Source organism: Jongsikchunia kroppenstedtii DSM 45133, from assembly GCF_000380485.1.
Classification (GTDB): Bacteria; Actinomycetota; Actinomycetes; order Mycobacteriales; family Mycobacteriaceae; genus Jongsikchunia; species Jongsikchunia kroppenstedtii.
This window is the reverse complement of record NZ_AQYG01000040.1, coordinates 1-57,671: the sequence shown is the minus strand read 5'-3', so window position 1 is coordinate 57,671 and position 57,671 is coordinate 1. Positions and strand designations below refer to the sequence as shown.

The window sequence follows — 57,671 nt, the reverse complement described above, 5'->3', positions numbered from 1 at the left end:
ACTTGGCCGAGGCCTTCGTGGCGCGCGCTCCGCCTGCGATGATCTCGCTGCGGCCAACGACAACCTTCTTCGCGTTATTCTTCATCACGTCACCTCCGTCCTGCAGCTCAGCACCTAATTCTACCTAGAAGTCGGGCGGCAGTTTGCTGCACCAGCTGGTCTCACTCACGCGCGCTGGTGTCGAAACGGTAGAGCGTCAGATGCGCACCGTTTCGCGCGTCTCCACGTGTGGGGCTTGACCCAGATCGCCTTGTACCGACGAAGGTGCCCGCGGACCTCGTGGAGAGGACGAGTGGATTGAGCAGACGCCGACTTTCGTAAGTCGTCGGCCAGGAGTCGCGCTGGGGACGTCGGCGGTCCAGGCAGACCAGCACAAACCAGAACGATTCACCAAGACGCGCAGCCGAACCTAAGAATCAACTCTTAGGACAGTTGGTAACTGTCGGCGCTGACACGGAACCCGTGCTGTCCCTCGCTGCATGTGACGCCGGTGTGCGGGTCCACGCTGCATGTCATGAACCCGACCGTGAGGGTGTCGCCGTATTCCAGGGGGAGCGCCTCTTGGTTCAGGTATGCCGAATCGTTGGTGAAGATGAACGCCGCCGGCGAACCGTGCGCCAGTCGAACACCGTTGGGCCGCACGACCGCGTGATCGCCGAAGTCTTTCGTGACCGCCGGCGCATTCGACGGCATCGCTCCGCTGCACCCGACGCTGCCGGGGTCGGGAACGCTGAATCCGCAGAACCATCGATGCTGTGGAGAGACGAAATAGACCATGCTCCCGGACTCGTCGGTGTAGCGGTCGGTCGGCTGTTGATGGGACGGCGGCTGCTGCCCGGCGGGCACTGCGATCAGCCGCAGGAACGTCGCTTCTTGCTCGCAGCTGGCGGTGTAGCCTTGCTCGGCGACCGTACCCAGTGAGGTTGTCCCGCAAGCAAATCCGGAGACATCCGCGTGACCAGATGAGCCTTCGTGATCGACTGAAGGGTCGGAGAAGTACTGTCTGAATACCGCGATTGCGGCGTCACACGTAGTCGACCCGAACCGAACGTAGATGTCTTGCGCTGCACCAGTTGCGTCGGGAACGGTGCCGCATTTGGTGTCAGCGTCGACCGTGGCCGGTGCTGCCGATGTTGAGGTCGACGCGCTCGTCGTGGCTGTGCCTACGTCTTGTGTCCCGGTCTGTGTGTGCCCGCTCGGGTGTGGGGTTGCCGTCGAGCACCCTGTCGGCACAAGCACGATAACCGCTGCGGCGCACGCAGTAATCCACCTCTTAGACATGGCCATAGACGATAGCGGTTACCTCAGCGGCCGTCGCGCAACGCGGGGTAAGATTTTCCGGTTACCGGATCGCCCCATCAGGCTGAACCGTCAGCCTGACGCCACTGATCAGGGCTCTGGAGAGATACCTGGACCGGAAATAGTGGTTCGCCGGCGTCTCGACCAGTTGCCAGCGATCACCGCGCCCAAGTCTGACCAGGGCAACGTTGAACTCGGGGACTGGGCGATAGAGGACCCGGGGGATCGGTCACCCGGTCGAGCTGAATAGTGCAGTGCGACGGGGAAACAACTCGGACACGGGTGAGCTTCTTACCGGCAGCCTTGGCTGTCAGCGTCAGGCACGTCTCGAGTGAGCTGTTCGTCCGGCGGTCGGAGTGCAGCAGCGCCCGCTCCTCGGGCAGACTCGCGAACGTGGTGTGCGCTCCGGCCTGATACTGCAGCGGAGTCTGGCTGGGGTGTACTCAAGCTGAACAAACAGCGCGTCCATGAGCGGCTGCAACGCGTAACGCACAAGATCCCGGCACCCATCGGAGATCTTGTAGCCGCCGGGGAACAGTGCGCTACCGATCGCCGGAAAGCCGGCCGCGGCCGTGGGGGGGGCAGCTGACTGTAGAGCGAGGCAAGTACCTGGCCACCGAAACCGAGTGCCCGGACCAGATGAATCGCGACATCGGTGATACCGACATCCGGAAGCTTCGTGCTCCCGGCCCCAGAAATCGCGCAGCAAGCTCCCGGGCATCCGCCAGGGGCGAGATGCATTGACCGGATCGAAGGCAAACGAAATCGTTTCGAGCACAGACTCATTGGCCAACGAGAACGCCGGACGGCCGCGAGATTCGCAGCCCTGCTGAGCTCAGCTCGCTGGCCGGCAGTCATGTGCGAAGCGAAGGACTGTCCTGCCTGAGGACTACGAACGGCCGGCCGCGGTTGCTGACTACATCAAGAAGCGCACCCACACAAAGCGCTGACGTGGCGCCAGCCCGGCTACAGTGGGTCGATCGACGAAACGCAGTTGGGCTCGCCGCGGCCGTGAACTGCTCGGTACGAGGCTAACGGCGTATCTCGCAGGGCTCTATGGCGGAGACCATTCGTCAATGGGCGGGTGGGTTCCCGCGCAATTGATAGCCAGGCGATCCGGTCACGCCTTCAGACTGCGTGTGAGGCGGCGAGCGACATTGCCGTTCGAGACTCGACGAGGGACGCACAAATGTGGTTTCAAGGGATGAACCAGTTCTCGGCTGTGGCTCCAGCCCAATTCTTGGTCGAGGCAATTGACCAGAATTCGGGAGTACTCAGATGACTGCCGCGGCGCACAGACTCTACGGTAGGAACAACGAGCCCTCCGCACCTTTATGACGCTCCTGTCCGTGTCTACCGATATGGTTGCGCCGTGCAATATTTCACGGCCGATTTGCATCTGGCGCATCCGAAGCTCGCGGCACTACGTGGCTTCGACAGCGTCGACGCACACGATGCGTCTGTGATGGCGCCGCTCTACCAGCTTGATCCCGAGGAAGACGTTCTCTGGGTACTCGGCGACATCTGCTCCGGTGGCGTCGCGAGCATGACCGCGGCGTTGGAGCTGTTGTCATCGGTGCACGTACCGATGCATTGCGTTGTGGGCAACCATGACCCGGTGCACCCGATGTACCGCGGTGCTCAGCGTCACTTCGCTGCGTATGCTGCGGTATTCGCAAGTGTGCAACAAACGGCCCGGACAAAGGTGGGGAACACAGGGGTCCTGCTTAGCCACTTTCCGTACCCAGGAACACCAGACCGCCTGTCGGGCAGGGACTTCGCTCAGTACCAGCTGCCAAATCTGGGCATGTGGTTGATCCACGGGCACACTCACAGCGCTGAACGTCGATCGGGAAAGCGGTCAGTCTGCGTCTCATTAGAGGCATGGGACCTGCGTCCTGCGTCCGAGTCGGAGCTGGCGGCGGTGCAGTGAGTGATCGGCAGTGTGCGTCGGATTCTGGACTGCGCCGCCGGCGGTCCGATGTATGGCCGTGGGTCGTGATGCACGCTGCATAACGATGCGAATGTTCCTAGCAATGGGGAGGTTCCGAACAGTATCGTGAATGTATGCAGGACCATGATGAGACGCAGCCGCTCGGTCATGATGACGCGCCCAAGGCAGCGATCCGCGACGCCTACAGTCAGGCAATCACAAAGGCGCGCTTAATATTCGGCAATAAAGCCGCACACTCCTGGCTCCTTGGCCACAACGCATATCTGGGTGGCGCGCGGCCGGTCGACGCAATTCACGAGGGCAGGATGGGCGCTGTGATGGAAGCGCTCGACGGAGAGATGTGGGGGTCGTACCCATGACTGACGATGACGAGCTCAACGATGACTCTATCGACTACGTACTCGACCACCAATACGAAGCATTTGCTCAGGAGTTCAGCTCAGACGAAATGGACCTTGAGCGTCGAGCCGCACGTGCCCGCTATGCTCTCCACGGATCGAATGATCGATCCGCAGTAGATCGCTTAGGTACCACCGACCCGCTGAATCAGCGTGCACGCCTTTAGGATTTGTTGATCAATACCCGTCAATATCGCGTTGAACGCGACAAATAGAATGCCTACCGGTCAGGAAGTTGTCGGGATCACGTCAGAGTTCATTTTCTCGCGACGCGCCCTGATTCCGACGACGCTCTTATTCGTCCACTTCGCAATCTGCGTTGCTTCAATGCCCGCCACCAGTGCCATGTCAATGAAGTTTTCTTGAAAGCGATCAATCAGTTCCGATGTTGCCGCAAGTAATGTCATGCTTGATTCAAGCTGACTATTCGGATCGACGTCGAAGAGTGGATCCGACGCTTCGATCATGGCACCAGAGTTCTTCAGTAATTCACCTACGACTTGGATCATTTTGCGCCATTCGTCTTCGACCTGCCGACGTGACAGCTGAAAGCTAATCGCCGGCATCTCCTCCGACACAAATATCACATCCGGCCTCACTGCCTGCAGCTTTTCATACCAATTCTTTGCCGTATTTTGATGAACCCCGTATTTGTCGGCGACAATCCGGCTGGCTCTATTTCTGGAAACTCCCTCGTCGATCAGCCGCTGCATAGCGTCGACGATTTGCTCGCCAAGCGCCTGGTCCAAACCTGTTGCCGTCGCGAGGACGCCAGACCTTCGCGCCCAACGACGGACAGTCTCGGGGTGCACAGAGAATGTCTCAGCGACCTGCTCTCTCGCATCTCGTTCTGAGATCCCCCGCGAGACAAGCTTCTTCATCTCGCGTACGGCTTCCTTTTCGCGAGCGCCCCGATCCGCCACGGTGCAACATCCCCTCTGTAGTCGGTGAACAGGCTCAGTCTACGGCGGCCACGCAGTACCGTGGTACACCACGTTGCAGCATGTTCAACAACGCGCTATGTTGTTACTTGGAACACCGAGGCAGGGAAGCGAGACGCACATGGTCGATGGAGCCACAGGGAGAAACGCGATGGAGAGGGTGGTCTCGTCATCCAACGAGCCCGATGGGGTCAGCACACTTCACACACGGCGCCGCCGGACGGGACAAACGGTGTGGGACGCATTGGTCGGAGGCTTGGCGCCCGGCCTGACAGTCGTCTACGGACCACCCGCTGCGACGGCGCTTTTGATCTACCAAACGTTGTCAACGCTCGCGCCAACCGAAGAATGGAAATCTGATGCAGTCGCCGTGGGCGTTGGGCCGCGCCGCGCCCGAGCCGCGGGTGCCACTGTCGGATCCTCGGTATCTACCGCTCCGTTGAAGGTCGCGGAACTGTCCGAGCTACGGCGAATTGTTTCGGCGTTCAGAGGCGGAGTGGTTGTAGTCGATGACATCCGAACTATCTCTCGCCATTGCCGACTGATCCGGCCCTCACGTGAAACAGCCCTGGAGTTCGAGCAGCTGATCGAGCTGGCTTCTGCGACCGGAACCGCTGTATTGGCGATCGGCGCACTGGACCTAGCGAGCAGACCTTCAGGAGGTTCATTGTGGGCCGATGTCGCCTCGGACGTTGTCCGACTGTATCCGCGATCACCGGGAGCATCTCTGGGTGAGTTCTCGGCCCGCGTCGAGATTGACCCGTTTGGTCCCTCGGCTCGAACAGTCCGGCCGGATGTAGTTCGGAACGTGTGGATCGACTACGACGGTCTCTCACTTTGCGAGGCGGGACCGAGTCCATCGGTGACCATCCGAGCAACAATCGAACCTGGGGGCGATCTGTGACGTCCCGCAGATTCTGGAGCTGCGTACTGGCGGATGTCCTTGTGTCCGCCGCTGTTGCTTCCATCGTTGGTGTGCTCGTAAGCGCACTCATCATCTCGACATCCGCCGATGTCAGCCATCCCGTTGCCGGTAGTCCACTGGCGTGTATCGCTATGGCAGACAGCGCTGGCAGTCCGACTCGCGCAACGGCCACACCGGGATCGACAGCCGATTTGTCTACACAGCCACAGATCGGCCCTCAACGGGCTGAGTCTGCGCCATCCCTTCCAGGAATAGACGGAGGTGATACATCAACGGTTATCCAAATCACCTGCCATTAAAGGCAGCTGCATCCACCTAACACTTTGAATACCAACATTTTAGGAGTCAAACCATGGCAACCGAAATTCAGCATCCGATGCCCGCCCGCCTCGCATGTAAGGCAAAGCCCCGCATCAAGCGACAGTACAAAGGAGGAGAAGCTACCGACAGGGTTGAGCAGGATCCCGTCACCGGGGTCGACCTCTGCCAGGTGCAGAGTCTTCTGCTCTCACCGCTGATTGGCATTACCGACGCAACCGTACTATTGCCCGCTACAGCTGCCGACGACCTCGCTGTGGGCAGCGTGATCGATATCCAGGGCCCGATGGTCGTGACTCTGACCGGAGGCGATTTCGGACAGATTCGGTGCCGCGTGCATGGCGTGACAGAGGTTGCGCGGGTTGGCGACTTGGAACAGTTGCTTAAGACTGCAACGGCTCAATCCCCGGCACCCAGCAAGACGGGTCGCGCCCGAGAGGCTTCCCAATGATGTGGCTGCTTTTATTGATCGCCGTGGCAACTGCAGTGGCGTACGTCGGTTATCGCCGTCGACGTGCAGCGGCCCTGGTGCCCCGTTTCGCTCCCGCGACTCATCACGCAGTGCGGACTCTGCAAGATCCCCGATCGGCTGCGGCGGTGTTTGATGCTTGCGGACTCTCGATTGGCGGGATCGCGCCGCGTGTCATTTCGGTCCAGCCAGCTCCTTGGGGCGCCTCGGTTCAATTGGCACTGGTGATCGGCCAGTCAGCGAAGCATTTCGAGGACGCGACCGGGCGCCTGTGCACCGCACTCGCCTGCGAGCGAGTCCAGGTGCGAGCTCGGTTCGGCCAAGTCACATTGGATCTTGTGACTGAAGATCCACTGGCCCAGCCCATCTCGGTAGAGGGAGTACCTAAGGGCGAGCCCGGTCGGATCATCCTTGGCATCTCCGAAGCAGCACTGCCTGTCACGTTCTCACTTGTGAACCTTTCCGCGATGGTCGTCGCCGGCATTCCGGGCAGTGGTAAGACATCGGCGATGCGGACGTGGTTCGGGTCGCTGGTGTCACGACCAGAGATCCAGTTCATGGTGCTCGACGGCAAGGGTTCGGGCGACTGGGATTGGCTGAGGCCACGCTGCTTCTCGTATATGTCGACAGACGCCGACTTAGAATCGGTTGCGGCAGAGCTTGAGTCGATTCAGTTGCTCATGTCAGCGCGTTTCCGTCGCCTACCCGATGAGTTCGATGGGCAGTCGAATCTGTGGGATGGCGGGCCTTCTGATGAGTGGCCGGTAGTCATCGTAATCATCGACGAGGCGCAGTCGTTCTTTGTTGCACAGTCGAATTCAAAGCAGGACAAGGAGGTCGCAGAACGTATTTCGCAATGCGTCGGACGAACGGTCCGCAAGCAGCGATCGGCGGGACTCGTGACTGTGATCAGCACGCAACGACCGACGGCCGATTCCATCCCAACGATCGTTCGTGACAACGCCGAACGGAAGGTCGGGTTCGCCCTGCGATCAGTCGATGCTGAGAAGGCAACGTTTGGTGAACTGCTCGATCCGGCGGGGCCCAGACCGACAGAGTTGCATCTTCCAGGAGATGCAGGGGTGTGTATCACAACGGACAACGGCGAGTACGTGAGATTGCGCGTGCCACAGGTGGATACAAGGCTGTTGTCACGATGGGTGGAGCATCATGTCGGCCTCACTCGGGATCCGAGGCAACTCGTTGGCGCCGGCAGCGGTGACGGGTCGGTAGATCAATGACCGCGAAAGCCCAGCGCCGCAGCGGCGATACGGCCGCCCAAGGTCTTGATCCGTACGTCGTCGATCAGGAATTGATCCGTCTGCAAGCCGGGATTCGCCGTGCGCGTAAACTCGCCCAGTTCAATCTCATTCGACTGGGCGAGCTCAACAGACCAGATGTCGCCGTGGACGATCTAGGACTGCCGATGTCCGTCGAGACCGCCTTGACTGAGGTTGCTTCAGAACTACTGCGAACAAATCATTTGCTGCTAGCGGCCGAGACGAGTTTGTCGGCGTGCCACGAGCGAACGTTGCGGCTTCGAATAGTGGCCTCGACTTCTAACGACGAAAGAGAGTGATACAGGTGTCTGCGACCAAAGTGTCTGGTGTCTTCGTGTCGGGCGATCCCGATCAGCTCCTCACTGCTCGGCAAGCATCCGACTTGTGCGGCGTGTCATCGAGCACGCTGAACCGATGGGCCTCGGCGCGTGAGCTTGGCATGGATTCGATTGGGCCAGTACATATTCAACTTTCAGAGCGTACGCGTGTGTGGCGCCGCGGCGACGTGCTGGACTGGCTTCGGGATCGTCGTCGCGCCGGTGGTGCGGCCTGATGTCCATCAAACGATATGAGACGAAGTCGGGCAGCCCTCGGTGGTACGTGGAGTGGCGGATGCCTGATCGTTCCAAGAGGCGTAAGAGCTTCACGAGCGAGAAGGCGGCCAAGCAATACCAGGCGGAACTTATCTCCCACCGTGCACGCTCCGGTTCATATATCGATCCCCGGCGGGGCAGCAAGGTCCTGGTGTCCGCTGTGTACCAGCGTTGGCTTACGTCGCGAGCAGACTTCTCGCCAAAGGTGCGCTACAACTACGAGTCCTACTGGCGGCTACGGGTGGGGCCGGCATTCGGCAGCTGGCCGGTCAACCGCGTCGATTCCGAATCGGTACAGCGCTGGGTGAACTCGATGAGCGTCGGCCCGAGGACTCAGCGCGGCACGCATACGCTGCTGCGAATGGTCCTGGACCTCGCGGTATCGGAGAAGTTGATCGCAGCCAACCCGGCGGCCGACACCCACTTTCCTCCCCTGCCGATCCGACAGCACTTGTATCTGACTGCGGGAGAGGTGCACGAGTTGGCCGAGCTATGCGGCCCTCAAGGCGACGTGGTGACGATCCTGGCCTACACCGGCCTGCGATTTGGCGAGCTCGTCGGGCTTCATTGTGACGACGTGGATCTAGCGAAGCGCCGTATCCGAGTGCGTCGGTCAGTGACACAGGTTCGGGGCCGGTTGGTCGCAGGCGGTCCCAAGACCAGAGCAGGTCGCCGCACAGTGCCGATCCCTCAGACGCTGCTTCCGGTGCTGAATCGTCGAATCGATGGTCGGCCGGCACTCGAGCCCGCAATTACGTCCCCACGCGGCGGGATGCTGTCTCGCGAAAATTGGGTGCGGAGCGTCGATTGGTACAAGCAGCGAGCAGAGCTCGGCCGGCCAACTCTTCGTATCCACGACCTCCGACACACGTATGCATCTCTCGCACGATCAGCAGGCGCCGATCTGCGACTGCTGCAGGCTGCGCTTGGCCACCGATCGATCACGACCACGGCAGGGATCTACGCGGACCTGTTCGATCACGAGCTCGACGCGGTCGCGGATGCCATGGACAGCCTGCACATCGATCCACCAAGCGACTCGTAGGAATCCTGCGGCGGTGACACGTCGCGAATCAGCCACAGCAACGACCAGCGAATGAAGCAAACTCCAGCACCGGCCGAATTTGGCCCCATTTTGGCCCCATCAGACGGGCAATTGTCCTCATCCAACGAGCCGAATCGAATCGAAGAAGGTCTCTGACCAGCTACTTCTTGTGGTGGCCAGGGCCGGGATCGAACCGGCGACCTTCCGCTTTTCAGGCGGACGCTCGTACCAACTGAGCTACCTGGCCGGAACGGTTCTGCGAACCGCGCCCCTCGGTAAAACCGAGAAAGCGACCCTGACGGGACTCGAACCCGCGACCTCCGCCGTGACAGGGCGGCGCGCTAACCAACTGCGCCACAGGGCCTTGCTGTGCTCCAACGACTTTCGCCGCTCTTGCGTACCCCCTACGGGATTCGAACCCGCGCTACCGCCTTGAAAGGGCGGCGTCCTAGGCCGCTAGACGAAGGGGGCCGGTGTTCCCGCTGGGAGCTGAATCAGCTTAGGACACGGCAGTCAGAATACCCAAATCGACGCTCTACCTGCACTGATATTGCAATCAGCGGCCGCTGTGGGCGCGGTCGATGCGGCTCTGTCCGTTTTGTCGGAAATGTATAGACTCGATCGGACGCAGAACCCTCGGCAGAAAGGGCGGTCCTCGTGCCCGACCTCCACCGCGCTCGGCAGGCTTTCGATGTCGCGATCGCATCGTTGGGATTCCCGGTCGACGACCAGGAAGGTGCCCGTAACCTGCGACAAGCCCGGGTTGGCTTCACCCGAGCCGCCGAATGGGAGCCGGACATGGCCGACGCCTGGCTGGGCCTGGCCGCCCTCGGTGACACCAGCGGCCACGTCCTGTTCCACCTCCACCGCAGCCGCGACCAGCTGCACCGCGAACTGCGACGCCTCGGGCTCCCAGCACATACTCTGCGCGGCCGATTCAGCAGCGGGCTCTACGTCGATCTGCCACTGAACGATCGCGCATCGGCGGTCGCCGCCTACGCGGCCATCCTCATCGAGGATGGCGACCATTCCAGTGCCGAGGCGACGCTGGACGAGGAATCCGGCACCGCGCCGAGCACCTCCTACATCCGGGCGGTCCTACACTACAGGACCCAACGCTGGACCGATGTTCTTGCCGCCCTGCGTGATTCGCATAGCTGGGACGACGAGTTCCTGCGCTGCGGCGCGGACGTGATGGCGGGCTCGTCGTGCGCGCAGCTCGGCCTGTTCGAGGAGGCGCAGCGCCGGCTCCGCGACGCCGAGGCCGGCCCGATTCCGACGGCGGCCCTGGCGGCACAGTTCACCCGCGGTCTGGCGCTGCGCGAGACCGGCCACGAGGCCGCGGCCCGAGCGCTGTTCGAGCAGGTCTACGCACAGGACCCGGATTTCGGCGCGAACAACCAGGCGCTCGCCGACCCCAAGTTCCGGCTGGTCATCACATCACCGGAGGAGATCGCCGCCCGCACCGACCGCTGGGACCCCGATTCGGTACCCGCCGCCACCGGCATCGCCGAGGCCCTCATCGACGCGACGGACGATCTCCTGACCCTCGCCCAGGCCGAACTCGATCAGCAGATCGGCCTGCACGAAGTGAAAACCCAAGTGGCGAAACTTCGTTCGGCGGCCACCCTGGCCAAGGTGCGCGCCGACAAAGGCCTGTCGACGACGGCTCGCAGTCTGCATCTCGCCTTCACCGGACCGCCCGGAACCGGCAAGACGACCATCGCCCGGATCATCGCCAAGACGTACTTCGCCCTCGGATTGATCAAGACCGACAACGTCGTCGAGGCCGGCCGGCGCGACCTCGTCGGCGAACATCTCGGCGCCACCGCGCCCAAGACATCGGCCCTCATCGACTCCGCGCTCGATGGAGTGCTGTTCATCGACGAGGCGTACACCCTTATCCAGCAGGGACTCTCGGGCGGCGACGCATTCGGCCGGGAGGCCGTCGACACGCTGCTCGCGCGGATGGAGGACGACCGCGACCGGCTCGTCGTCATCATCGCCGGCTACGACAGCGAGATCGACCGCTTCCTGGCCAGCAATGAGGGCCTGACGTCCCGATTCGCGCGCCGCATCCGGTTCGAGTCGTACTCTCCCGGCGAGTTGGCGATGATCGGCGAGCACCTTGCCGCTCAACGGGATTCACGACTCACCGCCGATGCGGCGGCCGCGCTGCAGCAGCTGTGCCTGCCGCTCACCCAGACCACTCGGCCCGACCCGACGAGCGGTCAGCCCAGGGCACTCATCGATCTGGCCGGCAACGGCCGATTCATCCGCAACGTCATCGAGGCCGCGGAGGAAGAGCGGGAGTACCGGCTCTCGTCCGGCGACATCGACCTTGCCGACCTGGACGCGGAGACGCTGATGCGCATCGAACCGCAGGACATCGAGACCGCGGTGCGGGCGGTGCTGGCGTCGGTGCGCTAACGCTTGGGCGGCGGGGTGGCCGCGGGGCCGTAGGTGACGGCCACGCCGGGCAACTGGCGGCTCAGCGCATCGCCGGCCTGCTTCGTCCAGCCGTCCACCGTCTTGCGGGCGGCGTTCGCGCCACCGCCGAGCGCCCCGTAGGGGCCCTGCGCCTGCGCGCCGCTCCACGTGAGCGTGCTGTCGCCGACCTGTGCCCGCACGTCACCATGCACGTTTACCGTGTAGTCGACCTCCGGTAGGCCCACGCGCTGAGCGTCGCGGGACGGCAGCGAGAAGCGGTAGACCTTCGGGCTGTTGTCGAGCTGGGGCTCCTGCCACGGCAGCAGCGGCTGGTTCGGATCGGCCTTGGAATCGCCGACGCCGTACACCTGGCCGATCACGCCACCCAGCAGGCCGCCACCAACTGCGCCGACCAGGGCGGCCGGGATGCCCAGTGTCGCCGCACCGATCGCGGCACCGACTCCCGCACCGATCAGCGCGCCCGGCCCGGCCATCGTTCCGCCGAAGGCGGGTGTGGATCCGATGATTCCGCCGGTGATCGCGCCGACCCCGGCGCCTGTGACGCCGCCGACCAGCGCTGCCGGCACCCCGAGAACGGTCGCACCGGTGGTTCCGCCCACCGCGACGCCCAGAATCGTTGCCGCCGCCCGACGGTCGGCTTCCTTGTCCGGCACGCCCAGCGCGCGCCAGGACTGCGAGATCTTCGCCTCGCCGTAGGCCGCCCACCTGTTGATCGACCGGGCGTCGCGATCGCTGAGCCAACCCGGCTTCTTCTCGATGAAAGTGCCGATACGAACCGTGCCCTCGGGCGCGGCGATCGGCGCCACCGGCGCGGCGTGGCCGATCGCACTCGGCTGCGACGTCACGCCGCCGGTGCCGCCCTCGTAGGTCGGCAGCTGGCGGTACGGAACTTCCTGCGGCGGATCGGGAATCAGGCCGGGACCCGGGTCGGGATCGGGCACCGTCGGGGCCACACCGATCTGCTGAGTAGGCGCGCTGGGCGTGACGCCGCCCTGCGACGGACCCGACGGGGTGACACCGCCCTGCTCCGGCTCGGCCATCGCCTGTCCCGCAAAGGCGGTACCGACGGCGATCGTCGCGGCGACGCTCACCACAGTGGCGCGCGTCCTCACTGCGCCGACTCCCGGCTCACCATGACGGCTTTTCTTCACCCGACGCTCCTGACATCCGCGCCCGACCCCCTCGGACGCCATTCCCCTGACCAGTCTGGAACTTTAGGCCACTACGCGCCCCTACAGGGGCGGCCGACCAATTCCCGCCCAGGTCAACCGTTTCTGCTGTGAGTTAGTCCACAAATGCGGAACCACCCGGTTCGCCGACTCAGCTCTGCGGATCAGGCACGATCGACGATATCCACGTCCGGCCGCCGGAATCGACGGTCTGAATCTGCTGCTTGATGACCACCGGAGCAGCGCCGTTCGGCGGGGTCTGGGTGAGCTCGACGCCCCACAGACCGTCTCCGCGGCTGGTGATCTTCAGGCAATGCGTAGTTCCCGGCGCCAATTTGTCTATGCCGCTCTGGATCTCAGCGGCCGTGCCGACCCGGGCATCGGCGGCTACGACCTCGCGCGCCGCCTGGCCGCTCCGCTTCACGTAGTAGCCGTAGTCGAACGCCATGATCGCCGCGGGGCCGCTGTCGCCGCCGCCCGCCGTGTTGCCGGTGGTGATCCCAGCCTGCGTGGTCGAGGGGCAGGCCCCGGCCGGCGCGGGTGCGGACGTACTCGCCGCAGACGCGGCGGCCGGCGCCGCCTTGGCAGGCGCGGACGATCCCGACGAGCGCGTCGTGAGCCAGACGATCAGTCCGATCGCGACGGCGACCACCACGATCGCCGCTGCCACTCCGGCGTACAGCAGGCGACGCGGGCGGGGCTGCTCGAGTACCGCGGCCACGAACGGATTGTCCTCAAGACCGGCGAGATCCGTTGCCTCGGAACCGGTATCAGGAGCCACTGGAACCACGCCGCCGACCCCGCCGGGCGCGACCGGCCCGTCCGCGAATTCGGGAAAGTCGAAGTCATCGTCTTGGTCGTCGCCACCGAGATCGGTCCAGCTCGGCAGATCGTCGTCATCGGAGTGGTTACCCACTACCGGCCTCCCTGCACTTCCGACAAGTGCCCCCTGTAGGGCTCGAACCTACGACCTGCGGATTAAAAGTCCGTAGCTCTACCAACTGAGCTAAAGGGGCGTGCCGCACAGAATAACGCACACCCGTCCGCTCACCGTGGCCCATAGGGCAGTCCTGGGCCCATCGGCGAGTCCGGATGCATTCCGGTGTGCGGATACGTCGGCTCCGACTGGACGGGCGGGATCGGCCACCGCTCGTACGGTGTCTGCAGATGACCCGGATAGGCCGGCTGCTGGGCAGGCCACTGGGGCTGCGGCTGCGCATGCTGCGGCCCGACGTGTTGCGGGTCGGAGTGCTGCGGAGGCGGATTCGGCGCCGGCGCCTGCTGAGGTTGCGCCTGCTGAGGTTGCGGCTGCGGCCAGGCCATCGGCTGCGTCGGCACGGCGAACCGGTCGACCACCGCGGCGGCCAGTTCCAGGAAGGCCGAGCGCGTCTTGCGATTCAGTTGATCCAGGTCGATCAGCCCGCCGACGGCCAGGTGCTCATCGTACGGAATGACCTGCACGGCACGGACTCTCGATTGAAAGTAGTTCGTCAGCATCGCGACGTCGACGGGCGGGTTCTTGGTCTTGGTGGACGCGATCACCACGATCGAGTCGGCGGCCAGCTTGCCCATCCCATGCGCCTGCAGCCAGTCGAGCGTCGCGACCGCACTCTGCGCACCGTCGATCGCCGGCGACGTCACCAGCACCAGATTGCTGACGGATTTGAGCACGCCGGTCATCGCCGAATGCACCAGACCGGTGCCGCAGTCGGTGAGGATCAGCGGATAGTGACTGCCGAGCGTCTCGACCACCTGCAGGTACTCGTCTTCGTTGAACGCCTCGGAGATCGCCGGGTCACTCTCGGAGGCAAGTACTTCCAACCCGCTCAACGCCTGACTGGTGTGCCGGCGAATATCGGTGTACCAGTTCACATTCTCGTCCTGCAGCAGCGTGCGGACGGTCGAGGTGGTCTGCGACGGAACCCGGCGGGCCAGGGTGCCGAGATCCGGGTTGGCATCGACCGCGATCACCCGGTCCTGCCGCAGCGAGGCCAACGCAGAGCCCAGACCGATTGTCACCGTGGTCTTTCCGACGCCGCCCTTGAGGGACAGGACCGCCACCCGGAAGTCCTCGCGCACCGGCTGCCGCACGCGGTTGACGAGTTCGCGGACCGCCTCGGCACTGGTATTGCCACCGAAGGTGATCAAGCCGCCGGACGCACTGCGCAGCGCGCGACGCCAGCCGCGGACCCGGGGCGGAATAGTGGGCGCCGCCGGCTGATAGGGCGTCGCCGGCCGGAGCGCACTCGAATGCGCGGACGACTGGTCGCCTGCGGCATGCCACGGCGGTGACGGCGTGCGGTCGTTGAAGCTCGACATCGGGCATTTCCGTTCCGTGCGGGGACACCTTCGGCTGCCAATGATATGGAGGTCACACCGTCCGAGGCGAGCCGACTATACCCAGCACCGGCCATCAGGCGGTGGTGATCGTGTTCGCCTTCGACAGGAGGTCCGCGGTCGAAATAGCGTTCGGCGCTGATGAACTGATCGAAATCATGACCAACGACAATTTCGGATCCGAGAACCTCAAGAACAGATAGTTGCCATCCGGCTTGGACACCGTCACGCCGGTGCCGTTGTTCCAGGTGATGGGCTGGCCACCAGTTGCCTTCTGGGCCCAGGCCGCGTTCAGGTCGTCCGGCGAGCTCAGGAACCACTCGAGGACGCTCAGCGGTTGATCGCCGGGCACGGTGCACGCGACGCCGAACTTCAGCCCAGGCTGGCCGTTACCCTTCGGGCCGCTACCGCGATTGGCGTCGCGCGACACCACGACCGGAGAACAGGTCATGTCCTCCCAGCCGGTGGTGCTCGGGCTGGGCGGCATGAACCCGCCGAGCAACCCCACATCGTGCGAGTACTCGGCCCAACTGCGATTGGCCATCGCCTTGATCGGTGAGCTGACCGGCGACACTGCACCGTCCCCCGACACCGCCTGCACCGAGTATTCGCGCGAGCCCGGGTTCTGCAGGCTGTTGACGGGCGTATCGCTGGCGACATGGTCGTCGTAGGACGTTTCCGGACCTGCGTAGGCGACCTGCCCGTCGCGCAGCAACACATACGACGCGGCGCCGGACACCTTGTCCCAGCTGACGCTCACGTAGCCGGTGTTGGCCTTCGCCGACAGCCCCGACGGCGCCGCGAAACCACTGTTACCGCCCGCCAGCAGACGCGTTACGAACAACGAGACCACCAGCGCGACAACCGCTCCCAGCGCCACCGCAACCCATACCCACTTCTTGGGCCTGCTCGTACCCGGCATCAGAGCTCCATCTGCTTGAACAGGTCGATCGCGGCCTGCGTCGGCTTGCCCGGCACGGTGATCACGATGTTGACGCGGGCCCGGTCACCGTCGCTGGGCGCGAAGTAGATGGTGCCGGCGTTCTGTTTGGTACCGGCATATAGCTTTCCGGCGAGATAGTTCTTCGACTGCACGGTGCTGACATCGGCTGCCGCCCCGCTGATATCGGAATCACGGTCGGACGCCGAGTCATACATGACGAAATCCATCGTGTAGTCCGGCGCGTCGGGATTCCCGTGCGAGCAGAAGATGTGCATGGTCACCGAGTCCCGCTTGGACGAGTTCAGCGTGCCGTTGAATCCGGTGCAGGAGATGCCCTGGAATCCTGCGGTGGACACCGGGGTCGGGGGCAGCACATACGGGAAGAGGTCGACCAGGGGCTGCAGCTCGCGCCAGGTCGATGTGACCGTCACGGGCGCAGGCGGGCTCAGCGGCGAACTCTTACGCTTCGGCGCCCGTGCCGACACGGCGTAGTTGTACTGGCCGGGCAGCGGCATGGGCTGCTGGAACTGTGTCTTGTCGCCCGCGTAGACGACGATGTCACCCTGCTGCACAACGTATTCCGTCGCGCCGGGTACGGCATCCCAGTTGACCATGACGTACTTGGAGTCATTCGACATCGCCGCCGCAACATTGTCCGGAGCGGTCAAGGCTGCGCCGGTCGACGGCGCCCCACCGCCGCCGGAACTCGTCGCGGCACCGATACCGATTCCGGCCGCGATCGCGACCACCAGGGCCGCGCCGCCGATGACCAGCGGGCGCCGGACGACGTCGCGCCAACCTGAGGATTTCGGCGAACCTCCTTGCGTGGCACCGGAATGGTAGTCGGACGGAACGGGCCGGAAGCCGTCGCTGTAGCGGCCGATCGACCCGGACGCGCCGGTGGTCATCAACGGTGCCGGCGCCTGCGACATCGGGGCCGACGACACCGGCGGGGCGGGCATCCGCGGAAGTGCCGGTCGGGGTGCCGCGACAGGTCGCGGATGCTGGGTGGAGGTGCCGGCGCCGGTCAACGCCTCGGCGGCGGCCGCCGCGAACTCTCCGCAGGACCGATAACGATCGGCCGGACGCTTGGCCATCGCCGTCGCGATCACCCGGTCCATCGCCACCGGCACCGCCGGATTGCGCAGACTCGGCCGCGGCGGCTCGGTCATCATGTGCGCCATCATCAGCGACTGCTTGGTGGGCGAGTCGAACGGCGGTGAGCCGGTGAGCAATTCGAACAGGGTGCAGCCCAGCGAATAGACGTCGGCGGTGCGATCGAGCGCGGTGCCCTCGATCTGCTCCGGCGCCGAATAACGCAGCGTGCCCACGGCGGCACCGGTCCCGGTCAGCGACGACACCTCGTCGGCCGCGCGGGCGATGCCGAAGTCGGTCAGCTTGACCACCTCGGGCCGCATCGGATCGTCACCGGGGGTGATCAAGACGTTGCCGGGCTTCACGTCTCGGTGCAGCAACCCGTGCCGATGCGCATAGTCGAGTCCGGCGGCCGTCTCGGCGATGATGTGCACCGCCAGCCGCGGGTGCAGCGGGCCGGACTCGGTCATCTTCGCCGCGTCGGTTCCGGCGATGAACTCCATTGCGATCCACAGCTGGTCGTCGAACGTGCCACGGTCGTACACGTTGACGATGTTCCGATGATTCAGTGGCGCAACGAGATCCGCTTCGCGGGCGAAGCGCGACCGAAACTGCGGATCGGCGGTGAATGCGGCGTTGAGCAACTTGAGCGCGTCGGCGCGTGGCAGCCGCGGGTGAGCGGCCTTGAAGACCTGACCCATGCCGCCCTGACCGAGCGGCTCCAGCAGCCGGTACCCGGCGATGATCGAGCCGACCCCGATTGCCATCTTCCGCCCTTCGCCGGCAATGCCGTGACTGTGCCGGTTCCTCCGGCGATTCGGTCTGAATCGTAACGAGCCCCTGCCTGGCGATAGCCATCCTTTAGTCCGAATTCAGTCGAACGAATGGCTGCCCCCGGCGACGTGACCCGGAACACAGTGACTCTACGATTCGGTCATGTCAGAAAAGTTCTCTGTCGACGGAGTCGACGAAGCCGTGTTCACCGCCGAGGAACTCGACGCGGCGTTCCAGCAGTTCGAGAAGACCGTCGCCGAGGTCGCGGTCAGCGGCGACTGGGAACGCTGGGCCGACCAGTTCACCGAGGACGCCGACTACATCGAGCACGCCATGGGCACGTTCAAGGGGCGTGACGCCATCAAGACCTGGATCTGCAAGACGATGCGCAGCTTCCCGGGCAACCACATGGTCGCGTTCCCGTCGCTGTGGCATGTGGTTGATCCGTCGACGTCACGGGTGATCTGTGAGATCGACAACCCGATGCGCGACCCCGGCGACGGCTCGGTGATCGGCGCGACCAACATCACCATCCTCACGTACGCCGGCGACGGGCTCTGGTCCTGCGAAGAGGATGTCTACAACCCGATGAAGTTCGGTCAGGCGTCGATGGACTGGTGCAAGAAGGCCCAAGAACTGGGAACCCTGACCGACGAGGCAAAAGCCTGGATGGACACGTCCGGCAAGTTCTTCCGCTGACACGACGTTCTGCTGCGCGTGTAGGGCATTAAGTCCCAGGAATTCCTAACCTACGGATCCGTAGGTTCGACTTGGGTGGACCTTGTTGATCCCGTAATCTAGAGGACTGGTAAACGCGACCAAGACGCGCGACGATGAAAAGTGAGCGGCCGACGGGGCGGCGGACGAGACGACGGGAACTTAGATGGCACGCGAATTGACGCAACTCGAGCTTCTGCAGGAGCTGCAGCCGGTGGCTGAGGAGAACCTCAACCGCCATATGAAGATCGCAAAGAACTGGAACCCGCACGATTACGTGCCGTGGGACGAGGGTCGCAACTTCGCCGAGCTCGGCGGCATCGACTGGGATCCGGAGCAGTCGCAGCTCGATGAGGTCGCCAAGGCCGCGATGATCACCAACCTCCTCACGGAGGACAACCTGCCGTCGTACCACCGCGAGATCGCCCACAACTTCTCGATGGACGACGCCTGGGGCGCCTGGGTCGGTCGCTGGACCGCCGAGGAGAACCGCCACGGCATCGTGATGCGCGACTACCTCGTGGTCACCCGCGCCGTCGACCCGGTCGCGCTCGAGCAGGCCCGCATGATCCACATGAGCAACGGCTACTCGTCAGCGGCCGTCGCCCAGGGCAAGGCCGCGACGGAGCTGCCGGAAGCGTCGATGATCCACTCGGTCGCCTACGTGACCTTCCAGGAGCTCGCCACCCGCGTCTCGCACCGCAACACCGGTCGCGCCTGTGCCGAGCCGCTGGCCGACAAGATGCTGCAGCGCATCGCCGCCGACGAGAACCTGCACATGATCTTCTACCGCAACATCTGCGGCGCGGCGATCGATCTCGCGCCGGACCAGGCGATGACCGCGGTGACCGACGTGCTCACGAACTTCGAGATGCCGGGCGCCGGCATGCCGAACTTCCGCCGCAACGGCGTACTGATGGCCAAGCACGGCATCTACGACCTGCGCCAGCACCTGGACGAGGTCGTCATGCCGGTGCTGCGCAAGTGGAACATCGAGGACCGCAACGACTTCGGCGCCGAGGGCGAGCAGGCGCGCGAGAAGCTGATGGCCTTCCTGGCCCAGCTGGAGAAGGACGCCACCAAGTTCGAAGAGATGCGCGACCGGTCGCTGGCCCGTGAGGCCGCCAAGCGCGAGAAGCTGCGGGCGCAGGCATCCTGACCGCTGTAGCCGCCCCGCCGACGGAGGCTCTGCAGATCGGATCGCTGACTCTGCAGAGCCCGGTGGTGTTGGCACCGATGGCCGGCGTCACCAACGTCGCCTTCCGCACCCTCTGCCGAGAGCTCGAGATCGCACGCACCGGAACGGTTTCCGGGTTGTACGTGTGCGAGATGATCACCGCCCGCGCCCTCGTCGAGCGCCATGAGACGACCATGCACATGGTCACCTTCGGCCCGGACGAGACGCCCCGATCGATGCAGCTGTACACGGTCGACCCGGAATACACCTACGCCGCAGCCAAGATGATCGTCGACGAGAACCTCGCCGACCACATCGATATGAACTTCGGCTGCCCGGTCCCGAAGGTCACCCGCAAGGGCGGCGGATCGGCGATCCCCTACAAGCGCAGGCTGTTTCAGAACATCGTCGCCGCGGCCGTGCGCGCGGTCGAGGGCACCGACATCCCGGTGACCGTCAAGTTCCGCGTCGGCATCGACGACGATCACCACACGCATCTGGACGCCGGCCGGATCGCCGCCGGCGAGGGCGCCAAAGCCGTTGCGCTACATGCCCGTACCGCGTCGCAGCGCTATTCGGGAACCGCGGACTGGAACCAGATCGCCCGGCTCAAGGAGCATGTCACCGAGGTCCCCGTGCTCGGCAACGGCGACATCTTCGAGGCCGGCGATGCGCGCCGGATGATGGACGAGACCTGTTGCGACGGCGTCGTCATCGGCCGCGGCTGCCTCGGCCGGCCGTGGCTGTTCGCCGAACTGTCGGCCGAGCTGAACGGCACCGCCACTCCGGAGCCGCCGGACCTCGGCGAGGTCGCCCGGATCATCGTCCGGCACGGGCAGCTGCTGGCCGACCACCACGGCGAGAACAAGGGCATGCGGGAGATCCGCAAGCATGTCGCCTGGTACCTGCGCGGCTTCCCGGTCGGGTCGGACCTGCGCCGGGACCTCGCACTGGTGCAGACCGTCGCACAGCTCGAAGACCTGGTCGGGCAGCTGCCCGCCGACGCGCCGTTCCCCCGGGACGGCCACGGTCCGCGGGGCCGGCAGGGCTCCCCCGCGGCGGTGGCGCTGCCGGAGGGCTGGCTGGACGACCCGGAGGACGATGCGGTTCCGATCGGGGCCGATGAGCACGGCGGATCCGGAGGCTGACCACGGCGCAAGCCCCGTCGACCTGGTCTGTGATCCAGCCCCCACAGTTGGTCGGCATCCCGGATCCACACGTATCGTGGACCGGACATTTCGGTACGAGACGCATAACGGTGCGTAGGGAATCTTCGAGGTTTTTGTGAGCGACGGCGACGAACGCGACGAGATTCGTCCGCCGCACCCCGGAGACCTGGTCGAACCGGGCGATGGCCTCCGGCGATCGCTCTCCGGTCGCGCGGAATCGGGTCGCCGTCGATCGGTCCGCGAAATCCTCGGCGAGATCGAATCCGCGCCGGAACCACCCCCCGTAGCTCCGGAACCACCCCCGGCCGCGCCGGTTGCTCCGGGCGCACCGCAGGGTCCGGTGCCGGAGAGCGACAACGAGCAGACCCGGGAGATCCCGCGGGTCACGGTCGATCCCGTCGACGGCCCCATCTCTCCCCCGGCCGGCCCACCGCCGGCTGACCAACCCACGACCGCGGCTCCGGCTACACCCACAGCCCCGGCCACGCCGGCGACACCCACCACGCCGCGGACCCGGGCGGCGGCCACCTCGAGTCGAACCGGTCGGCCGCTCCCGCAGCGCATCGCCGCAGCCGTCGGCAACGCCGACGGATCCGTACTCGCCACCCAGGGCGTCCGTGTCGCCATCGCGCTGGCCACCGTCTTCGCGATCATCTGCACCGGGTACGTGTGGTGGGAGGTCGTGCGCGCGGACGGGCGCTGGCACAACGTGTCGGCCATCGACACCAACGACGCGAACATCCGTAATCGCGACGGTCAGGGCGGCGACGAGAACTACCTGATCGTCGGCACCGACACCCGGACCGGACAGAACGGTCGCGTCGGCGCCGGCACCACCGCGGACGCCGAGGGCGCCCGGTCGGACACCGTGATCCTGGTGAACATCCCCGCCGATCGCAGCCGAGTGGTGGCGGTGTCGTTCCCGCGCGATCTGCAGATCGACCGACCCGACTGCGACTCCTGGAACAACGAGACCGAGACCTACACGGACGAGATCGTGCCCGCGGAGACGAACGCCAAGCTGAACACCGCCTACGGCGACGGCGGACCGAAGTGTGCGGTCAAGGTCATCCAGAAGATCAGCGGCCTGAAGATCAACCACTTCATCGGCATGGACTTCTACGGCTTCGAACAGGTGGTCAACAAGATCGGCGGCGTCGAGGTCTGTTCGCCCACGCCGTTGTACGACTACGAGCTCGGCAACATCCTCAAGCGAGCCGGCAGACAGCACGTCACCGGCAAGCAGGCGCTGAATTACGTGCGCGCCCGAAAGATCGAGACGGAGGGTAACGGCGACTACGGGCGGATCAAACGCCAGCAGCTGTTCCTGTCGGCGATGCTGCGCGGCGCCTTGTCCAACAAGGTCTTCACCAACCCGAGCAAGATGACGTCGATCCTCAATACCTTCATCAAGAACAGCGTCGTCGACAACGTCAAGCTCGATGACCTGATGGAGCTGGCGAATTCGATGCAGGGCCTGGACGCCGGGCGGGTCAGCTTCCTGACGGTCCCGACCTCGGGAACCGCGGAAGACGGTTCCGGCAACGAGATTCCGCGCACCGACGACATCGACGCCATCTTCAACGCCATCATCGACGACAAGCCGCTGCCCGGTGAGGCCGGCGAGAAGAAGAAGCAGAACGGCCGACAGAACGCGTCCAGTTCCGCGGCGCCCGCCCCCGCGCCGAGCACCCCGGCCGGTCCCCCGATCACGGCGGCGGTCACCAGCGTCGGGGCGCCGAACATCGGCGTGCGGGTGCTCAACGGCACCGGCACTCAGGGCCTCGCGCAGTCCGTCCAGGACAGCCTGGAGAACGAAGGGTTCGAGGTCCGCGGCGTCGCCGACGCTTCACAGCATCACGACACGACCGTCGTCCGCTACGGACCGGGCGAGCAGCAGTCGGCGGCCACGCTCGCCAGCATGTTCCCGGGCGCCGCGATCCAGCCGGATCACACGGTGAAGTCGGGCGTCGAGATCATCGTCGGCAACGACTACTCCGGCTCGGTGGGATCGGTCCCGGCCCGCGGCACCCAGCTGACCGTGACCCAGCTGCCGGAGACCAGCACCAGCGAATCGCTGCCCAACGACCTGCAGATCACCAACGCCGGCGATACCTCCTGCGACTGACGCCTATTCATCGCCCGTTCACGCCGCGTCGACCGAACCGCCCTTGACCAGCGGGTAAGGTTGTTCCATGCGTACCGTCTATGTAGAACAGATGGGCGAGCTCAACGACGTGCTGGGGCACATGTGCGAGTTGGCCGGCGTCGCGATGGAGCGCGCCACCCAAGCCCTTCTGCAGGCCGATCTGGCCGTTGCCGAACAGGTGATCTCCGATCACGAGCAGGTGACCCAGCTGTCGGCCCAGGCCGAGGAAAAGGCCTTCGCGTTGCTCGCCCTGCAGGCACCGGTCGCCGGCGACCTGCGATCGGTCGTCAGCGGCTTCCAGATCGTCGCCGACGTCGACCGGATGGGCGCCCTCGCCCTGCACGTCGCCAAGGTCGCCCGGCGTCGCCATCCGGCCAAGGCGCTGCCCGAGGAGGTCAACGGCTACTTCGCCGAAATGGGCCGTCTCGCAGTGCAACTGGCCAACACCGCCCGCGAGGTGCTGACCACGCAGGATCCCGAGGACGCGTTCCGTCTGCAAGAGGACGACGACGCGATGGACGACCTGCACAAGCATCTGTTCACGGTGCTGATGGATCGCGAGTGGAAGCACGGGGTGGCCGCGGCGGTCGACGTCACCCTGCTGGGCCGCTACTACGAGCGCTTCGCCGACCACGCCGTGCTGATCGGCCGGCGCGTGATCTTCCAGGTGACCGGCAAGACCCCCGAACAGTTCGCGGGCAAGCCGAGCGAGTAGCTCCCCGACTGGGGGCGTGAACATAGCGGGCCGCCGTGGACATCGTGTCCACGGCGGCCCGTATTTCGTCACGCTCCCAGTCGGGAGTCCTGCCTACTTGCCCGCGATGTCCAGCGCCGCCAGGTGGCTGAACAGCACCGATGCGCCGATCGGATTGCCGCCGCCCGGGTACACGTAACCGCTGACCGCGGCCATCGTGTTGCCGGCCGCATACAGGCCGCCGATGACCTCGCCGGCCGCGTTCAGCACGCGTGCCTTGGTGTCCGTGCGCAGGCCGCCCTTGGTGCCCAGATCGGAGATGCCGAACTGCGCGGCATGGAACGGCCCCTGATCGATGCTGACCAGCGGCGACTGGCCCTCGGTGAACGACCGGTCATACGCCTCGTCGCCGCGACCGAAGTCGTCGTCGGCGCCGGCGGCGACGAACTTGTTGAACCGCTCGACCGTCGCGACCAGCGCGTCGGCCGGCACGCCGATCTTCGCGGCCAGCTCTTCGAGCGTGTCGGCGGTGTGCCACAGGCCCGCGTCGACGTACTTCTCCGTCTCGACCATCGAGACGTTGGTCGCCTTGCAGGGCGGAACCTCGCCTTCCTTGTCGTCGTAGATCATCCAGTACGGGAGCGTCACGCTGCCCTCGTCCATCTGGCGGATGATGTCGCGACCGAGGCGGTCGTACGGGGCCGATTCGTTGACGAACCGGTTGCCGTCCTGGTTGACGAAGATGCCGCCGGTGAACCACAGCGCGAACGCCGACTCGCCGCCCGGATGCGTCATGCCGGGCGACCACCATGCCTGGTCGAGCAGGTCGGTGTCGGCGCCGACGGCCTGGGCGGCCTCGAGTGCCTTGCCCTGATTTCCCCACGGTCCCATGGTGTCTCGCGCGACGCCGGGCACGCCGTACTTGGTGCGCAGCTCCTGATTCTGCTCGAACCCACCGGCCGACAGGATGATGCCCTTGTTGGCCTTGATCGCCACCCGCTCGCCGTCGCGCTCGACGATCGCGCCGGCGACGTTGCCGTCATCGTCGGCGACGAGGTCGACCAGCGCGGTGTTCAGATGCAGAGAAGCGTTGGGGTACTTGGCGAGTCCCATCAGGAACCGGCCGACGAGAGCCCGGCCGCCGATCAGCATGCTGTTGTCGGCCGGCACCCCGAGGCGATCGTTGTCCAGCGGACCGCGGATCTTCGACGCCAGCTCTTCGCCGACCTCGTCGAGCGGCAACGGCGCCGGGACGACGTGGCGCATGCCGTCCAGCTTCGCCTTGGGCGCCTTGCCGAAGTAGTCCGGCCACGGGTAGGCGATGAACGAGAAGACCGGATCCTCGAGCAGGTACTCGATCACGGTGCGACCGCGGTCGACGTAGGTCTCCTGCAGATCCTTCGAGGTCCGGTCGCCGACGACCGCATGGAAGTACTCGTGCGCGTCCTCGATGCTGTCGTCGGCTCCGGCCGCGACCAGGACCGGGTTGACCGGGAACCAGACGCCGCCGCCGCCCGAGTACGACGTGGTGCCGCCAAACTTCTCGGTCGCCTCGATCACGGCGACCCGCAGGCCTTCGCGGGCGGCGGTGTACGCGCCGGCCAGTCCGCCACCGGTACCGACGGCGATCACGTCAACTTCTTCATTCCAGTCCACGCTGGTTCTCCTTCCGAAGGGATGTTGCCCTTGAGTCTCTCCAGAAACGCTAGGGCTGCCACCGCAGCCGCACCCGGCGCGATCCCGCTGACCGGACATTCACGCACGCCGAGTGGACATTCATGTTCACCGACCGGACCGCTATGTCCACTCGATGGGCGTGGCCGTCCGCTCGACGCGCGTGAGTGTCCGCTCGGCGTTCGTGAGTGTCCACTCGACGGGTGTCCGAGCCGGATCGATGGTGATACGCTTTTGTCTATTCGTCTCATCGACCTCGGAGGCACCATGACGGTGACGGCACCGGACACCCCCATCGACACCTCGATCCCGCTGGCCGACCTCGACTTCAACCGCCGCGGCAACGAGGATCGGCCGCAGCGTCCGATCCCGCCCGGCCGGGACATCTTCGCGCCGCGCTGGCGGCGCAGCCAGGAGTTCCTCTTCGGCCCGTGGATCGACATCGACGCCGAGCTCGGCCCGAACGATCTGACCCGGGCTCGCGACGACTACTTCTGGCAGGCCGACGAGCACATGATCGGCATCGTCGACATGTTCGAGCGCATCGGCGCCCGCACAGCACGCCCGATGTTCGAGCAGGCGCTCACCCAGGGCATCGACACCGTGGACGACCCGCCGCAGGAGCTGGTCGAGCTGTTCGAGCACCTCGACCATATCCCCGACTGGTTCGACCGCGAAGCCGCCGAGCGGGGACGGCTGCTCGTCGCGTCGGCGACCCTGACCGCCACTGCCGTCACGGCCGGCTGGGCCTACTTCGAGACCGCGATGACCGGCGACATCTCCGCCGCCACCGGAGCAACCGGACGTTTCAAGAACGACGGCGTGCGGCGCAACATCGAGACCCTGCGGATGTTCGCCCTGATGACCACACCCGAAGTGATGCAACGGGATTCAGAGGCATTCCACACGGTCATCCGGGTACGCCTGATGCACGCCTTGGTGAGCCGCGGACTCAAGCGCAAATGGGGCGAGGAGACCTACCGCACCTACGGCGAGCCGATCGCCGCGTCATCGCTGCTCGGGTTCGGCAACGGCCCGGTCCTGATCCGGCTGGTCGATCACCAGCTCGGGCGCCGGCTGTCCCGACGCCAGCTCGACGACATCGCGATGTACTCGGCTTACACGTCGTGGGCGCTCGGCGCCCCGGAACGCTTGCGCTGCAAGGACGGACTGGAGCTGGTCAAGTCGCTCAACTACATCTTCGCGCGCGGCGGCGAGCCGTCGAAGTGGCGCGCGGAGGTCGTGGACACGTTCGCCGACTACCAGCACGAGGTGATGAAACTACGGCTGCGCAATCGGCCGCAGTTCATCCAGGATCGTGCCGACGTACTCAGTCGGGCGACGACGGCCGGGTTCTATTTCACCCCGCTGGCAATGGTTTTCGGCCCGTCGCAGGTCGACGACTTCGTCGAGGGATCGGTCTTCGAATCGCTGGGCCTCAACTACAAACTGCTCGGACTCGGATACGAGGGGATGGCCCGGGTGGCCGCTCGCGGCGCCGCGGTACGCGACCTGGTCCCCGGGATCGACCTGCTCCGCAAGCGGCTGTTCCGCGAGGGCCCCATCGGGGTCAAGGCGCTGATCAGTCAGCTCGAACATGTCGCCGAGAAATACCACAACGTCTCGCTCGACTACACCCACCACGACGAGTCCACGAGTGGCAAAGGATTCACCGGCTAGAGCAGGCCTTCGATCCGATCGGCCAGCTCGGCGGCGGTCGGCACTCGATCGTCGACGGGTGCCAGCGCCTCGCCGACCACATCGCGTTCGGCGGCACTCAACCGGGCGCTGATCACCGGCGTCGTCGACTGAATCGTCCGGATCGCCTGCAGCGCAGACAATTGCTGCAGATCGCCGAATAGGCTCTCACCCGACAGCACCCGGTTCAGGCAGGCGCCGAGCGCCCAGATATCGGTCGCCCGCGAATGCCGTTGGCCGACAAGCGTCGACGGATCGACGTAGTCGAGCTGCCCGGCCGGACCGGTGCCGAGAACCGCGGTCGACGAACTCAGCACGCGGGTCAGCCCGACGCCGGACAGTCGGCCGCCGTTGTCGGTCAACAGGATCCGAGCGGGCGTGATATCGCCGTGCACGATCCCGTGCTCATGCAGGTCGTGGGCCCCGCGGGCGGCGTCGGCCAGCGCCTGCACCGCATGGCGCCGATCCGGACGCGACGGCCCGGCGAGCGAGCCGAGCGGAAAGTACTCCATCGCGTACAGGAACTGTGACAGCAGCACCGCGTCGTGCACCCGTGCGAGGTAGCGCGACCCGGCGGCGGCGTACGCCCGCAGCTCGTGGACCGCGCGCTCGAACGCCTCAGCACCGCAGGGTGTCGAGTACACCTTGAGCACAACATGTTCGGCGTGGACGAGCGGTGCCGAGCCGGCCGGCGAGCGCAGCCGCTGCGGGGTGAGGGCCTGGTAGTAATGCGCGTGGCCGCCACCGCCGAGATCGCCGACGACGCGGTAGTCCGCGAAGGCCTCGATGGTCGTGGTCATGGTGTCCACCTGTTCGGATAGCCGGGCGGGCCGTAACCGGGCGGCGGGCCGTAGGGCGGTGGCACCGGAGGTGGCGGGCCATACCCGGGCGGCGGCCCCGGCTGCGGCGGCATCGGGGGTGACATCGGAGGCGGCGGCATGGCCGGTGGTGGCATCGGAGGCGGTGGCATCGGGGGCGGCGACGCGATCGGCGCCGATTGGTGCGGACCGGAGCTGGAATGCGCTGTGCCGTGTGGTGATTCGAAGAGCATCGCGCGATTTCCGATGCGGATCTGCGCGCCCGGAACCAGCGGTACGTCCTGACCGGGGGCCGGTCGGCGCCACCCCTGCTGCCCGGGCAGCCAGACGAAGGTCCCGTTGACCGATCCGGCATCGAGCAGCCGCACATCCCACTCCACCAGCCGGATCTCGCAGTGGGCCCGCGACATCGCACCTGAATTGTCGGCCAGCCGAATCGAATTCAGCGGACCGACGCCATCGGCGGCGATACCGCCGCGACGTTCGGCGGTCGGCTCCGGGTCACGACCGATGAGGAGATCGCTGCTGACCACGTAGGTGGCGCCATCGTCGATCACCAACAGCCCCAGCGGCGGCCGCGGCCCCTGCACCAGGGCCCCGGTCATCCGGTCGATCCGGATTCCGCACCGCGCGCAGAACTGCAGGCGCGGATCGTTGATATGCCCGTTCGGGCAGAGCAGTCCGTGGATCTGCAACTGCGCCACCGGCTGCACCGACGCCACGTCCACCGCCGACACCTGCGTCCGGGCGTTGGCCAGGTCCGCATCGGCGTCGCCGGTCTCCGGAATATCGTCACTCGGCGGCACCAGGGTCGGCGCCGCGGCGCGCCGGCGTTGTCCCTCGACCCGACTGGTGCCGTGCTGCGCCAACGGCTTTCGGCTGGTGTCCAGCGAGTCCCAGTCGGCCGGATCATCCAGCCGGGCGCTGATCTGCGGGACCGCGAGCTCGGTCGGCGAATCACCGACCGCTGCAACGACTGTCCAGATCACCAGACCCCGAGCCGGCACCATCCCGGCGTCGAAAGACAGCAGGGCCGTGGGTTCCGCGATCGCGGAGGACGGACCGGCGCCACCATCGGCGATCAGCGTGACCCGGGCACCGGCGGCGACCCGATGCGTCTGCGCCGTCTCCACCGAGGCACGAATGATCTGCGACTCTCCCGCCGCATCGACCAGCACCGCCGCCAGACCGGCGACGAAGAGGTCGAGATGATCGCCGGCATCGACCAGCACCGCGAGCGCCGGGGTGTCGCCGGTGTCGGCCAACCGCTGCCCGATCACGGCGGCGATGGCCGCCGGTTCCGCCTCGGCGAGTACCGCGAGCAAGGCGGCCGCCCGATCGGCCGGAATGCCATCGATGACTGCGGACAGCCGACCGCGGCGCAACGCCAGGCCGGATCCGGGCAGCACCGAAGCAAGACTCACGGTTCCCATCATGGCCTATCGGCCACTGGGCTACCCGAAACGACCTGAAATATAGTCTTCCGTGGCCTTCTTGTCCGGGTTGGAGAAGATCGTCTCGGTGTCGTTGATCTCGATCAGCTCGCCCGGCTGACCGACGCCGGACAGGTTGAAGAACGCCGTCTGATCGCTGACCCGCGCCGCCTGCTGCATGTTGTGGGTGACGATGACGATCGTGTAGTCCTTCTTGAGCTCGGTGATCAGATCCTCGATCGCCAGCGTCGAGATCGGGTCGAGCGCCGAGCAGGGCTCGTCCATGAGCAGCACGTCCGGCGACACGGCGATCGCCCGCGCGATGCACAGTCGCTGCTGCTGACCGCCCGAGAGGCTGCCACCCGGCTTGCGCAGCCGGTCCTTGACCTCTTCCCACAGGTTCGCGCCGCGCAGGCTGCGCTCGCAGACCTCGTCGAGCTGGGACTTGTTGCGTACGCCCTGCAACCGCAGCCCGGCGACCACGTTGTCGCGGATCGACATGGTGGGGAACGGGTTCGGCCGCTGGAACACCATGCCGATGGTGGTACGCACGCTGACCGGGCTGACGCCGCGGCCGTAGATGTTCTCGCCGTCGAGCTCCACCGAACCCTCGACGCGCGCGCCGGGGGTCTCCTCATGCATCCGGTTCAGCGTCCGCAGCACGGTCGACTTGCCGCAGCCCGACGGGCCGATGAACGCCGTCACGTACCGCGGCGGCACCTGCAGACTGACGTTCTTCACGGCGTGGAACTTGCCGTAGTAGATGTTCAGATCATTGATGTCGAGTCGTTTAGCCATGGCTGCAATACCTATTTCGTCTTGGGCGCAAGGAACTTCGCGATGAGGGCCGCGATGATGTTCAGCACCGCGATGATGATGATCAGGGTGAGCGCCGCGCCCCAGTAGTAGAACGCGGACGCATCGGACGCGCGGGCCCAGGCGTCTTTGATGAAGAGCGGCAGCGAGTTCATGCCGCCCTCGAAGGGGTTGACGACCGTGGTCGCCAATGCCGGCCCGGCGAGGATCAGCACCGGCGCGGTCTCACCCATGACGCGGGCGATCGCCAGGAAGATGCCCGACAGCATGCCGGACAGCGCGGTCGGGATGACGATCCGCACGATGGTCTTCCACTTCGGGATGCCCAATGCGTATGCGGCCTCGCGCAATTCGTCCGGCACCAGCTTGAGCATCTCTTCGGTGGACCGCGTGACGATCGGCACCATCAGCAGGATCATCGCCAGGCCGACCGCGAATGCACTCTGCCCCATGCCCATTCCGATGGTCCAGATGCCGAAGATGAACAGCGTCGCGACGATCGACGGCACGCCCGAGAGCACGTCCACCATGAACGAAGCCGGCTTGGCCAGCTTCGACGTCGGGTACTCCACGAGCATCACGGCGGTCATCACCGCGATCGGCACCGAGATCACCGTGGCGATCGCCGCCTGGATCAGTGAACCGAGGATGGCGGGCCAGACACCGGCGTTGTACTCGCTGTTCATGTCGACACCGAGCGAGTTGCCGAACCACCAGTGCGGATCGGTGATGGCGTCCATCCCGTTGCCGATCACCGCGGATCCCAGCCACACCAACGGAATCAGGGCGATCACGAAGCAGACGCCGAAGAGCACGAACGCGGCGTTGCTGCGGAATCGCCGAGACCGCGAGATCGGCCGGAATGCGCTGGGGGAACTCTTGACCGGTTCGCCGGGCGCCTTGTCCAAGGCGATGCTCATGCACGTACTCGCTTCGCTCCGTGCGCGCACGAGGCACAGGCACGCTGTGTTTGATGATTCGCTCGCTGCCGCTCGCTCATCCGTTGACCTTCCTGCCGGCGATCAGTCGGGCGATCGCGTTGACCACGAAGGTCAGGACGAACAGCACCAGGCCGGCCGCGATGTACGCCCCGGCGCTCTGCGTACTGCCCGTGAACTCACCGACGTCACGGGCAATCTTGGAGGCGAAGGTGTCGCCGCCCTCGAACAGCGACCACTTGAGGCGTCCCGAGGCCGACGACAGGATGATCATCACCGCGATGGTCTCGCCGAGCGCGCGGCCCAGGGCCAGCATCGACGCCGCGACGATGCCGCTGCGTGCATAGGGGAACGACGTCAGCCGAATCTGCTCCCACTTGGTGGCACCGAGCGCCTGCGCGGCCTCCTTCTGCCCGGTCGGCGTCTGCCGCAACACCTCTCGCGTGATCGAGGTGATGATCGGCAGCATCATGATCGCCAGCACGATGCCGGCGGTGAAGACGGTGCCGCCGCCCGAGATCGACACCTTGCCGGTGGCGAAGAGCGGGAACCAGCCGAGATTGGTGTTCAGCCAGTCCGCGATAGGCGTCAGCTTCGGCGCCAGTGTGTAGAAGCCCCAGAGACCGAAGATGATCGACGGCACCGCGGCGAGCAGATCGACGGCGCCGCCGAGAATCCGGGTCACCGACCGCGGCGCGTACTCGACCAGGAAGGTCGCGATCCCGATCGCGACCGGCGTTGCCAGGACCAGCGCGAACACCGAGCTCAGAACGGTGGCCCGGAAGAGTTCCCAGACACCGAATTTCGCCGTGCCGTTGTCGAACGAGGCGCCGTCGGCGACCCAGTCCGACGAGAACAACAGATTCGCGTTGTTCTTCGAGATCGACGGGATCGCCTGCACCAGCAGGTCGATCGCGATCGCCGCGATCAGCAGGATGACGAAGAGTCCGACACCCTTGGCCAGAAAGGAGAAGACGTGATCGCCGACGGACGACGCCGACCGGCCCAGCGCGCTCGGCGTGGAACCCGACGAGGGCTGGCGTGCGGCTCGCGCTGCGCGCCGCCGACCGGACTCGACGGGACCGGCCTGGCGCGGTGTCTCCACCGGCCGGTCCGTCGAGTCTGATTCGGGTTCCAGGGCGTCATCCACTGACATGATCTCTATTCGCTCACGCGTCACAAGTGCTGCTTTTTTCCAGTGACGTCGTGGCGCTACTGTATCGCGTCGATCGCGGTGTCCAGGCGCGCCCGGAACGAGTCCGGCAGCGGCGCGTAGCCCTGGTTCTGCAGGTCAGCGCCCTGATTCTGCGGCGAGGAGGCGACCTTCAGGAAGGTCTTCACCGCTCCCGAGGTGGGGGTGTCACCGTAGTTCGAGCAGACGAGCTCGTAGGTGGCCAGCACGATCGGGTACGCGCCCGGAGCGGTCGGGTTGTAGAACGAGCTGGTGTCGATGACCAGGTTGTTGCTGGCGTCGCCGTTCTTCAGCTTGGCGGTGCCGATGGTCTTCGAAACGCTGTCCGACGTCAGCTGCACACCGGAGCGATCCTGGCCGGTGATGATGTTGGCCTGCTGCAGGTTCTTCTGCTTGGCGAACGACCACTCGACGTAGCCGATCGAGTACGGGGTCGACTGCACGGCGGTGCCCACACCCGGGTTGCCCTGCTTGCCCTCGCCGACGCCGCCGTTGAACTTCTTGCCGGTGCCCTTGGTCCAGCCGCCGGCCGCGGTCAGGTACTTCTGGAAGTTGTCGGTGGTGCCCGACTCCTCAGCGCGGTACAGGACGTCGATCTTCTTCGCCGGCAGCTGCTTGCCCGGGTTCTCGGCGGCGATCGCCGGATCATTCCACTCGCTGATCTGGCCGTCGAAGATCTTCGCCAGGGTCGGACCCGACAGCGCGACACCGTCGACGCCGGGCAGGTTGTAGGCCACCGCGATCGGGCCGAACACCAGCGGCAGGTTCCACGCGTCCGAGCCCTTGCAGCGGCTGCGGGCCTCCGCGGCCTGTGCGTCGGTCAGCGGCGAATCCGAGCCGCCGAAGTCGGTGAGGCCCTTGGTGAAGTCGGAGACACCCTGTCCCGACCCGCCGCCGGCGTAGGCCAGCTGCGAGCCCGGGCAGCTCTTGGCGTAGCTCTTCATGAAGACCTGCATGGCGTTCGCCTGCGCGGTCGATCCGGACGACTTCAGGTTCTGCTTGCCGGCGCAGGCGATGTTCTCCACCTTGGAGGCCTGCGAACTCGTCGCGGAGTTCTTGTCCGAGTTACTGCTGCATGCGCCGAGGATGAGCGCGGACGCGGCGGCCACCGACACGGCGGCAACTGAGGTACGACTCAGATTCACTGTGGATTCCCTTGGTCAGGTGCGCGTCCGTCGAATGGCACGCGCGGTCGAGATGAAAATAGGTGGTGCCGGTGGCCAGTTGCCGCCACCGAGGTGAACGCAGCATGAACTCATCAGCGGCCCGTGCGGACGATCGGCGAACTCGCTCAGGCCGACGCCGCGGAATCGGCGGCAGCGCCGTAGGCGACATCGACGGCGTATCGGGTAAACCCAAGGCGCTCATAGGTTTTCAGCGCAGCGGTGTTATCGCCCTCGACGTAGAGCTGGACGGCCGGCAGCCCCTGATCGGCGAGATACCGCAAACCGGCGAGCGTCACCACGTGACCGATGCCACGACCCTGCGCGGCCGGATCGACGCCGACGACGTAGACCTCGCCCAGGTCGTCCGCGCGATGGATCTTCGTCCAGTGGAACCCCAAGAGCCGCTGGTCATCGGCCGCGTCGAAGGCCAGGAACACGCCGGCCGGGTCGAACCAGTCGGCGCCGGTCCGCTCGTCGATCTGCGCCTGGGTCCAGCCGCCTTGCTCCGGATGCCACTCGAAGGCGGCGTTGTTCACGCGCAGCAACTCGGCGTCCTCCGCAGGCCCGGCATAGGTGCGCAGGCGCAGGTCAGCGGGCACGGAGAGCTCCGGCAGGCCGGTCAGGTCGCGCCGCAGCTGCAGCAGCTCCCGCGTCCGTCGCAGGCCGAGCCGGCGGCCCAGCGCGGCGGCCGCGGGCAGATCGCCATGCGCCCAGATCCGCACTCCCGGAAAGGTCTCGAGGAGCTGGCCGGCGAGCACGGTCCCGATGCCGCGGCCCCGGAAATCGGGGTCGACCACGACCTCGGCCATCGGCGGCTCGTCGTCGCGGCCGGGCGTGACATTCGCATATCCGACGACCCGGCCGGCGATCTCGGTCCAGACATGCTCACCGTCGCGATCGACGAGCAGGACCGACTGCTCCCCCAACGGCGCCACGCCGTCCAGGGCGGTGGCCGCCGCCAGCATGGAGTGCACGTCTACCCGCTGTCGATCCGACAGTGTCGCCATCAGTGAGCCTCAGCCGGCGGTGTCCTCGGAATCGGCCGCATCCCCGCCGCGCGAGGGCCGAACCGCCTTGTATCCGACATTACGCACCGTCCCGATCAGCGCCTCGTGATCGGAACCGAGCTTGGCGCGCAGGCGTCGCACGTGCACGTCGACGGTGCGGGTGCCGCCGAAGAAGTCGTAACCCCACACCTCCTGCAGCAGCTGCGCGCGGGTGAACACCCGACCGGCGTTCTGCGCCAGGTACTTCAGGAGTTCGAACTCCTTGTAGGTCAGGTCGAGCGGACGGCCGCGAAGCCGGGCCGTATACGTGGACTCGTCGATCACCAGATCGCCCAGCGTGACATCGCCGGAATCGTCGGTGCCGGCGTCGCCGTGCGACCGCACCAGCAGCAACCGCAGTCGCGCATCCATCTCGGCGGGACCGGTGGCCGGCAGCAGAAAGTCGTCGATTCCCCAGTCGCCGTTCACGGCGACCAGTCCCCCCTCGCCGACCACCGCGACGACCGGCGCCCCGGTTCCGGTGCTGCCGAGCAGCCGACACAGCCCGCGGGCGGCGGCCAGATCGGTACGCGCGTCGACCAGGACGATCTGCGACTTGCCGGCCTCCATCAACGACGACACATCGGCCGCGGCGACGCGGACGGTGTGCGGCAGCAGGGATAGCGAAGGCAGCACCGATTCCGGTTGGGGATCGGCTGTCAGCAGCAGAAGATCCACGCGGCGCCCTTCTCATCGATTTTTCCACCGCTCGAATGGGCCCAGCTTTTCCGACCGGTGAAAGTTAGGTGACAGAATAGCCGGAACCAGCGCAACGCCTGAGGGGAAGGAGCCGCGTGCGAAAGCTCATCGTCGCGGCGATCGCCCTGGTAATGAGCGTGGCCATCCTCGCGGTAGTGGCGGATTTCACTACCGGCATCGTCGCCGAGTATCGCTTTTCGCGGTCGTTACGGGCCGCGGCCGACCTGCGCAGCGATCCCGAGATCACCATTTCCGGCTTTCCGTTCGCCGCGGCGGCCAGTCGCGGAAAGTATTCGCAGATCGGGATCACCGCACGCAACGCGCTGGTCGGCGACGGACAACAGGTGGATCTGCGTTCCCGGATCTCCTCGGTGCGCACCCCCAGTTGGCTGATCGGCGAGAACACCGCGTTCCACGTCGACTCGGTGGATTCGTCGATCAAGATCGACTCGGTCAATCTCGGCCGTTTCCTGCATATCGTCGACCTGACCGTCACCACCCCGGCGAACAAGAACGATGCCGGCGGCGGCGGACCGCAGGACGGCCTGCTGAGCAAGTCCACCGGAATCCTGCTCACCGGTTCGGTGCAGCTCGACGGAAAGAAGCAGAAGGTCAGCGTGCTGGCCGATCTGTCGGTCACCGGCGGCGCGTTGTCGGTCCGCGCCACGGGCCGCTACTCGGGCCCCGAGGACCACGTCTCGACCCGCATCGCCGACGCCGATCTGCCGGGCGTGCTCGCCCAGTTCAGCGCCACGCTCCCGGCGCTTCCGATGCCGTGGGGAATCGCACCGACGACCGCCCAGACCCAGGGCAGTGACGTCGTGCTCCAGGGCACCGGCGGGGCCCGTGAGCTGCGGCTGACCGACTTCCGGCCGCACCCTGAATGACCCCGGTGGCGTGCTGTACCCTCGTCCACATGCAACTCGAGCTGCTGCTCACCCGGCGCCGTGCGATCGATTTCTGTCGCACCGCCAATTGTTGCTGTCGATAAACGGTGACGTGCGCTTTCTGGCGCCATAGCTTCACCTTCTCCCCCGTGGTCCCACGTCTATTCGTGCTGTCCACACCCCCTCAGATGTCTCCATTTATTGAAAGGAATCACCCATGGCTCGCGCCGATGTCCTGGTCTCCGCAGACTGGGCCGAGGAGAACCTCAACGCAGACAAGGTCGTATTCGTCGAGGTCGACGAAGACACCAGCGCCTACGACGGCGGGCACATCGCCGGCGCCGTCAAGATCGACTGGAAGGACGACCTGCAGGATCACGTCAAGCGCGACTTCGTCGACGTCGACGGCTTCTCGAAGCTGTTGTCCGCCAAGGGAATCGCCAACGACGACACCGTCGTCCTGTACGGCGGCAACAACAACTGGTTCGCGGCCTACGCCTACTGGTACTTCAAGCTGTACGGCCACGAGGACGTCAAGCTGCTCGACGGGGGCCGCAAGAAGTGGGAGCTCGACGGACGCCCGCTGAGCACCGACACCGTGAGCCGCCCGGCCACCAACTACGTGGCGAAGGCTCCGAACAACAACATCCGCGCCTTCCGCGACGAGGTCATCGCCGCGATCGGCACCAAGAACCTGGTCGACGTACGGTCGCCTGACGAGTTCTCGGGCAAGATCCTGGCGCCGGCTCATCTGCCGCAGGAGCAGAGCCAGCGTCCGGGCCACATCCCGAGCGCCATCAACGTGCCGTGGAGCAAGGCTGCCAACGAGGACGGCACCTTCCGCGCCGACGACGAGCTGGCCGAGCTGTACGCCACCGCCGGTCTGGACGGGCAGAAGGAGACCATCGCCTACTGCCGCATCGGCGAGCGTTCGAGCCACACCTGGTTCGTGCTGCAGGAGATCCTGGGCCACGAGAACGTCAAGAACTACGACGGCAGCTGGACCGAGTACGGCTCGCTGGTCGGCGCGCCGATCGAGTTGGGAGAGTAAGAGATATGTGTGCTGCACCGAAGCAGGGTCAGAAGCTGCCGGCCGGCGTCGACACCGAGAAGGAGACCGTCCTGACCGGTCAGGTTCTCGACGGCGCAGGTAGCCCGGTCGCCGGCGCGTTCGTCCGGCTGCTGGACGGCAGCGGCGAGTTCACGGCCGAGGTCGTCGCCTCCGGCACCGGCGACTTCCGATTCTTCGCCGCGCCGGGCAAATGGACGCTGCGTGCACTGTCCTCGACGGGCAACGGCGAGGTCGTCGTGTCCCCCGAGGGCGCGGGCGTCTACGAGAACGACATCACCGTCACGAAGTAATTCCGTACCGGGTTGACACCCGATACGCCGCCGGATCGGCCCGGTCATCCGAAAGGGATGGCCGGGCCGATCGCATTGGTGGCCACCGGGGTAAACTTCCAGACGTGGAAGCATTCTTTCTGGTCCTGCTGATCCTGTGCTCCGTGCTGATCACCTGGTTCGGCTGCTACACGCTCTACCGCTTGATCAAGGACGAGTCCTAAGCAGTGAGCTCCTCGGAGCAGGCCGACGCGAACGAGGCGATCGGCCGCGCGGAGGAACGCGCCAAGGAGACCGGTCAGCGCAACATCACGGGCCTGCCCGGACTGCCGTTGGCCGATGACACGGCGAATCTGCGCCAGGGCCCCGATCTGCACCCCGGACTGCTCGGGTTGCTGCCGATGGTGGGTGTCTGGCGCGGCGAGGGCGAGGGCAACGACCCCGTCACCGGCGACTACCGCTTCGGCCAGCAGCTGATCATCAGCCACGACGGGCAGAACTTCCTGAACTGGGACTCGCGCTCGTGGCGCCTCGATGACGACGGCCAGTACACCGGCCCCGATCTTCGCGAGACCGGCTACTGGCGGATCGACGAGGACGACAACATCGAATTCCTGCTCGCGCACGCCGAGGGCTGGATCGAACTGTTCTACGGTCGACCGCTCAATCAAACGTCGTGGAATCTGACCACCGACGTCGTGATCAAGTCCGAGTCCGGCTTCAAAGCCGGTGGGGCCAAACGGCTTTACGGCCTGGTCGAGGACGGCGACCTCGCTTACGTCGAGGAACGGGTCGACCCGGACGGTGATCTCGTCCCACGCCTGTCCGCCCGCCTCCAGCGCTACGCCGGCTGACTCCACGCCGAATGAGCGACCGGGTGCGTTATCGGTCAGCTGCACAGATACGGGCCGCATAGATAGGGACAGCCCCCGCGCCGTTCGCAGACCGCGAACCGGTGCCGGCCGGACATGGCCGAGACGCGAGGGCTGGGTGACCGCCCGGGATTGCTAGTCAGTGTTGCTTCCCGGCCAATCGCTTGTCAGTGAGAGTCCGGCTAGCGGACGGTCACCTCACGTGTCCGTATGTCAATCAACTTCAGACCACCTCCTTCCTCGTGTACCGCCGAAGTTACGCCCGGCCAAACGCCGCAGCAACAGGTTTTTCTGCCGGCGAACGGTATGCGGCGGCATCCAGATCGAGAACGCGATCGGCGTGATGTCCCGCCGGCAGCCGGTGACTCACCACGACCACCGTGCGGCTTGCATCCACCAGTCCCGACGTCCGGTCCAGCAGATCCAATTGCAGATCCCGGGCCGCCTCATCGTCGACATGCTCCACCGGCTCGTCGATCAAGACGATCGGCGCCGGGTGAATCAGGACCCTCGCCAACAGGATTCGGCGACGCTGCCCGCCGGAGAGGGTGGATTCGCTGATCGGGGTGTCTAGTCCATTCGGCAGACCGGATACCCAGTCGGTGAGACCGACGCGGTGCAGCGCCGACGCGCACTCAGCCTCGGTCGCATCGCCCTTGGCGACCAACAGGTTCTCTCGCACCGAGGTGGTGAACACGTGGCCATCATCCGGGAAGTAGGTGGCCGCCCCGTCCACCGTGCCGGCGGCCGGCGGCAGCAGGCCCGCCAGCGTCAGCAGCAGCGTCGTCTTGCCGCAGCCGTTCGGCCCGACGACGACGACCCGCTCGCCCGGCCCCAGCGTGAGGTCCAGTCCGGCGGCCGGGCCCAGAATCGCCCCTCCGGCAGCCGATTCGGGGCTCCACCGCAGGCCGGCCGCGACCAGTCGCTCGTCGGCCCGGGGCGCCGGCGGCTCGGCGACCGACGCCGCGTCGGCACCATCGAGCAGCCGCAGCAGCCGGCGGGCGGCCGACCGGCTGCGCTGGAACTGCAAGGCCGCCTCGGTCATCGGTGCCACGGCTTCGAACGCTCTCAGCGGCAGCAGGACCAGGATGCCCACCTCCATGGGACTGGCCGTCCGACTCAGCGTGATCGCCACCAGCAGGGCGGCGATCACCGATATGCCGATCGCTGCCGGCAGCGCCGCCGTACCTGCTGCGGCCCAACGGTTTCCCTGGCGTTCGGCACGGACTCGAGCGTGGTCCGCCGTGCGCAGCGCATCGAGCCGGTCGCCGTGCCGTCCGGCGACGGCCAGCTCCGTGCCGTGCGACAGCAGTTCCATGGTCAGCTCGTTGACATGCTCCCGGGCCGCGGCGGTGTCGGCTTCGGCGGTCCGCGACCCGCGGGCCACGCAGTACGGGCCGACCAGGCCGGCGAACAACAGTGCGGCCGCGAGGATCACCGCCGCCGGGACGGAGATCAGCGCCATCACCACGATGGCTGCGCCGCCGGTGACCACGGCGACCGCCGCGGGCAACAGCGCCCGGATCAGCGCATCGCCGAGATCATCGACATCGGATCCGGTGCGCGACAGCAGCTCTCCCTGACGCAGGCGGACCGTATAGCCGGAGCTCGCGCCCGCCAGCCGCGAGTACACCGTCTCCCGCAGCGTGGTCATCGATCGCAGCGCCAGGTCGTGTACGCTCAGTCGCTCGAGATAGCGGAACAGGCCTCGCGAAATACCCAGCGCCCGAACCGAGGTCACGGCCACGGACAGGTAGAGCACCGGCGGCATCTGCCAGGCCCGAGTGATGAGCCACGCCGACAGCACCGCCAGTGCCAGCGCGCTGCCCGCGGTTCCGACCCCCGCCAGCAGCGGCCGCCACACCGCCCGCGGACCGATGCCTAGCAGCCGTAGCGCCCGCCACAGCGGGTCCCGGCCGACACGCTTAGACATCCGCCGCCCCGATCGGTGCGTCCGACTCCAGGGCGATCACCCGGTCGGCGGCGGCGATCCAGTCGCGGTCGTGACTGACCACGATCACGGTGTCGCCGCGGTCCGCGCGCTCCCGCAGCTCGGTCAGCACGCCTGCGGCGATCGTCCGATCCATATGCGCCGCGGGCTCATCCAGCATCAGCACGTCGGCGTCGGGCACGCTCAACACCCGATCGAGGGCCGCCCGCTGACGTTGGCCGGCCGATAGCCGATCGGCCGGATCCGTGGCCTGCTGCGGCAGCCAGCCGACCCGGCGCCACCAGGCATCCCGATCTACGTCCGGCATGCCGACGCCGCCGATCTCGACCGCGCCCTCATCGGGCTCCAGCGCCCCGAGCAAGACCAGCAGCAGCGACGACTTGCCCGAGCCATTCGGGCCGGCGATCACGGTGAGCGTGCCGGGCGCGATGGTCGCCGTGAGGCCGCGCGGCGCCCAGCCGTCCCGACCGCACAGCCCGACATCGCGGATACTGATGGGTGCCTGGGGATTCGGAACGAGGCCGCCGGTCGGAGCCGCCACGCCCTCATCGATCACGTCGAGCACCTCGCGGGCCGCTTCGGTGCCCGCCTCCGATTCATGAAACCGCGAGCCGACCGCGCGCAGCGGCAGATACGCCTCCGGCGCCAGCACCAGACACAGCACGCCCGCATAGAGGCTCATCTCGCCGAAGACCAGTCGCAGGCCGATGCTCACGGCGACCAGCGCGACGGAAAGGGTGGCGAGCAACTCCAGCACGGCGCCGCTGAGGAACGCTATCCGCAACGCGGACATGGTGCTTCGGCGATGCGCCTCGCCCAGGGCCCGAACGCGCGGCGCGGGTTCCCGCTGTCGGCCCAGCGCCCGCAGCGTCGGCAGCCCCGCGATCAGGTCGAGCAGCTGCGCCGATTGCCGATCCATCGCATCGAGCCGGTCACGGGTGCGGCTACTCGTGAGACGGCCGATCAGCACCATGAAGATCGGGATCAGCGGCAGCGTGCCGAGGACGATCAGCCCCGATGTGAGGTCGACGACCAGCATGACGACGACCACCGCCGGCACCGTCACCAGCACGCTGACGAGTGCCGGGACGAATCCCGTCAGATACGGCGCCAGCGCATCCAGCCCGCGAGTCAGCAAGGTGGCCAGCCGGTCTCGGATCTCGACGAGCCGACGCGGCGATACCTTCCGCGGATCCGTCACCGTCGCCAGCGCCCGCTCCCGCAGTTCGGCGATCACCGTGCCCGCCGCATCATCGGCGAATCGCTGCTGCCCGTAGGCCGCGCCGACCCGCACGACCACCGCGACGGCGAGTAGGGACAGCCGCCACGACTGATCGCCGAACGTGCGCTGTCCCGGTTCGACGATCAGGTCCGCGAGCATCCCCGCGACCAGCACGGCCGTGACGATCGTCGCTGCGGTGACGATCGCGCCGAAGACGCCGTGCACCAACAGATATCGCCGCGACGACCGGGCATACCGCCACAGCCGGGGATCGATCGGACCGCGACCTCCGGAGGCCATGCCTACACCTGTTCGCGAGCCGGCAGTCCGATGGATGGCGGAATGTGCGACATCGAAATGCGTTTGCGGAAAACCCAATACGTCCACGCCTGGTATCCGAGCACCACCGGCAGCACCACGACCGTCGCCCACGTCATCACCGTCAGCGTGTAGTGCGTCGAGCTCGCCGAGGCCGTTGTGATGTCAAAGGCGTGATCGGTGGTCGACGGCAGCAGCACCGGGTACATCGACCCGAACACCGTGGCGCCGAGGGCCATGACGGTCACGCAGGAGGCCGCGAAGCCCCAACCGTCGCGTCCGGCGAAGGCGGCCACGCTGGCCGCGACCGCGGTTGCCAGAGCGATCCCGACCGCGATCCAGGTCCACCCGTTGCCGTAGGACAGCTGAGTCCACAGCAGGAATGCCGCGCCCACCACCAGGAACGGAATCGACAGCCGCGCGGCCAGTTTCATGGTGATCGGCTGAATCTCCCCTTCCGTCTTGAGGCCCAGGAACAGTGCTCCGTGGAACAGGAAGAGCAGGCAGGTGGCGGCACCGCCGAGCAGCGCATACGGCGACAGGATGTCGGCGAGCGAGCCGGTGAACTGATGGTCGGCGTCGATCGGCAGCCCCCGCAGCAGATTGGCCAGCGCGGCCCCCCAGAGAATCGCGGGCAGCCAGGAGCCGAGGCCGATGCCGAGGTCGCACAGCCGCCGCCACCGCGGGTCATCGATCTTGCCGCGCCATTCGATCGACACCACGCGGGTGATCAGGCCCACCAGAATCACCAGCAGCGGCGCATAGAGTGCGCTGAAAGCTGTTGCGTACCACCCCGGAAACGCCGCGAACATGGCGCCGCCGCCGGTGATCAGCCATACCTCGTTGCCGTCCCAGACCGGGCCGATGGTGTTCAGCAGCACGCGGCGCTTCGTGTCCGCCTCGACGGACTTGCCACGACCGAGGATCGGCATCAGCATGCCGACGCCGAAGTCGAAACCTTCCAGCACGAAGTAGCCGGTGAGCAGTACCGCCACCGCGATGAACCAGAGATCGGTGAGAGTCATCGCCCCTCCTCAGTATGCGAACGAGAGTTGTTGCGGCTCACCGGAGTCATCCGCGGTCGACGACTCGGATCCGGCTGTCGGCACCGGATCGGGACCGTGCCGCACGTATCTGCGGATCAACATGAACCACCCGATCGCGAGCGATCCGTACAGCAGCGTGAAGACGGCCAACGAGGTGATCACCGTGCCCACGGAATGATTGGACACGCCCTGCCAGATGGCGAGGTGAATGTTGGGATCGCCCGTGGGATTCGGCGCGACCATCCACGGTTGCCGGCCCATCTCGGTGAAGATCCAGCCCGAGCTGTTCGCCAGGAATGGCGTCGGGATGAGCCAGACGGCCACAGTGCCGATCCACTTCTTATCCGGCACCCGTCCCTTGCGCGTGTACCAGAGCAGCAGTGCCGCAATGACCGCCGAGCCGGCCGCCCACGTGATCATCGCCCGGAACGCCCAGTAGGTGACGAACAGGTTGGGCCGGTAGTCGCCGGGGCCGACCGTCTGGTTGTAGTGCTCCTGCATCTCTTTCACGCCCGGCAGCGTGGCGTCGAAGGTGTTGGTGGCCAGGAACGAGGTGAAGCCGGGGACTTCGATGACGCGGGTGATCGAGTCGCAGTTGTTGTGCGTGCCGATCGTCAGCACCGAGAACGCGGCGCCCTTCTCGGTGTGGCACAACGATTCCGCCGACGCCATCTTCATCGGCTGCTGCTCGAACATCAGCTTGCCCTGCATATCGCCGGTGATGAACAGCGCGACGCCCGACACCAGAATCACCCATAGCGAGAACCGCGCCACCGGGCGGAACAGCTCCCGCGCGTCCGTCTTCCACGCCGTCGCCCGTTCCTCGGGCACCGACGCGTCGTCGCCCGCCCGCATACCGCGGACCATCCACCAGATGCAGACGCCGGCCACCAGCGTCCCGGCCGTGAGGAACGAGCCGGCGAGGGTATGCGGGAACGCCGCCAGCGTCGTGTTGTTGGTCAGCATCTTCCAGATGCTGTGCAGTTCAGCGCGTTTGGTCTCCGGGTTGTAGCTCGCGCCCACCGGATGCTGCATCCACGAGTTGGCCGCGATGATGAAGTACGCGGACGCGTTGACGCCGATCGCCACCAGCCAGATGCAGGCCAGGTGCACCTTCTTGGGCAGCCGCTCCCAGCCGAAGATCCACAGGCCGAGGAAGGTCGACTCGAGGAAGAACGCGACCAGGCCCTCGAGCGCCAGGGGCGCCCCGAACACATCGCCGACGAACCGGCTGTATTCGCTCCAGTTCATACCGAACTGGAACTCCTGCACGATGCCGGTGGCGACGCCGAGCGCGAAGTTGATCAGGAAGATCTTGCCGAAGAACTTGGTGGCCCGCAGCCATTGCTGCTTGCCGGTGACCAGCCAAACGGTCTGCATCACCGCGATCATCGGCGCCAGACCGATGGTCAATGGGACCAGGATGAAGTGGTAGACGGTGGTGATACCGAACTGCCACCGCGATACGTCCAATGCGTTCATAGCCGCCTCGTTGCCGCTAGTACTACAAGTCGTAGTAGTTGCATGGTAGACCTCGTCCGACCATGTGAACACACCTAAACGCAGGGTGTGATGCGAATCCCGCCGAAACGGCGGTTGTGATCACGCCTCCCGTCGGAGACGGTTGCCACGACCGGGTCAGCCGGCGGCGACGGCCTTGTCGACGAGCGCGACGAAGTCTTCGGGGCGCGTCGGCGTCGACAGCTCGAATCCGTTGAGCTCGCGCACCCGCGCGACCAACGTGACGGACGACAGGAGCCAGACGGCGTCGGCCTGGATCAGGTCCACGGTCCGCAGCTGCTCCATCGAGGTGTCCCAGCCTTCTTTCTGCGCAGTGGCGAAGAGCGCCTGCTGCGTTGTGCCGCTGAGGATTCCAACCTTCTCCGGCGGCGGGGTCACCAGGGTGCGACCCCGGACCACGATCACCGTCGACCGCGGGCTCTCCAGCACCTGCCCCTCGCTCGAGAGGTAGATGACGTCGTCTGCACCCTGGCTCGCCGCATAGCGCTGCGCGGCCATGTTGGTGGCGTAGCTCAGGGTCTTCGCGCCCAACAGCGCCCAGGGGGCCTGCTGCGCGTAGTCGACCGAGTACCCGCGGTTCAGCGTGATCGCCGAGACGCCCTCAGCCCGCGCCGCCTGCACCCGCTCCGGCACCGGGTTCACGGTGACATAGGCGGTCGCCTCGTTCGACTCCCGGGTCAGGCCCGTCTCGGCGCGATCGCGCGCGACGACCTGATCGACCGGAGCGATCTCGCGGCCGCGCGAGTACACCAGCCGCATCAGGCCCTCCGGGACCGATCCGTTCTCCGAACCGTTCTCCTTGGCCCAGGTTCGGGCGCCGGTCTCGATCGCCTCGCGCCAGGCCTGTTCGTCGGGGGCCGGCAGGTCGAGCGCCGCCGCACTGCGGGCCAGCCGCTCGAGGTGCAGGCCGACGCAGCAGGCCTTGCCGTCGCGCACCAGCAGCGTTTCGAAGATGCCGTCCCCGCGCACGGCCGCCAGATCGTCGGCATGCAGCAGGGGAACATCCGGATCGAGTACTGCCCCATCAAGAGTCACCAGAATCCGTTGCGCCATAGCGATCACCCTAGCGACCCCGGTCCGCGCGGGCCGAGCGGGCGCGCACGCTCGTACGATGGTGAATGTGACGTTGCTTAGCGTATTGCGGGGTTCCGGCCCGGAGAATCAATCCGGCGCGGTCGGCGGGCCCGCCGACTCCCCTGACGCCGATGTCGCGTGGCATTTCGGCGACCCCCTGGGCGAACAGCGGACGGCCGCGCGGACGGCGGCGATCATCGACCGCTCCCATCGCCGAATCCTGGCGCTGACCGGCCCCGAACGGTTGAGCTGGCTGCACACCATCTCCTCCCAGGACGTCGCCGAGCTGCCCGACGGCACCAGCGCCGAGAACCTCAGTCTCGACGGCAACGGCCGCGTCGAAGATCACTTCGTCCTGACCGACCTGGATGGCGTCACCTGGATCGACACCGAGGCCGCTCGTGCCGACGAACTCCTGGCCTTCCTGCAGAAGATGGTCTTCTGGGCGAAGGTCGAGCCCGTCGACCGCCCCGACATGGCGCTGCTCTCGGTGGTCGGCCCGGCCGCGCGCACCGGCGCGGTGGCAACCCTTCTCGGGGTGCCCGCCGAAGCCGTTGTCTACCAGGCCGGTTCGCTCGACGGCGACAAATTCGAGGGGGGCGGGTTCTGGCGCATCATGCCGCCCCTCGGCGAGGCGCACGACGTCCCCGCGATCGACATCGTCGTCTCGACCGATCAGCTCCGCACCTGGTGGGACCGGCTGACGGCGGCCGGCGCGGCTCCGGCCGGCATGTGGACCTACGAGGCCCTGCGCGTCGCGGCGCTGCGGCCGCGGCTGGGTCTGGACACCGACGAGCGCACCATCCCGCAGGAGGCGCGCTGGATCGGCAGCCCGGCCGAACAGGGCGCGGTGCACCTGAACAAGGGCTGCTACCGCGGGCAGGAAACCGTCGCCCGCGTGCACAACCTCGGCAAGTCGCCACGGCAACTGGTGCTGCTGCACGTGGACGGCAGCTCCGACACCCGCCCGGTCACCGGCGATCCGGTCACCGCCGACGGTCGCGCGGTCGGCCGCGTGGGCACCGTGATCGACCACTTCGAGAACGGCCCGATCGCGCTGGCGTTGATCAAGCGCGCGGTCCCCGCCGATACCGCCCTGGAGGCGGGCGGCGCCGCGGTGTCCATCGACCCCGCGACCCTCGAGACCGACGCCGCGGTGCCGGCCGGCCGCCGCGCCCAGCAGCAGCTGCGCAACGGCTGATCGGCGCCGCGCGGGCCACCCGACCCGCCATGACATGCGGTGCGACACCCTCAGTCAATGCGGGGTAGACTAGGGCCTACGACAGTTAGTAAACGACGAACGGGGCCGCCAGCGTGATTGGCCGCCCCGCTATTGCGCGAGGGGGTCCCCTATGGGCCGCGGCCGGGCAAAGGCAAAGCAGACGAAGGTTGCTCGTGAGCTCAAGTACAGCTCACCCAGCACCGACTTCGCGAGCCTGCAGCGTGAGCTTTCGACAGGGTCCCAGGAAGCCGACTCCGGCGACCTGGATCGCTGGGCTGACGAAGACGACTGGCGAGCCGCGCGGTAGCGCTCCCGTCGTCCGCATCTCGCACTAGACGCACCATCTCTGATCCGCGCCGACCTCCATCGGCGCGGATCGAGCTGTCCGGATCGTCGTCAGAACCGCGAGTACTCGCCGACCAATTCGGCACGACCCGGCTGCTCGGGTCCGCCTTCATGCGTGCGTGACACCGTGCCCAGCACCCAGCAGTTCAGATGCCGCGCGGTGAGCACGGCCAGAGCCCGGTCGGTGTCTTCCGGCGCGACGATCGCGACCATGCCGACACCCATGTTGAAGGTGCGCTCCAGCTCGGCGCGCTCGACCTTGCCGCGCTGACCGATCAGCCCGAACACCGGCGCCGGAGTCCAGGTGCCACGGTCGATTTCGGCGATGACGCCGGCCGGCAGCACGCGCGACAGGTTGTCGGCCAGGCCGCCGCCCGTCACGTGGGCGAACGTGCGAACGTCCGCCTCCGACGCGAGCGCCAGGCAGTCCTTGGCGTAGATCCGGGTCGGCTCGAGCAGTTCTTCGCCGAGCGTGCGGCCGAACTCCTCGACATGGCCGTGCAGATCCATCCGGCCCCACTCCAGCAGGACCTTGCGGGCCAGCGAATAGCCGTTGGAATGCAGCCCGGAGGAGCCCATGGCGATGACCACGTCGCCCGGTCGCACCCGGTCCGGCGACAGGACCTGGTCGGCCTCGACGACGCCGACGCCGGTTCCGGAGATGTCGTAGTCGTTCGCGCCCATGAGGCCCGGGTGCTCGGCCGTCTCGCCGCCGAGCAGCGCGCAGCCGGCGTCGACACAGCCGTCGGCGATGCCCTTGACGATCGACGCGACCTTCTCGGGGACGACCTTGCCGATGGCGATGTAATCCTGCAGGAAGAGCGGCTCGGCGCCGCAGACGACCAGGTCGTCGACGACCATCGCGACGAGGTCGCGGCCGATCGTGTCGTGGATGTCCATCGCCTGTGCGACAGCGATCTTCGTGCCCACGCCGTCCGACGAGGCGGCGAGCACCGGCTCCCGGTAGTTGCCCTTCAGGGCGAACAGACCCGCGAAGCCGCCGAGCCCCCCGAGAACCTCGGGTCGGGTGGCGCGCTTGGCGTGCGGGCCGAACAGTTTGACCGCGCGATCCCCGGCATCGATATCAACGCCGGCCGCCGCGTACGACGCCGCGATCGGCGCGTCGTTCTCATGAGATGTCACTGCGGTAACGCTACCCGGCTGCCCCGGCCGGGTACTAACCGGTCGAAAGCCGAATCTCAGGGGCGGCGGACCGCCGAGACATTGTCGTTTGCGGCCGACAGGGCGTCGTCGCCGGCGGCGTTCTTGAGCATCATCTCGAGGACCGCCTTGCCCATCGACGTCTCGTGCGGGAGGTCGATCGGGTACACGCCGTCGAAGCAGGCGGCACACAGCGAATCGCGCTCCTGGCCGGTCGCCGCGACCGTCTCGTCGATGGTGATGTAACCCAGGGTGTCGGCACCGATCGCATGCCGGACGCCGTCGACCATGTTCTCTTCGGAGTCGGTGCCGTTGGCGATCAGCTCGGCCGGCGAGGCGAAGTCGATGCCGTAGAAGCAGGGCCAGCGCACCGGGCTCGAGGCGATGCGCACATGCACCTCGGCGGCCCCGGCCTCGCGCAGCATCCGGATCAGCGCACGCTGGGTGTTGCCGCGGACGATCGAATCGTCCACCACCACGAGCCGCTTGCCCTTGATCACCTCTCGCAACGGGTTGAGCTTGAGACGGATGCCCAGCTGACGGATGGTCTGCGACGGCTGGATGAAGGTGCGGCCCACGTAGGCGTTCTTCATCAGGCCCTGGCCGTACGGGATCCCTGATTCCTGCGCATACCCGACCGCGGCCGGCGTACCCGACTCCGGAACCGGGATCACCAGGTCGGCATCGGCGGGGTGCTCCCGGGCCAGCCGGCGGCCGATCTCGACGCGGGTCGAATGCACCGACCGACCATTCAGCACCGAGTCGGGACGAGCGAGGTAGACGTATTCGAAGACGCAGCCCTTGGGCTTGGCCGGCGCGAAACGTGAGCTGCGCACGCCGTCCGCGTCGATCGCCAGCAACTCGCCGGGTTCGATCTCGCGCACGAAGGACGCGCCGACGATGTCGAGGGCGGCGGTCTCGGAGGCGACGACCCAGCCGCGGTCGAGGCGGCCCAGGCACAGCGGTCGCACGCCCTGCGGATCGCGGGCCGCATACAGCGTGTGCTCGTCCATGAAGGTCAGCGAGAAGGCGCCGGACAGCGTCGGCAGCAGCTCCAGCGCGGCCTGCTCCAGCGTGGCATCGGCGGCGGCATGCGCCAGCAGCGCGCCGGTGACGTCGGAGTCGGAGGTGGCGCCACCGGCGAATCGGGAATCCATCAGGCCCAGATCGCGCGCGCGGCTTGCCAATTCGGCCGTGTTGACCAGGTTGCCGTTGTGTCCCAGCGCGACGCCGGTACCGGCGGGCGTGGTGCGGAAGATCGGCTGGGCGTTCTCCCAGGTGGTCGATCCGGTGGTGCTATAGCGGCAGTGCCCGATGGCGACGTGGCCCTCCATCGACGAGAGCGTCTGCTCGTCGAACACCTGGGATACGAGGCCGAGATCCTTGAACACCAGCACCTGGCTGCCATCGGCGACCGCGATACCGGCCGCCTCCTGGCCGCGATGCTGCAGCGCGTACAAGCCGTAATACGTGAGCTTCGCCACGTCTTCGCCCGGGGCCCAGACGCCGAAGACGCCGCACTCCTCACGAGGCTCGTTCTCGGGTTCGTCGAAACCGTCGATGGGACCGGGGATGAGCAGGTTTTTCGAGTGAATCGACAGCTCAGTCACGGGTGGCGCTCCGATGTGTTGCGGGCTGGGCGGGCGTGCCGCCAGTTTACGGCCGCGACCGACAGATACCGAATCTGCAACACCAGGCGACGCCGTATTTAGTCCCGATTGAGCGCGACCGCGGCCTGGATCAGCGCGGTGAACGCGTCCTCGTCGAGGGTGTCGCTCTCCTTGATGTCGACGGCCCGTCGGGTGCCGGCGTCGAGGCTGGCGTTGAACACCTTCGCCGGATCGGGTAGCGACGCGCCCTTGGCGAAGGTGACCTTGACCTTGTCCTTGTAGGTCTCCACCGTGCAGATCAGTCCGTCGCAGGAGAAGGTCGGCACGCCGTCCGGGTTGGACGCCTTCTTCCACTTGGCCTCTTCGGCGGCATCCGGAGCGGCGTCCATGATGAGTTTCCGAATCCGATCCACCGTCTCTGCTCGCCAGTCAGCCATGGCACAGAGCCTACAAAGGCAGCGCGTCAGGCGCGGACGAGCGGAAGAAACTGTTCGATCTCGACCGCCCGATGCCCGGAGGCGGTCACCCGATGATCGTCGATGGCGGTCGCGAGATCGGTTCTGCCGGAAGCCAGCAGCAGCCAGGTGCGCGGATCGGTCTCGACCACGTTCGGCGGTGTGCCCCGGGTATGCCGCGGCCCTTGCACGCATTGCACGGCGACGAACGGCGGGACCCGCACCTCGACCGAGTTGCCCGGAGCCAGCTGGGCCAGCGTGCGAGCGGTCGTCCGAACCGCGTCGGCGAGTTGTGCACGCGACGGCCGCGACGCCCCGGGATCGTCGAGCCACTCGGCGACCGCGAGCACGGCGGCACGCATCTGCGCGGGGGCGACGTTCTTGCGGGGTCCGGTCACAGCGCCCCACCCTAATTGCCGCCGTTGCCGGTGATCAGCTGGACCGAGGCCAAGGTGGAACGAGGCCCGCTACAGCGCGGTTCTATGCGAGCCGACTGACAACGCAGGCATCGGTTCAGCTGGTGCCGGCAACGAGACCACGGGCGGTGATGAGGGGGAGATCGAGGGCCGTGACCAGGCCAGGCTTGGCGTCGACGACGGCTTCCACCGCGTTGACCAGGCGCATCGCCGTCACGATCATGCCGGAGACATTGTGGTCGCCGTGCTCGCCGTGGTGGGAGAAGTCGACCTGCATCATCGGTTCGCCGGTGATCTGGATGCGGTAGCAGCCGTCCCCGTCGCTCGGCTGCGGCCAGTCCGGGCATTGCGCGGGGTCGGTGCGGGTGACGTGCTCGAGCACCACGCGCGGGACGCCGTCGACGGTGCCGATCACCTCGAAGCGCACCGCGCCCATCGTGCCGGCGGCGATATCGACCGACACGGTGGACACGTCGCGTTCGGCGGGACGGCGCTCGACCTTCTCGAGGAGCGGTTCGTCGAGCGTGATGCCGAGCCCGGCCGCGATCTGCCGCACCACCGAGCCCCAGGCCAGCGACAGCACGCCCGGCTGCCAGAGCATCTTGAGATCGTCCATCGGCTGACCGAAGCCGAAGATCTCGCGCATCACCACGGGCTGGTAATACGTTGCGTAGTCGGCGATCTCGAAGCAGCGCACCTCGTCGATGCGCTGACTGAGGCTGGTCATCGCGAGCGGCAGGACATCATTGGCGAAACCCGGGTCGATGCCGTTGACGTGCAGGCTGGCCCCGCCCTTCTCCCCCGCGGCCTGAATCCGGTCGACCAGCTCCTGCGGCGCAACGCCTTTCGGGAACTGCAACAGCACCGGCCCCGACGACACCACGTTGATGCCGGCCTCCAGGAAGGAGACCAGGTCGTCGATCGCCTCCATGATGCGGTCGTCGGTCATCGCGGTGTGCACGATGCAGTCCGGCTTGAGCGCCAGCAGCGCCTCCTTGTCGCCGGAGGCGGCGACGCCCAGATCTCTTCCCAGACCGGCCAATTCACCGGCGTCTTTGCCGACCTTGCCCGGGTTCGAGACCCAGACTCCGGCGAGTTCGAGCTCCGGCCGAGCGTCGATTCCGGCGATCGCGTGACGTCCGACGGTTCCGGTCGACCATTCCACTACGCGCAGGGTGCGTGCCATATTTTCACTCCCGAGATGAACTAGAACGTGTTCTAGTTCACACGTTAGCAGTCAGAGGGTCAGCACGAGGCGGGAATTCGCGAGGTCGGCCGACCACGCGTCGGCGATCTCGGCGGCAGGCCGCGTGGTCACGTCGACCGTCAGCCCCAGTTCCACCGCGGCCTGCAGGATCGCCGGACGTTCGGCGAGGAACTGCGCGGGAGTGAACGAGCCGAGTCCGCTACCCAGGATCGTCACGTCCGTCGACCGCAGCAGCGCGGCGGGCAGCGTGACCGTCGCACCGGCCATCGCACCGACTTCCACATAGGTGGCGGGCCCGCGCTTGGCGAGGGATTCCAGCGTCAGCTCGGCAGGATGGCCCCACACATAATCGATGACGAGATCGATCTTCTCGCGGTGCAGTGCCGCACGAATCTCGTCATCGGTACCCCGAAGGTCAACAGTCGCATCGGCATTCAGCGATTGCAGGATTTCCTGGTTGCGCCCGGCGGCGATCACCCGCGCACCCAGATGTCGGGCGAGCGGAACCGCGAGCCGGCCGGAGGCGCCCGTGGCGCCGAGTACCAGTACGGTCTGACCGGGCCGCACCTGAGTCCGCACCCGCATGGCCATCCACGACGACATCGCCGCATTCACCACCGCCGCGGCCTGCTCGTCGGTCAGCCCGTCGGGAATCGGCACCAGCGCCGCGGCGGGCACGTACACCTGCTCGGCGACCGTTCCCGGGTAGTTGAAGTAGACGCGGGCCCCGTCATCGGTGCGGCCGACACCATCCACGCCGATGACGAAGCCGTCGTCGGCCGGGCTCGAGTAGTGCGCCCCCGCCGCGACCCCACGCGCGAGGTTATGTATCGCGACCGCGGACATCCGCACCGGCATATGACCGTCGAGCGGCTCCGGATCAGCGATGTCCTGCCATCGCGGCGTATTCGCATAGTCGGCGACTGCTGCCTTCATCGGACCCTCCTTAACGTTGTTAAATTGGCCTGTCACCGACGGTACCTTAACGGCGTTAAACTGGCTAGGTGGCGTTGACGAAACCGCTGATCACCCAGACGGCGCTGGCCGTGCTGGACGACGAGGGACTCGACGGGCTGACCCTCCGGCGGATAGCCGACCGCCTGGGCGTCAAGGCACCGGCGCTGTACTGGCACTTCCCGGACAAGAAGGCGCTCGTCGACGAGATGGCCACCGAACTCATGCGCCGATCGCAAGACGCCCCGATCGACACCGCCGATTGGCGCGAACTGATCAGTCAGAGTTCGCGAGGCCTCCGCGCTCTTCTGCGCTCGCACCGGGACGGCGCGCGAGTGTTCAGTGGATCGCGCCTGACCGACGTTTCGGTGGCGGCCGGAATGGAGCGGCCGCTGCGGCTGCTGATCGACAGCGGATTCACCGAGCGCGACGCCAAGCTGGCCTGGACCACGATGCGCGACCTCGTCGTGGGCTTCGTCATCGAGGAACAAGAGGTCTATCTGGCCGATGGCAGCCCGCGACCGGAGTACGACGCGGCCGAGCGGGCGCGACAGCTCGACCCTGCCCGGCATCCCCTGGCCGCCCGATCGGGTCCGACCTCCTGGGGCAGTCCCGACGAACGGTTCGACGACGTGATCCGATTCCTCATCGACGGCATGGCGGCCCGACTCGACCAGCCGTAGGCGGCGCGGGTGCCACAATGCACCCATGAGCAACAACGAGATTCAGTACCTGGAGCGGTGCGTCGAGCTCGCCGAGGAGGCACTCGACGCCGGCGACGAGCCGTTCGGATCGATCCTGGTCGGCGCGGACGGGGCCGTGTTGCACGAGGACCGCAACCGGGTCGGCGGCGGCGACCCGACCCGGCATCCGGAGTTCAAGCTGGCGCGGTGGGCCGCCGAGCACCTGACGCCGGCCGATCGGGCGGCGGCCACGGTCTACACCTCCGGCGAACACTGCCCGATGTGCTCGGCCGCGCACGGCTGGGTCGGCCTGGGCCGCATCGTGTTCGCGACGTCCTCGGTGCAGCTCGGTCAGTGGCTGGCCGAGCTGGGCGTGCCGTCCGGGCCCATCGCCGAACTGCGGATCACCGACGTGGTGCCCGGGCTACCGGTATCCGGGCCGTTTCCCGAGTTCGCCGAGCGGGTGCGGGAACTGCATCGACGGTTGCGCGCCGCCGGCTGACTGGGAGCGTCAGCCGAAGAGCTTGGGCAGCGTGCCCTCGTGGGCCTCGCGCAGCTCGTCGAGCGTGATCGAGAACTGCCCCTGCACCTCGACCGAGTCGCTCCCCTGATCGACCACGCCGATACGCGTCCACGGCATGCCGCGCGCATCGAGCATCGCGCTGAACCGCGACTCCTCGGTGCGCGGCACCGCGACCAGCGCGCGACCGGCGGATTCGGAGAACAGCCAGACGAACGGGTCGGCATCCTCCGGAAGCAGGATGCGGCAACCGGTTTCGCCGGCCAGCGCCGACTCGACGACCGCCTGCATCAATCCGCCCTCGGACAGATCGTGCGCCGCCGAGGCCAGTCCGTCGCGCGAGGCGGCGACCAGGATCTCCGACAGCAGTCGTTCGCGCTCGAGGTCGACCTCGGGCGGGACGCCGCCGAGGTGATCGTGCGCGACCTGCGCCCAGATCGAACCGTCGAGCTCGTCCTTGGTCTCCCCCAACAGGATCAGCGTCTCACCGGGCTCGGTGCCGAATCCGCTGGGCAGTCGCCGATGCACATCGTCGATGACGCCGAGCACGCCGACCACCGGGGTCGGCATGATGGCGGTCGATCCGGTCTGGTTGTAGAACGAGACGTTGCCGCCCGTCACCGGAATAGCCAGGGCCGCACAGCCATCCGCGAGACCGCGAACAGCCTGCTGGAACTGCCACATCACGGCGGGATCCTCCGGCGAACCGAAGTTGAGGCAGTTCGTGACCGCCTTCGGCGTCGTGCCGGAGACCGCCACATTACGGTAGGCCTCGGCCAGCGCCAGCTGCGCGCCCCGATACGGGTCCAGGTAGGTGTACCGCCCGGACGCGTCGGTGGCCAAAGCGATTCCACGACCGGAGTTCTCATCGATCCGGATCATGCCCGAATCCGCATGCTCGGCCAGGACGGTGTTGCCGCGGACGTACCGGTCGTACTGCTCGGTGATCCAGCCGCGGCTGCACAGCGCCGGCGACGCGATCATCTGCAGCGCCAACGCGCGCAGCTCGTCGGCCGACTGCGGCCGCACCAAACCCTTTGTGGTGTCGGCGATCAGGTCATCCTGCGAGTCCGGGCGGGCCACGGGCCGCTCGTAGACCGGGCCCTGATGCGCGACGGTGCGCGGCGGCACGTCGACCACCACGTCGCCGTTCCAGGTGATCTCCAGATGCTCGCCATCGGTGACCTCACCGATCACGGTGGCCAGCACGTCCCAGCGCTTGCAGACCTCCATGAAGGCCTCCACGTTCTCGGGCGCCACGACCGCGCACATCCGCTCCTGCGACTCCGACGAGAGCACCTCGGCGGGCGTCATCCCCTCGGCGCGCATCGGCACCTGATCCAGCTCGATCCGCATGCCGCCGTCGCCCGCAGCGGCCAATTCCGATGTGGCGCAGGACAGTCCGGCGCCACCCAGGTCCTGGATGCCGACGACCAGGTTCGCGCGGTAGAGATCGAGGCAGCACTCGATCAGCACCTTCTCGGTGAACGGGTCGCCCACCTGTACGGCCGGCAGCTTCTTGGGCCGGTGGCCGTAGGCGTCGTCGAAGGTCTCCGACGCCAGCACCGACACGCCGCCGATGCCGTCGAGGCCGGTCCGCGCGCCGAACAGGATGATCTTGTTCCCGGCGCCGGAGGCGAAGGCCAGCTTGAGATCCTCGACCCGCAGCACACCCGCGCACAGCGCGTTCACCAGCGGGTTGCCGGCGTAGCTCGGGTCGAACACCGTCTCGCCGCCGACATTCGGCAGGCCGAGGGAGTTGCCGTAGCCGCCGACGCCGCGCACGACGCCGTCGACCACGCGTCGGGTATCCGGCGCGTCCGCGGCGCCGAACCGCAGCTGATCCATCACCGCGATCGGGCGGGCGCCCATCGCCATGATGTCGCGGACGATGCCGCCGACGCCGGTCGCGGCGCCCTGGTACGGCTCGATATACGACGGGTGGTTGTGCGACTCGACCTTGAAAGTGACGGCCCAGCCGTCGCCGATGTCGACGACGCCGGCGTTCTCGCCGATGCCGGCCAGCATGCTGGCGCGCATCTCGTCGGTGGTGGTCTCGCCGAAGTAGCGCAGATGCACCTTGGACGACTTGTAGCTGCAGTGCTCGGACCACATCACCGAGTACATGGCCAGCTCGCTGTCCGTCGGGCGGCGGCCGAGGATCTCGCGGATCCGCTGGTACTCGTCGTCTTTGAGACCCAGCTCACGGAACGGCTGCGGTTCATCGGGGGTCTGGGCGGCGTTTGCAGTGGTATCGACCGGTGCGCTCACGGTACAAGTTTAGGTGCTTTGTTCCGGGCGGCTCCGACCGCGTCGACCGGCCCGCCTCGGCCGATCGGTCCTCGCGGCGACCGGCATGCGCCGGCGCAACGCGGGAGCATCGGCGAATGACCACCGTTGACACACTGACATGCGAGAATGTCGGTGATACGACCGATTCCCAACGTTCTAGTTTCGAGGTGAGGATGAGTACGCCGCGCCGCCAGTTGCGAAGCACCGCAACTCCGGAGGAGCAGGAGCAGGCGATCTTGGCGGCCGCCACGGAGGAATTCGCCGATGTCGGCGTGCGCCGCGCCAGCATGGACTACGTCGCCAAGCGCGCCGGCGTGAGCCGCAGCACGCTCTACCGCCGATTCCCCAACAAAGAGGCACTGCTCATGGGGGTCGGCAACATCGTGTTCATCGACGCGATGAAGCGGCTGGACAAGGCATGCAAGGGCAAGGATCCGAAGGGCGCGGTGGTCGCGGCGTTCATCGAGAGCTCGAACATCCTCAACGAGAACCCGATGATGCGGCGTCTCTTCCTGAACGATCTCGAGATTCTCGGCACCATCATCACCATGTCCTCGCCGAGCGAGCAGATGTTCTTCGAGGGCGCGGTGGCCGCGATCACATCGACGCTGAAGAACGCCGACTCGACGATGTCGGACGAGGATCTGGGGGCGACGTCGGAGCTCCTGCTGCGGGTCGCCGGATCGTTGTTCCAGGTGCACTCGCAGCGCGTCGACATCACTGACCCGAAGTCGATGGGTGCGTTCGCCGAGAAGTACCTCGCACCACTGGTGCACTAGTCACTTCCGGCCGCTCGGCCACCAGCTGGCATCGCCGAAGGCCTGAGCGATGGCCGGGACCATCAGCGTGCGAACCACGAAGGTGTCCAACAGGATTCCGCAGCCGATGATGAAACCCATCTGCGCCATCTGCAACAGGCTGCCGGCCATCATGCCCATCACCGCCGCCGCGAACACCAGCCCCGCCGAGGTGATGACCGAGCCCGTGTGATGGACGGTCCGGATCAGCCCGATCCGGGTGCCGCGCACCGATTCTTCGCGCAGCCGGGAGATGAACAGCATGTTGTAGTCGGCGCCGACCGCGACCACCAGCGTGAAGGTCATCGCGGGTATCGCCCACGAGATCTCCTGTCCCAGAAGCTGTTGGAACACCAGGACACCGAGTCCTATCGCAGCGAGATAGGTCAGGATCACCGTG

General features: G+C 66.5%; 54 protein-coding genes and 4 tRNA genes (1 of these 58 running past the window's edge). 24 read left to right on the top strand and 34 right to left on the bottom strand.

Features of this window, described 5'->3' with window-relative positions:
- Positions 1 to 85 carry the 5' end (the start) of a hypothetical protein gene (locus G341_RS23945; RefSeq protein ID WP_018178029.1) on the bottom strand. It extends 86 nt beyond the left edge of the window, so 85 of the gene's 171 nt are visible here — the first part of the coding sequence; its start codon is at positions 83 to 85; its stop codon lies off the left edge, out of view.
- A 338-nt stretch (positions 86 to 423) separates the two neighbouring features.
- Positions 424 to 846 carry a hypothetical protein gene (locus tag G341_RS21050; protein WP_018178028.1) on the bottom strand — a complete coding sequence of 141 codons (423 nt, stop codon included), beginning with the start codon at positions 844 to 846 and terminating at the stop codon, positions 424 to 426.
- 1,825 nt (positions 847 to 2,671) lie between these two features.
- On the opposite strand from G341_RS21050, the gene G341_RS0105065 reads away from it, so the two are divergent.
- The 3 genes from G341_RS0105065 to G341_RS23730 all read left to right on the top strand — a co-directional run bounded on the left by G341_RS0105065 (position 2,672) and on the right by G341_RS23730 (position 3,818).
- Positions 2,672 to 3,232 carry a metallophosphoesterase gene (locus G341_RS0105065; protein WP_018178027.1) on the top strand — a complete coding sequence of 187 codons (561 nt, stop codon included), beginning with the start codon at positions 2,672 to 2,674 and terminating at the stop codon, positions 3,230 to 3,232.
- 134 nt (positions 3,233 to 3,366) lie between these two features.
- Positions 3,367 to 3,612, top strand: a complete 246-nt coding sequence (locus G341_RS21045) for an antitoxin Xre/MbcA/ParS toxin-binding domain-containing protein (protein WP_018178026.1) — start codon at positions 3,367 to 3,369, stop codon at positions 3,610 to 3,612.
- Entirely contained in the window at positions 3,609 to 3,818 is a 210-nt protein-coding gene (locus tag G341_RS23730) for a hypothetical protein (protein ID WP_155826786.1), read from the top strand. The genes G341_RS21045 and G341_RS23730 overlap by 4 nt, the downstream gene beginning before the upstream one ends.
- 60 nt (positions 3,819 to 3,878) lie before the next feature.
- Here the strand turns inward: G341_RS23730 and G341_RS0105055 are convergent, their stop codons facing one another.
- On the bottom strand, positions 3,879 to 4,532 hold the full coding sequence (locus G341_RS0105055; RefSeq protein ID WP_155826785.1) for a hypothetical protein: 654 nt from the start codon (positions 4,530 to 4,532) through the stop codon (positions 3,879 to 3,881).
- Positions 4,533 to 5,869: 1,337 nt separating this feature from the next.
- Here G341_RS0105055 and G341_RS0105050 point away from each other — a divergent pair.
- The 5 genes from G341_RS0105050 to G341_RS0105035 are packed head-to-tail and all read left to right on the top strand — an operon-like array spanning position 5,870 to position 9,222.
- Positions 5,870 to 6,286, top strand: a complete 417-nt coding sequence (locus tag G341_RS0105050; RefSeq protein ID WP_026303264.1) for a hypothetical protein — start codon at positions 5,870 to 5,872, stop codon at positions 6,284 to 6,286.
- Positions 6,283 to 7,545, top strand: coding sequence for an AAA family ATPase (locus G341_RS0105045; RefSeq protein ID WP_155826784.1), 1,263 nt, complete (start codon positions 6,283 to 6,285; stop codon positions 7,543 to 7,545). The genes G341_RS0105050 and G341_RS0105045 overlap by 4 nt, the downstream gene beginning before the upstream one ends.
- Complete coding sequence (locus tag G341_RS23725; protein ID WP_155826783.1) at positions 7,542 to 7,883, top strand: hypothetical protein; 342 nt, start codon at positions 7,542 to 7,544, stop codon at positions 7,881 to 7,883. The genes G341_RS0105045 and G341_RS23725 overlap by 4 nt, the downstream gene beginning before the upstream one ends.
- Positions 7,880 to 8,137 carry a helix-turn-helix transcriptional regulator gene (locus G341_RS24345; protein WP_342664827.1) on the top strand — a complete coding sequence of 86 codons (258 nt, stop codon included), beginning with the start codon at positions 7,880 to 7,882 and terminating at the stop codon, positions 8,135 to 8,137. The genes G341_RS23725 and G341_RS24345 overlap by 4 nt, the downstream gene beginning before the upstream one ends.
- 59 nt (positions 8,138 to 8,196) lie before the next feature.
- The gene (locus G341_RS0105035; protein ID WP_245556917.1) at positions 8,197 to 9,222 is read left to right on the top strand and encodes a tyrosine-type recombinase/integrase; all 1,026 of its coding nucleotides are present in this window, start codon (positions 8,197 to 8,199) and stop codon (positions 9,220 to 9,222) included.
- Between the two features lie 170 nt (positions 9,223 to 9,392).
- On the opposite strand, the gene G341_RS0105030 is transcribed toward G341_RS0105035, so the two are convergent.
- From G341_RS0105030 to G341_RS0105020, 3 genes are all read right to left on the bottom strand, one after another.
- A tRNA-Phe gene (locus G341_RS0105030) sits at positions 9,393 to 9,469 on the bottom strand.
- Between the two features lie 43 nt (positions 9,470 to 9,512).
- Positions 9,513 to 9,586: transfer RNA gene (locus tag G341_RS0105025), tRNA-Asp, on the bottom strand.
- Between the two features lie 34 nt (positions 9,587 to 9,620).
- A tRNA-Glu gene (locus tag G341_RS0105020) sits at positions 9,621 to 9,693 on the bottom strand.
- Between the two features lie 186 nt (positions 9,694 to 9,879).
- On the opposite strand from G341_RS0105020, the gene eccA reads away from it, so the two are divergent.
- Positions 9,880 to 11,652 carry a type VII secretion AAA-ATPase EccA gene (eccA, locus tag G341_RS0105015; RefSeq protein ID WP_018178020.1) on the top strand — a complete coding sequence of 591 codons (1,773 nt, stop codon included), beginning with the start codon at positions 9,880 to 9,882 and terminating at the stop codon, positions 11,650 to 11,652.
- Here the strand turns inward: eccA and G341_RS21040 are convergent.
- The 6 genes from G341_RS21040 to G341_RS0104985 all read right to left on the bottom strand — a co-directional run bounded on the left by G341_RS21040 (position 11,649) and on the right by G341_RS0104985 (position 17,984).
- On the bottom strand, positions 11,649 to 12,824 hold the full coding sequence (locus G341_RS21040) for a hypothetical protein (RefSeq protein ID WP_043450655.1): 1,176 nt from the start codon (positions 12,822 to 12,824) through the stop codon (positions 11,649 to 11,651). The two genes, eccA and G341_RS21040, sit on opposite strands and share 4 nt — an antisense overlap.
- A gap of 169 nt (positions 12,825 to 12,993) precedes the next feature.
- Positions 12,994 to 13,758: a DUF8176 domain-containing protein gene (locus tag G341_RS21035; RefSeq protein ID WP_018178018.1), complete on the bottom strand. Its 765-nt coding sequence runs from the start codon at positions 13,756 to 13,758 to the stop codon at positions 12,994 to 12,996.
- A 27-nt stretch (positions 13,759 to 13,785) separates the two neighbouring features.
- Positions 13,786 to 13,858, bottom strand: a tRNA-Lys gene (locus tag G341_RS0105000).
- A gap of 31 nt (positions 13,859 to 13,889) precedes the next feature.
- Entirely contained in the window at positions 13,890 to 15,161 is a 1,272-nt protein-coding gene (locus tag G341_RS21030; RefSeq protein ID WP_018178017.1) for a MinD/ParA family ATP-binding protein, read from the bottom strand.
- Positions 15,162 to 15,255: 94 nt separating this feature from the next.
- Positions 15,256 to 16,101, bottom strand: a complete 846-nt coding sequence (locus tag G341_RS0104990) for a hypothetical protein (RefSeq protein WP_018178016.1) — start codon at positions 16,099 to 16,101, stop codon at positions 15,256 to 15,258.
- Complete coding sequence (locus tag G341_RS0104985; protein WP_018178015.1) at positions 16,101 to 17,984, bottom strand: serine/threonine-protein kinase; 1,884 nt, start codon at positions 17,982 to 17,984, stop codon at positions 16,101 to 16,103. Before G341_RS0104985 ends, G341_RS0104990 begins: the two co-directional genes overlap by 1 nt.
- A 169-nt stretch (positions 17,985 to 18,153) precedes the next feature.
- Between G341_RS0104985 and G341_RS0104980 the strand changes: the two genes are divergently transcribed.
- From G341_RS0104980 to phoU, 5 genes are all read left to right on the top strand, one after another.
- The gene (locus G341_RS0104980; protein WP_018178014.1) at positions 18,154 to 18,690 is read left to right on the top strand and encodes a nuclear transport factor 2 family protein; all 537 of its coding nucleotides are present in this window, start codon (positions 18,154 to 18,156) and stop codon (positions 18,688 to 18,690) included.
- A gap of 184 nt (positions 18,691 to 18,874) precedes the next feature.
- Positions 18,875 to 19,867, top strand: a complete 993-nt coding sequence (locus G341_RS0104975) for an acyl-ACP desaturase (RefSeq protein ID WP_018178013.1) — start codon at positions 18,875 to 18,877, stop codon at positions 19,865 to 19,867.
- Positions 19,864 to 21,033 (top strand): tRNA dihydrouridine synthase DusB, encoded by a 1,170-nt coding sequence (dusB, locus tag G341_RS0104970; RefSeq protein WP_081622430.1) that lies wholly within the window; start codon positions 19,864 to 19,866, stop codon positions 21,031 to 21,033. Before G341_RS0104975 ends, dusB begins: the two co-directional genes overlap by 4 nt.
- Before the next feature lie 136 nt (positions 21,034 to 21,169).
- Positions 21,170 to 23,182 carry an LCP family protein gene (locus G341_RS21025; protein ID WP_051092652.1) on the top strand — a complete coding sequence of 671 codons (2,013 nt, stop codon included), beginning with the start codon at positions 21,170 to 21,172 and terminating at the stop codon, positions 23,180 to 23,182.
- Between the two features lie 67 nt (positions 23,183 to 23,249).
- Positions 23,250 to 23,918: a phosphate signaling complex protein PhoU gene (phoU, locus tag G341_RS0104960; RefSeq protein ID WP_018178011.1), complete on the top strand. Its 669-nt coding sequence runs from the start codon at positions 23,250 to 23,252 to the stop codon at positions 23,916 to 23,918.
- Between the two features lie 93 nt (positions 23,919 to 24,011).
- On the opposite strand, the gene G341_RS0104955 is transcribed toward phoU, so the two are convergent.
- Positions 24,012 to 25,553 (bottom strand): FAD-binding protein, encoded by a 1,542-nt coding sequence (locus G341_RS0104955; RefSeq protein ID WP_018178010.1) that lies wholly within the window; start codon positions 25,551 to 25,553, stop codon positions 24,012 to 24,014.
- A 285-nt stretch (positions 25,554 to 25,838) separates the two neighbouring features.
- Between G341_RS0104955 and G341_RS0104950 the strand changes: the two genes are divergently transcribed.
- A complete protein-coding gene (locus tag G341_RS0104950) occupies positions 25,839 to 27,251 on the top strand; it encodes an oxygenase MpaB family protein (protein ID WP_018178009.1) in 1,413 nt (470 codons plus the stop codon).
- Here the strand turns inward: G341_RS0104950 and G341_RS0104945 are convergent.
- The 8 genes from G341_RS0104945 to G341_RS21015 all read right to left on the bottom strand — a co-directional run bounded on the left by G341_RS0104945 (position 27,248) and on the right by G341_RS21015 (position 35,356).
- Positions 27,248 to 28,069: a protein kinase domain-containing protein gene (locus G341_RS0104945; RefSeq protein ID WP_043450676.1), complete on the bottom strand. Its 822-nt coding sequence runs from the start codon at positions 28,067 to 28,069 to the stop codon at positions 27,248 to 27,250. The genes G341_RS0104950 and G341_RS0104945 overlap by 4 nt on opposite strands.
- The gene (locus G341_RS22915) at positions 28,066 to 29,511 is read right to left on the bottom strand and encodes an FHA domain-containing protein (protein WP_162140700.1); all 1,446 of its coding nucleotides are present in this window, start codon (positions 29,509 to 29,511) and stop codon (positions 28,066 to 28,068) included. Before G341_RS22915 ends, G341_RS0104945 begins: the two co-directional genes overlap by 4 nt.
- Before the next feature lie 30 nt (positions 29,512 to 29,541).
- Positions 29,542 to 30,318 (bottom strand): phosphate ABC transporter ATP-binding protein PstB, encoded by a 777-nt coding sequence (gene pstB / locus G341_RS0104935; protein WP_018178006.1) that lies wholly within the window; start codon positions 30,316 to 30,318, stop codon positions 29,542 to 29,544.
- 11 nt (positions 30,319 to 30,329) lie between these two features.
- Complete coding sequence (gene pstA / locus G341_RS0104930; RefSeq protein WP_018178005.1) at positions 30,330 to 31,256, bottom strand: phosphate ABC transporter permease PstA; 927 nt, start codon at positions 31,254 to 31,256, stop codon at positions 30,330 to 30,332.
- Positions 31,257 to 31,332: 76 nt separating this feature from the next.
- Positions 31,333 to 32,430, bottom strand: a complete 1,098-nt coding sequence (gene pstC, locus G341_RS0104925; protein WP_081622427.1) for a phosphate ABC transporter permease subunit PstC — start codon at positions 32,428 to 32,430, stop codon at positions 31,333 to 31,335.
- 56 nt (positions 32,431 to 32,486) lie between these two features.
- Complete coding sequence (gene pstS, locus G341_RS0104920; RefSeq protein WP_026303260.1) at positions 32,487 to 33,611, bottom strand: phosphate ABC transporter substrate-binding protein PstS; 1,125 nt, start codon at positions 33,609 to 33,611, stop codon at positions 32,487 to 32,489.
- 146 nt (positions 33,612 to 33,757) lie between these two features.
- Positions 33,758 to 34,639, bottom strand: a complete 882-nt coding sequence (gene mshD, locus G341_RS0104915; RefSeq protein WP_018178002.1) for a mycothiol synthase — start codon at positions 34,637 to 34,639, stop codon at positions 33,758 to 33,760.
- Positions 34,640 to 34,648: 9 nt separating this feature from the next.
- Positions 34,649 to 35,356, bottom strand: coding sequence for a response regulator transcription factor (locus tag G341_RS21015; RefSeq protein ID WP_018178001.1), 708 nt, complete (start codon positions 35,354 to 35,356; stop codon positions 34,649 to 34,651).
- A 116-nt stretch (positions 35,357 to 35,472) separates the two neighbouring features.
- Between G341_RS21015 and G341_RS21010 the strand changes: the two genes are divergently transcribed.
- The 4 genes from G341_RS21010 (at position 35,473) to G341_RS0104885 (ending at position 38,459) form a co-directional block, all read left to right on the top strand.
- The gene (locus G341_RS21010; protein WP_018178000.1) at positions 35,473 to 36,264 is read left to right on the top strand and encodes an LmeA family phospholipid-binding protein; all 792 of its coding nucleotides are present in this window, start codon (positions 35,473 to 35,475) and stop codon (positions 36,262 to 36,264) included.
- Between the two features lie 217 nt (positions 36,265 to 36,481).
- Entirely contained in the window at positions 36,482 to 37,315 is an 834-nt protein-coding gene (locus G341_RS0104900; protein WP_018177999.1) for a sulfurtransferase, read from the top strand.
- 5 nt (positions 37,316 to 37,320) lie between these two features.
- Positions 37,321 to 37,626 (top strand): DUF1416 domain-containing protein, encoded by a 306-nt coding sequence (locus G341_RS0104895; RefSeq protein WP_018177998.1) that lies wholly within the window; start codon positions 37,321 to 37,323, stop codon positions 37,624 to 37,626.
- 206 nt (positions 37,627 to 37,832) lie between these two features.
- Entirely contained in the window at positions 37,833 to 38,459 is a 627-nt protein-coding gene (locus G341_RS0104885) for a heme-binding beta-barrel domain-containing protein (RefSeq protein ID WP_018177996.1), read from the top strand.
- Between the two features lie 274 nt (positions 38,460 to 38,733).
- On the opposite strand, the gene cydC is transcribed toward G341_RS0104885, so the two are convergent.
- From cydC to G341_RS0104860, 5 genes are all read right to left on the bottom strand, one after another.
- A complete protein-coding gene (cydC, locus tag G341_RS21005; protein ID WP_043450651.1) occupies positions 38,734 to 40,410 on the bottom strand; it encodes a thiol reductant ABC exporter subunit CydC in 1,677 nt (558 codons plus the stop codon).
- Positions 40,403 to 41,950: an ABC transporter ATP-binding protein/permease gene (locus G341_RS21000; protein ID WP_018177994.1), complete on the bottom strand. Its 1,548-nt coding sequence runs from the start codon at positions 41,948 to 41,950 to the stop codon at positions 40,403 to 40,405. Before G341_RS21000 ends, cydC begins: the two co-directional genes overlap by 8 nt.
- A 2-nt stretch (positions 41,951 to 41,952) precedes the next feature.
- Positions 41,953 to 42,993 carry a cytochrome d ubiquinol oxidase subunit II gene (gene cydB, locus G341_RS0104870; protein WP_018177993.1) on the bottom strand — a complete coding sequence of 347 codons (1,041 nt, stop codon included), beginning with the start codon at positions 42,991 to 42,993 and terminating at the stop codon, positions 41,953 to 41,955.
- 9 nt (positions 42,994 to 43,002) lie between these two features.
- Positions 43,003 to 44,496, bottom strand: coding sequence for a cytochrome ubiquinol oxidase subunit I (locus G341_RS0104865; protein WP_018177992.1), 1,494 nt, complete (start codon positions 44,494 to 44,496; stop codon positions 43,003 to 43,005).
- A 156-nt stretch (positions 44,497 to 44,652) separates the two neighbouring features.
- The gene (locus G341_RS0104860) at positions 44,653 to 45,588 is read right to left on the bottom strand and encodes an aminodeoxychorismate lyase (RefSeq protein WP_018177991.1); all 936 of its coding nucleotides are present in this window, start codon (positions 45,586 to 45,588) and stop codon (positions 44,653 to 44,655) included.
- Between the two features lie 67 nt (positions 45,589 to 45,655).
- On the opposite strand from G341_RS0104860, the gene ygfZ reads away from it, so the two are divergent.
- A complete protein-coding gene (ygfZ, locus tag G341_RS0104855; protein ID WP_245556916.1) occupies positions 45,656 to 46,810 on the top strand; it encodes a CAF17-like 4Fe-4S cluster assembly/insertion protein YgfZ in 1,155 nt (384 codons plus the stop codon).
- A 151-nt stretch (positions 46,811 to 46,961) separates the two neighbouring features.
- On the top strand, positions 46,962 to 47,138 hold the full coding sequence (locus G341_RS23410) for a DUF3073 domain-containing protein (protein WP_018177989.1): 177 nt from the start codon (positions 46,962 to 46,964) through the stop codon (positions 47,136 to 47,138).
- 89 nt (positions 47,139 to 47,227) lie between these two features.
- Here G341_RS23410 and purM read toward each other — a convergent pair whose 3' ends face one another.
- The 6 genes from purM to G341_RS0104820 all read right to left on the bottom strand — a co-directional run bounded on the left by purM (position 47,228) and on the right by G341_RS0104820 (position 52,961).
- Entirely contained in the window at positions 47,228 to 48,319 is a 1,092-nt protein-coding gene (gene purM, locus G341_RS0104845) for a phosphoribosylformylglycinamidine cyclo-ligase (protein ID WP_018177988.1), read from the bottom strand.
- Between the two features lie 56 nt (positions 48,320 to 48,375).
- Positions 48,376 to 49,947 (bottom strand): amidophosphoribosyltransferase, encoded by a 1,572-nt coding sequence (gene purF, locus G341_RS0104840; protein ID WP_018177987.1) that lies wholly within the window; start codon positions 49,945 to 49,947, stop codon positions 48,376 to 48,378.
- Between the two features lie 98 nt (positions 49,948 to 50,045).
- Positions 50,046 to 50,384 carry a DUF1801 domain-containing protein gene (locus G341_RS0104835; protein WP_026303259.1) on the bottom strand — a complete coding sequence of 113 codons (339 nt, stop codon included), beginning with the start codon at positions 50,382 to 50,384 and terminating at the stop codon, positions 50,046 to 50,048.
- A gap of 26 nt (positions 50,385 to 50,410) precedes the next feature.
- A complete protein-coding gene (locus tag G341_RS0104830) occupies positions 50,411 to 50,764 on the bottom strand; it encodes a sterol carrier family protein (protein WP_043450667.1) in 354 nt (117 codons plus the stop codon).
- Between the two features lie 151 nt (positions 50,765 to 50,915).
- Entirely contained in the window at positions 50,916 to 52,004 is a 1,089-nt protein-coding gene (locus G341_RS0104825; RefSeq protein WP_043450646.1) for an NAD(P)H-dependent amine dehydrogenase family protein, read from the bottom strand.
- Between the two features lie 51 nt (positions 52,005 to 52,055).
- A complete protein-coding gene (locus G341_RS0104820) occupies positions 52,056 to 52,961 on the bottom strand; it encodes a quinone oxidoreductase family protein (protein WP_018177983.1) in 906 nt (301 codons plus the stop codon).
- A 68-nt stretch (positions 52,962 to 53,029) separates the two neighbouring features.
- Here G341_RS0104820 and G341_RS0104815 point away from each other — a divergent pair, with 68 nt between their 5' ends.
- Positions 53,030 to 53,662 carry a TetR/AcrR family transcriptional regulator C-terminal domain-containing protein gene (locus G341_RS0104815; RefSeq protein ID WP_018177982.1) on the top strand — a complete coding sequence of 211 codons (633 nt, stop codon included), beginning with the start codon at positions 53,030 to 53,032 and terminating at the stop codon, positions 53,660 to 53,662.
- A gap of 25 nt (positions 53,663 to 53,687) precedes the next feature.
- The gene (locus G341_RS0104810; RefSeq protein WP_018177981.1) at positions 53,688 to 54,164 is read left to right on the top strand and encodes a nucleoside deaminase; all 477 of its coding nucleotides are present in this window, start codon (positions 53,688 to 53,690) and stop codon (positions 54,162 to 54,164) included.
- 9 nt (positions 54,165 to 54,173) lie between these two features.
- On the opposite strand, the gene purL is transcribed toward G341_RS0104810, so the two are convergent.
- Positions 54,174 to 56,453 (bottom strand): phosphoribosylformylglycinamidine synthase subunit PurL, encoded by a 2,280-nt coding sequence (purL, locus tag G341_RS20995; protein ID WP_018177980.1) that lies wholly within the window; start codon positions 56,451 to 56,453, stop codon positions 54,174 to 54,176.
- A 194-nt stretch (positions 56,454 to 56,647) separates the two neighbouring features.
- On the opposite strand from purL, the gene G341_RS0104800 reads away from it, so the two are divergent.
- On the top strand, positions 56,648 to 57,253 hold the full coding sequence (locus G341_RS0104800) for a TetR/AcrR family transcriptional regulator (RefSeq protein WP_018177979.1): 606 nt from the start codon (positions 56,648 to 56,650) through the stop codon (positions 57,251 to 57,253).
- On the opposite strand, the gene G341_RS20990 is transcribed toward G341_RS0104800, so the two are convergent.
- Positions 57,254 to 57,671: MMPL family transporter (locus G341_RS20990; RefSeq protein ID WP_018177978.1), on the bottom strand; the 418-nt coding region annotated here is incomplete at its 5' end.

Bases quoted from the DNA above. Each gene is read 5' to 3' on its own strand.
- G341_RS21030 (WP_018178017.1), bottom strand. From the start codon at position 15,161: ATGTCGAGCTTCAACGACCGCACGCCGTCACCGCCGTGGCATGCCGCA.
- G341_RS0104945 (WP_043450676.1), bottom strand. From the start codon at position 28,069: ATGACCACGACCATCGAGGCCTTCGCGGACTACCGCGTCGTCGGCGAT.
- G341_RS0104860 (WP_018177991.1), bottom strand. From the start codon at position 45,588: ATGGCGCAACGGATTCTGGTGACTCTTGATGGGGCAGTACTCGATCCG.
- G341_RS21000 (WP_018177994.1), bottom strand. From the start codon at position 41,950: ATGGCCTCCGGAGGTCGCGGTCCGATCGATCCCCGGCTGTGGCGGTAT.
- G341_RS0104900 (WP_018177999.1), top strand. From the start codon at position 36,482: ATGGCTCGCGCCGATGTCCTGGTCTCCGCAGACTGGGCCGAGGAGAAC.
- G341_RS0104835 (WP_026303259.1), bottom strand. From the start codon at position 50,384: ATGGCTGACTGGCGAGCAGAGACGGTGGATCGGATTCGGAAACTCATC.
- G341_RS23725 (WP_155826783.1), top strand. From the start codon at position 7,542: ATGACCGCGAAAGCCCAGCGCCGCAGCGGCGATACGGCCGCCCAAGGT.
- G341_RS0104975 (WP_018178013.1), top strand. From the start codon at position 18,875: ATGGCACGCGAATTGACGCAACTCGAGCTTCTGCAGGAGCTGCAGCCG.
- G341_RS0104895 (WP_018177998.1), top strand. From the start codon at position 37,321: ATGTGTGCTGCACCGAAGCAGGGTCAGAAGCTGCCGGCCGGCGTCGAC.
- G341_RS0105035 (WP_245556917.1), top strand. From the start codon at position 8,197: ATGCCTGATCGTTCCAAGAGGCGTAAGAGCTTCACGAGCGAGAAGGCG.
- G341_RS21045 (WP_018178026.1), top strand. From the start codon at position 3,367: ATGCAGGACCATGATGAGACGCAGCCGCTCGGTCATGATGACGCGCCC.
- G341_RS0104820 (WP_018177983.1), bottom strand. From the start codon at position 52,961: ATGAAGGCAGCAGTCGCCGACTATGCGAATACGCCGCGATGGCAGGAC.
- G341_RS0104800 (WP_018177979.1), top strand. From the start codon at position 56,648: ATGAGTACGCCGCGCCGCCAGTTGCGAAGCACCGCAACTCCGGAGGAG.
- G341_RS0104990 (WP_018178016.1), bottom strand. From the start codon at position 16,101: ATGCCGGGTACGAGCAGGCCCAAGAAGTGGGTATGGGTTGCGGTGGCG.
- cydC (WP_043450651.1), bottom strand. From the start codon at position 40,410: ATGTCTAAGCGTGTCGGCCGGGACCCGCTGTGGCGGGCGCTACGGCTG.
- G341_RS0104980 (WP_018178014.1), top strand. From the start codon at position 18,154: ATGTCAGAAAAGTTCTCTGTCGACGGAGTCGACGAAGCCGTGTTCACC.
- G341_RS23730 (WP_155826786.1), top strand. From the start codon at position 3,609: ATGACTGACGATGACGAGCTCAACGATGACTCTATCGACTACGTACTC.
- G341_RS0104830 (WP_043450667.1), bottom strand. From the start codon at position 50,764: ATGCGTGCCGCCGTGCTCGCGGTCGCCGAGTGGCTCGACGATCCCGGG.
- G341_RS0104825 (WP_043450646.1), bottom strand. From the start codon at position 52,004: ATGGCACGCACCCTGCGCGTAGTGGAATGGTCGACCGGAACCGTCGGA.
- G341_RS0104950 (WP_018178009.1), top strand. From the start codon at position 25,839: ATGACGGTGACGGCACCGGACACCCCCATCGACACCTCGATCCCGCTG.
- G341_RS0105055 (WP_155826785.1), bottom strand. From the start codon at position 4,532: ATGAAGAAGCTTGTCTCGCGGGGGATCTCAGAACGAGATGCGAGAGAG.
- G341_RS0104865 (WP_018177992.1), bottom strand. From the start codon at position 44,496: ATGAACGCATTGGACGTATCGCGGTGGCAGTTCGGTATCACCACCGTC.
- G341_RS0104810 (WP_018177981.1), top strand. From the start codon at position 53,688: ATGAGCAACAACGAGATTCAGTACCTGGAGCGGTGCGTCGAGCTCGCC.
- G341_RS0104985 (WP_018178015.1), bottom strand. From the start codon at position 17,984: ATGGCAATCGGGGTCGGCTCGATCATCGCCGGGTACCGGCTGCTGGAG.
- mshD (WP_018178002.1), bottom strand. From the start codon at position 34,639: ATGGCGACACTGTCGGATCGACAGCGGGTAGACGTGCACTCCATGCTG.
- cydB (WP_018177993.1), bottom strand. From the start codon at position 42,993: ATGACTCTCACCGATCTCTGGTTCATCGCGGTGGCGGTACTGCTCACC.
- G341_RS23410 (WP_018177989.1), top strand. From the start codon at position 46,962: ATGGGCCGCGGCCGGGCAAAGGCAAAGCAGACGAAGGTTGCTCGTGAG.
- pstB (WP_018178006.1), bottom strand. From the start codon at position 30,318: ATGGCTAAACGACTCGACATCAATGATCTGAACATCTACTACGGCAAG.
- G341_RS0105045 (WP_155826784.1), top strand. From the start codon at position 6,283: ATGATGTGGCTGCTTTTATTGATCGCCGTGGCAACTGCAGTGGCGTAC.
- pstC (WP_081622427.1), bottom strand. From the start codon at position 32,430: ATGTCAGTGGATGACGCCCTGGAACCCGAATCAGACTCGACGGACCGG.
- pstA (WP_018178005.1), bottom strand. From the start codon at position 31,256: ATGAGCATCGCCTTGGACAAGGCGCCCGGCGAACCGGTCAAGAGTTCC.
- G341_RS0105050 (WP_026303264.1), top strand. From the start codon at position 5,870: ATGGCAACCGAAATTCAGCATCCGATGCCCGCCCGCCTCGCATGTAAG.
- phoU (WP_018178011.1), top strand. From the start codon at position 23,250: ATGCGTACCGTCTATGTAGAACAGATGGGCGAGCTCAACGACGTGCTG.